Source organism: Acinetobacter sp. ABJ_C5_2 (assembly GCF_044538485.1).
In the GTDB taxonomy this organism is placed as follows: domain Bacteria; phylum Pseudomonadota; class Gammaproteobacteria; order Pseudomonadales; family Moraxellaceae; genus Acinetobacter; species Acinetobacter nosocomialis_A.
Genome location: NZ_JBIUCS010000027.1, coordinates 1 through 40,682 on the forward strand (window position 1 = coordinate 1; position 40,682 = coordinate 40,682).

At 38.3% G+C, this 40,682-nt stretch carries 43 protein-coding genes and 1 pseudogene; 37 read left to right on the top strand and 7 right to left on the bottom strand.

The annotated features are described in order from the left end of the window. From ACH8JV_RS16040 to ACH8JV_RS16090, 11 genes are all read left to right on the top strand, one after another. Positions 1-1,408, top strand: a 1,408-nt coding sequence (locus ACH8JV_RS16040; protein ID WP_396522404.1) for a DUF2345 domain-containing protein, incomplete at its 5' end; no start/stop codon positions are given. Then, positions 1,408-2,808 carry a hypothetical protein gene (locus tag ACH8JV_RS16045; protein ID WP_396522406.1) on the top strand — a complete coding sequence of 467 codons (1,401 nt, stop codon included), beginning with the start codon at positions 1,408-1,410 and terminating at the stop codon, positions 2,806-2,808. The genes ACH8JV_RS16040 and ACH8JV_RS16045, both read left to right, overlap by 1 nt. 14 nt (positions 2,809-2,822) lie before the next feature. Next, the gene (locus tag ACH8JV_RS16050; RefSeq protein WP_396522408.1) at positions 2,823-3,806 is read left to right on the top strand and encodes a PoNe immunity protein domain-containing protein; all 984 of its coding nucleotides are present in this window, start codon (positions 2,823-2,825) and stop codon (positions 3,804-3,806) included. Between the two features lie 151 nt (positions 3,807-3,957). Further along, entirely contained in the window at positions 3,958-4,233 is a 276-nt protein-coding gene (locus tag ACH8JV_RS16055) for a hypothetical protein (RefSeq protein ID WP_396522410.1), read from the top strand. Positions 4,234-4,422: 189 nt separating this feature from the next. Next, entirely contained in the window at positions 4,423-5,706 is a 1,284-nt protein-coding gene (locus ACH8JV_RS16060; RefSeq protein ID WP_396522412.1) for a type VI immunity family protein, read from the top strand. Positions 5,707-5,962: 256 nt separating this feature from the next. Next, positions 5,963-6,478 carry a hypothetical protein gene (locus tag ACH8JV_RS16065; protein WP_396522414.1) on the top strand — a complete coding sequence of 172 codons (516 nt, stop codon included), beginning with the start codon at positions 5,963-5,965 and terminating at the stop codon, positions 6,476-6,478. A gap of 52 nt (positions 6,479-6,530) precedes the next feature. Continuing rightward, on the top strand, positions 6,531-6,887 hold the full coding sequence (locus ACH8JV_RS16070; RefSeq protein ID WP_396522416.1) for a hypothetical protein: 357 nt from the start codon (positions 6,531-6,533) through the stop codon (positions 6,885-6,887). A gap of 123 nt (positions 6,888-7,010) precedes the next feature. Continuing rightward, positions 7,011-7,232, top strand: coding sequence for a hypothetical protein (locus ACH8JV_RS16075; protein ID WP_396522418.1), 222 nt, complete (start codon positions 7,011-7,013; stop codon positions 7,230-7,232). Between the two features lie 292 nt (positions 7,233-7,524). Next, the gene (locus ACH8JV_RS16080) at positions 7,525-8,403 is read left to right on the top strand and encodes a hypothetical protein (protein ID WP_396522420.1); all 879 of its coding nucleotides are present in this window, start codon (positions 7,525-7,527) and stop codon (positions 8,401-8,403) included. Between the two features lie 249 nt (positions 8,404-8,652). Continuing rightward, the gene (locus ACH8JV_RS16085) at positions 8,653-9,051 is read left to right on the top strand and encodes a hypothetical protein (protein WP_396522422.1); all 399 of its coding nucleotides are present in this window, start codon (positions 8,653-8,655) and stop codon (positions 9,049-9,051) included. A gap of 4 nt (positions 9,052-9,055) precedes the next feature. After that, on the top strand, positions 9,056-9,499 hold the full coding sequence (locus ACH8JV_RS16090) for a hypothetical protein (protein WP_396522424.1): 444 nt from the start codon (positions 9,056-9,058) through the stop codon (positions 9,497-9,499). A 133-nt stretch (positions 9,500-9,632) separates the two neighbouring features. Here ACH8JV_RS16090 and ACH8JV_RS16095 read toward each other — a convergent pair. Beyond that, positions 9,633-9,707 (bottom strand): annotated as a pseudogene (locus tag ACH8JV_RS16095) (4Fe-4S dicluster domain-containing protein); the annotation flags it as partial. Between the two features lie 224 nt (positions 9,708-9,931). Between ACH8JV_RS16095 and ACH8JV_RS16100 the strand changes: the two are divergent. The 5 genes from ACH8JV_RS16100 (at position 9,932) to ACH8JV_RS16120 (ending at position 12,002) form a co-directional block, all read left to right on the top strand. Continuing rightward, entirely contained in the window at positions 9,932-10,111 is a 180-nt protein-coding gene (locus ACH8JV_RS16100) for a hypothetical protein (protein WP_396522426.1), read from the top strand. Between the two features lie 73 nt (positions 10,112-10,184). Beyond that, complete coding sequence (locus ACH8JV_RS16105; RefSeq protein ID WP_396522428.1) at positions 10,185-10,673, top strand: hypothetical protein; 489 nt, start codon at positions 10,185-10,187, stop codon at positions 10,671-10,673. Positions 10,674-10,681: 8 nt separating this feature from the next. Then, on the top strand, positions 10,682-11,092 hold the full coding sequence (locus ACH8JV_RS16110; RefSeq protein WP_396522430.1) for a hypothetical protein: 411 nt from the start codon (positions 10,682-10,684) through the stop codon (positions 11,090-11,092). After that, positions 11,046-11,468: a hypothetical protein gene (locus tag ACH8JV_RS16115; protein ID WP_396522432.1), complete on the top strand. Its 423-nt coding sequence runs from the start codon at positions 11,046-11,048 to the stop codon at positions 11,466-11,468. The genes ACH8JV_RS16110 and ACH8JV_RS16115 overlap by 47 nt, the downstream gene beginning before the upstream one ends. A 45-nt stretch (positions 11,469-11,513) precedes the next feature. Beyond that, positions 11,514-12,002 (top strand): hypothetical protein, encoded by a 489-nt coding sequence (locus tag ACH8JV_RS16120; protein WP_396522433.1) that lies wholly within the window; start codon positions 11,514-11,516, stop codon positions 12,000-12,002. A gap of 72 nt (positions 12,003-12,074) precedes the next feature. On the opposite strand, the gene ACH8JV_RS16125 is transcribed toward ACH8JV_RS16120, so the two are convergent. Then, positions 12,075-12,776: an SDR family NAD(P)-dependent oxidoreductase gene (locus ACH8JV_RS16125; protein ID WP_396522435.1), complete on the bottom strand. Its 702-nt coding sequence runs from the start codon at positions 12,774-12,776 to the stop codon at positions 12,075-12,077. A gap of 316 nt (positions 12,777-13,092) precedes the next feature. Between ACH8JV_RS16125 and ACH8JV_RS16130 the strand changes: the two genes are divergently transcribed. From ACH8JV_RS16130 to ACH8JV_RS16165, 8 genes are all read left to right on the top strand, one after another. Beyond that, entirely contained in the window at positions 13,093-13,677 is a 585-nt protein-coding gene (locus ACH8JV_RS16130) for a TetR/AcrR family transcriptional regulator (RefSeq protein WP_396522437.1), read from the top strand. Between the two features lie 197 nt (positions 13,678-13,874). Then, entirely contained in the window at positions 13,875-15,074 is a 1,200-nt protein-coding gene (locus tag ACH8JV_RS16135; protein ID WP_396522439.1) for an MFS transporter, read from the top strand. A gap of 218 nt (positions 15,075-15,292) precedes the next feature. Beyond that, positions 15,293-15,775 (top strand): hypothetical protein, encoded by a 483-nt coding sequence (locus ACH8JV_RS16140; RefSeq protein ID WP_396522441.1) that lies wholly within the window; start codon positions 15,293-15,295, stop codon positions 15,773-15,775. Positions 15,776-16,303: 528 nt separating this feature from the next. After that, positions 16,304-16,807 (top strand): DUF2867 domain-containing protein, encoded by a 504-nt coding sequence (locus tag ACH8JV_RS16145; RefSeq protein ID WP_396522443.1) that lies wholly within the window; start codon positions 16,304-16,306, stop codon positions 16,805-16,807. A gap of 80 nt (positions 16,808-16,887) precedes the next feature. Further along, positions 16,888-17,589, top strand: coding sequence for a DUF1003 domain-containing protein (locus ACH8JV_RS16150; RefSeq protein ID WP_396522445.1), 702 nt, complete (start codon positions 16,888-16,890; stop codon positions 17,587-17,589). Positions 17,590-17,699: 110 nt separating this feature from the next. Next, the gene (locus ACH8JV_RS16155) at positions 17,700-18,365 is read left to right on the top strand and encodes an RluA family pseudouridine synthase (protein WP_396522447.1); all 666 of its coding nucleotides are present in this window, start codon (positions 17,700-17,702) and stop codon (positions 18,363-18,365) included. Positions 18,366-18,490: 125 nt separating this feature from the next. Continuing rightward, positions 18,491-18,871: a ribonuclease E inhibitor RraB gene (locus ACH8JV_RS16160; RefSeq protein WP_006581242.1), complete on the top strand. Its 381-nt coding sequence runs from the start codon at positions 18,491-18,493 to the stop codon at positions 18,869-18,871. Positions 18,872-18,896: 25 nt separating this feature from the next. Further along, positions 18,897-19,277 carry a nuclear transport factor 2 family protein gene (locus ACH8JV_RS16165; protein ID WP_396522449.1) on the top strand — a complete coding sequence of 127 codons (381 nt, stop codon included), beginning with the start codon at positions 18,897-18,899 and terminating at the stop codon, positions 19,275-19,277. 45 nt (positions 19,278-19,322) lie between these two features. Here the strand turns inward: ACH8JV_RS16165 and ACH8JV_RS16170 are convergent, their stop codons facing one another. After that, on the bottom strand, positions 19,323-21,413 hold the full coding sequence (locus ACH8JV_RS16170; RefSeq protein ID WP_396522451.1) for a TonB-dependent receptor: 2,091 nt from the start codon (positions 21,411-21,413) through the stop codon (positions 19,323-19,325). Positions 21,414-21,487: 74 nt separating this feature from the next. Here ACH8JV_RS16170 and ACH8JV_RS16175 point away from each other — a divergent pair, with 74 nt between their 5' ends. After that, positions 21,488-22,633, top strand: coding sequence for a DUF1624 domain-containing protein (locus tag ACH8JV_RS16175; RefSeq protein WP_396522453.1), 1,146 nt, complete (start codon positions 21,488-21,490; stop codon positions 22,631-22,633). 40 nt (positions 22,634-22,673) lie between these two features. On the opposite strand, the gene ACH8JV_RS16180 is transcribed toward ACH8JV_RS16175, so the two are convergent. Continuing rightward, complete coding sequence (locus tag ACH8JV_RS16180) at positions 22,674-23,141, bottom strand: Lrp/AsnC ligand binding domain-containing protein (RefSeq protein WP_001247568.1); 468 nt, start codon at positions 23,139-23,141, stop codon at positions 22,674-22,676. 136 nt (positions 23,142-23,277) lie between these two features. On the opposite strand from ACH8JV_RS16180, the gene ACH8JV_RS16185 reads away from it, so the two are divergent. From ACH8JV_RS16185 to ACH8JV_RS16205, 5 genes are all read left to right on the top strand, one after another. Next, positions 23,278-24,543, top strand: a complete 1,266-nt coding sequence (locus ACH8JV_RS16185) for a D-amino acid dehydrogenase (protein WP_396522455.1) — start codon at positions 23,278-23,280, stop codon at positions 24,541-24,543. A gap of 20 nt (positions 24,544-24,563) precedes the next feature. Beyond that, on the top strand, positions 24,564-25,667 hold the full coding sequence (alr, locus tag ACH8JV_RS16190) for an alanine racemase (RefSeq protein WP_396522457.1): 1,104 nt from the start codon (positions 24,564-24,566) through the stop codon (positions 25,665-25,667). 10 nt (positions 25,668-25,677) lie between these two features. Continuing rightward, a complete protein-coding gene (locus ACH8JV_RS16195) occupies positions 25,678-26,037 on the top strand; it encodes a RidA family protein (RefSeq protein WP_000071348.1) in 360 nt (119 codons plus the stop codon). Between the two features lie 161 nt (positions 26,038-26,198). Then, positions 26,199-27,638 (top strand): amino acid permease, encoded by a 1,440-nt coding sequence (locus tag ACH8JV_RS16200; protein ID WP_396522459.1) that lies wholly within the window; start codon positions 26,199-26,201, stop codon positions 27,636-27,638. A gap of 369 nt (positions 27,639-28,007) precedes the next feature. Then, positions 28,008-29,438: an amino acid permease gene (locus tag ACH8JV_RS16205; RefSeq protein ID WP_396480863.1), complete on the top strand. Its 1,431-nt coding sequence runs from the start codon at positions 28,008-28,010 to the stop codon at positions 29,436-29,438. A 62-nt stretch (positions 29,439-29,500) separates the two neighbouring features. Here the strand turns inward: ACH8JV_RS16205 and ACH8JV_RS16210 are convergent, their stop codons facing one another. Further along, positions 29,501-30,382, bottom strand: coding sequence for a LysR family transcriptional regulator (locus ACH8JV_RS16210; protein WP_032010330.1), 882 nt, complete (start codon positions 30,380-30,382; stop codon positions 29,501-29,503). A 165-nt stretch (positions 30,383-30,547) separates the two neighbouring features. On the opposite strand from ACH8JV_RS16210, the gene ACH8JV_RS16215 reads away from it, so the two are divergent. From ACH8JV_RS16215 to ACH8JV_RS16245, 7 genes are all read left to right on the top strand, one after another. Beyond that, positions 30,548-32,065: a CoA-acylating methylmalonate-semialdehyde dehydrogenase gene (locus tag ACH8JV_RS16215; protein WP_396522462.1), complete on the top strand. Its 1,518-nt coding sequence runs from the start codon at positions 30,548-30,550 to the stop codon at positions 32,063-32,065. Positions 32,066-32,076: 11 nt separating this feature from the next. Beyond that, a complete protein-coding gene (gene mmsB / locus ACH8JV_RS16220; protein WP_151740223.1) occupies positions 32,077-32,967 on the top strand; it encodes a 3-hydroxyisobutyrate dehydrogenase in 891 nt (296 codons plus the stop codon). A gap of 81 nt (positions 32,968-33,048) precedes the next feature. Next, a complete protein-coding gene (locus ACH8JV_RS16225) occupies positions 33,049-34,698 on the top strand; it encodes an AMP-binding protein (RefSeq protein WP_396522464.1) in 1,650 nt (549 codons plus the stop codon). Positions 34,699-34,709: 11 nt separating this feature from the next. Continuing rightward, on the top strand, positions 34,710-35,837 hold the full coding sequence (locus ACH8JV_RS16230; RefSeq protein WP_396522466.1) for an acyl-CoA dehydrogenase family protein: 1,128 nt from the start codon (positions 34,710-34,712) through the stop codon (positions 35,835-35,837). 21 nt (positions 35,838-35,858) lie between these two features. Continuing rightward, the gene (locus ACH8JV_RS16235; protein ID WP_086398802.1) at positions 35,859-36,632 is read left to right on the top strand and encodes an enoyl-CoA hydratase; all 774 of its coding nucleotides are present in this window, start codon (positions 35,859-35,861) and stop codon (positions 36,630-36,632) included. Between the two features lie 12 nt (positions 36,633-36,644). Further along, complete coding sequence (locus ACH8JV_RS16240) at positions 36,645-37,670, top strand: enoyl-CoA hydratase/isomerase family protein (protein WP_396522468.1); 1,026 nt, start codon at positions 36,645-36,647, stop codon at positions 37,668-37,670. 120 nt (positions 37,671-37,790) lie between these two features. Continuing rightward, entirely contained in the window at positions 37,791-39,143 is a 1,353-nt protein-coding gene (locus tag ACH8JV_RS16245; protein WP_396522470.1) for an MFS transporter, read from the top strand. A 94-nt stretch (positions 39,144-39,237) separates the two neighbouring features. Here the strand turns inward: ACH8JV_RS16245 and abaI are convergent, their stop codons facing one another. Further along, positions 39,238-39,804 carry an acyl-homoserine-lactone synthase AbaI gene (gene abaI / locus ACH8JV_RS16250; RefSeq protein ID WP_396463276.1) on the bottom strand — a complete coding sequence of 189 codons (567 nt, stop codon included), beginning with the start codon at positions 39,802-39,804 and terminating at the stop codon, positions 39,238-39,240. Between the two features lie 63 nt (positions 39,805-39,867). Next, on the bottom strand, positions 39,868-40,284 hold the full coding sequence (locus ACH8JV_RS16255) for a DUF4902 domain-containing protein (protein WP_396522472.1): 417 nt from the start codon (positions 40,282-40,284) through the stop codon (positions 39,868-39,870). Positions 40,285-40,682: the final 398 nt, after the last annotated feature.

Consider the following 40,682-nt stretch of genomic DNA (forward strand, 5'->3'; position numbering starts at 1 on the left):
TGTGCTGACCCCGTGGGCGGGTGCAGGTTATGGAGCACGCTTCTTGCCTCGCGTGGGCGAGATCGTGGTGATTGACTTCTTTGACGGCAACATTGACCGTCCATTTGTGGTGGGACGTATTCACGAAACTGAACGCCACCCAACCCAGTTCGACCAGAAAGGCCAACTACCTGACACTAAAAAGCTCAGCGGCATCCGCTCTGAAGAAGTCGATGGCAAAGGCTTTAACCAGCTACGTTTTGATGACACCACAGGGCAAATCAGTGCCCAGCTACAAAGCAGTCATGCGGCCAGTCAGCTCAACTTGGGTAACTTAAGCCATCCAAAAGACAAGGCGGAAAGCGACGGTCGTGGAGAAGGCTTTGAACTCAGAACTGACCAGTGGGGTGCGGTAAGAGCTGGCAGTGGCTTACTTATTAGTACCCATAAACAAGACCAAGCTCAAGGTGTACACCTAGACGCGGCTGAGGCCAAACAACAAATCGAAGGCGGCCTTAGCAATGCCAAGGCACTTAGTGAAGTTGCTAAAAATCAGCAAACTGACCCGTTAGAACATTTAGAAAACCTAAAATCGTTTATTGAAAAACTTGAGCAGCAAGACAACGCAAAAGCCAAAACTTTCAAAGAGGCGATCATGCTACTGGCAAGCCCAAATAGTATTGCGGTCGCGAGTAATGAAGACATTCACTTAAGTGCAGATGGGCAGCTCAACCAAACTGCGGGCGACAGCATCAACCTATCTACCCAAAAGAACCTGATTGCACATGCCCAAAATAAAATTAGCCTTTTTGCAGCGCAAGAAGGGGCAAGACTCTATGCAGGCAAAGGTAAAGTCGAGATACAAGCGCAAGGCGATGGAGCAGATTTAATTGCCCGTAAAGCTGTTCAGGTGATTTCTACCGAAGACAAAATCGAAGCGACCGCATCCAAGGAAATTGTGCTCACCGCAGGCGGCTCTCAAGTCAGAATTACTGGTTCGGGTATTTTTATGACCACAGGCGGTAAGTTTGAGGTGAAGGCTGGGCAGCATAAGTTTATGGGGGGCGGGAGTGTAAACAATAAAAATGTAGGTCTTCCGATATTAGGAGAGTTAAATAATTGGATGGAGCTTAATTACCATTATGATGATCTATCTCCAGTCAAAGGTGCTCCATTTAAAGTTTTTTTTGAAGATGGTAGTTATCGAGAGGGTGTTTTGAATGATAAGGGATATGCAAGATTAGAAAATGTCCCTTCGGGTAAATCAGAAATCTATTATGGTGAAGATCCTTCTGAGTTTATTAAAGATGAGCCTGATGATTTAGATGCTGTAATTGAAGATGACTATTCAGAAGATGATTTGTGGTCATTGTTAGATGAAGATAGTTATAAAAAATTAACATCTGATTTGCAAAAAGGGGCTAACTAGTGGCTTCGATCGCTAAATATAAACGTTCAGCTGATTCAGTCCCAAGTGGTTGGTTAGAAAGTTTAAAGAACGATACTGTGACTTTTCTTAAAGGTGAGAGCACTGGAGGTTGGGCAATTATTGCTGAAACCGTTATTGGTTGTGTACCTGTATTAGGGCAATTAGTAGATGCTAGAGATATTATTAAAGCAATAATTATTTTAACAGCAAATCCTTCTAGTCCTGCAGGTTGGTTTGATCTGATCACAGCTTTAATTGGACTCGTTCCTGGTGGTGGCGATGCTGTCAAAATGTCTCTTAAAAGTGTTAAAAAGGGTGCGTTACCAATAGATAGTATTTTAGATGGTATTCGGAAATTTGGAAAAGGCGATCCAGAACAATTAATTAGAAAGTGCCTAGATTTAAATGCTTTACAAAAAAATTTAGATAAAATTTTAACAAACCAAAAAGTGCTTAACCAGTTAAGTCCTTCTGCTCGTAAAAATGTTGATCAAATTAGAAATAATTTGGGAAAACAACTACAAGAATTTAAAAAAGAGGTTGATGGATGGCTTATAAAAAGTAGAAAGACCTCGGCTGATGCGAGTAAAAAGTCAAAAACACAGACAACAAAACCTAAGTCACCATCAAATGGGGGGCATAATACTCATAATACAAATCAAGGTAAAACAAAAAGTTCAAATAATTTATCTATAGCTCAAACAACTATAACTAATTTATCAAATAAATATAAAGGCATATTAGGGGAGCATATGGCAGATTATTATTGTCAAGAAGTTAAGGGGTGGGGAAAGTCAGCCCATGATAAATTAGGAACGAATAACCCTAATAAATTAAACGATAAGGGTGAAATGGTTAATCTTTTTTCTACGAAAAGTCGTGGTCGAGGAATCGATGGAGTATGGAAGAAAAGTGCTAATGATGCAAAACCTTATGTAATAGTAGAGGCAAAATGTAGTCAAAATCCAGCATCCTCACTGAAAGAGTTGTTAGGGGACGCAAATGATAAAAATGGTATAGATAAATCGATACCCCAACAACAACAAAAGTCTGGAAGACGCTCAAGGACACGTACTGGAAATAGTTCAAATAATAAAAATTTAACTTTAGGTGGTGAAAAATATAGAGATTCTAAGGGTAAAGTTGTACAAATGAGCCATCATTGGATAACTAACCGTCTTGTAAAAGCTGTAGGAATTCAATTAGCTCCAATTATACTTAAAAAGCGAAGATATGAACGATATGTTATTTTCTTTAGTGGACTTCAAGTTGTTGAACATGCGGCTGCTTTATTAAAATTTTTAGCAAAGCAACAAGTAAGTGATAAAGATCATTCTTCACATCATGCAACGAGAATATGGACTGATAAAGAAATTAGTGTAGTGGTTAATAACAGGTAAGTGGAAGCAATAGCATGCTAGATTATAAATTTAATCGAAGACAACAATTTTTGGATGAAAAGTATTATGTTTCTACCAGAGCTGCTTTAATAAATGCTATTCAAGATTTTTTAAGTGAATCTAATAGTGATGAAGATATCGAAGCGGGATGGATTGATTCTTATTCTATAGCGGCAAGATACCAATTTGATCTATTCATGCTAGACTATACTGCAGGAAAATCTATAGATCACTTACGTATAGATTTTGAAAGTGTTATAAACCTATTTAATATTTTATCTGAAAAACAAAGAGCTTATTATAAAGATCCTAATTTTAGTACCTTTGATTTAGAATTAATAGATGATTATTGCTTATATATTTGGTTAATTAGTCTTTGTTATTTATTAAAGAGAAATGACTTATTGATGAGTGTTGCCAAATTAGTAGATGGAGAGACTCAAGAAAATGGAGGTAAGGACTGGATAGTTGAAGAGTTTTTAGCTTTTTCTGATGATAATCGTTTTGACTGTTCTGATGTTCTTTTTCCACAGCCTTATTTTGAGCTTTCAAATGCTTTTGTAAGCCAAGATAATAAGCTTTCTCTAAAGCATTTGCATAAATTTTTAAAGAAATGGTACAAAGATTTAGCAGGTGCACCTTGGTATGATACTCATAAATCTGATGACGGATATTATGGATATTGGTCTTTTGAGGCTGCTTGTGCCGTTATTTTATTGGAAATAGATGATGATAAAGAATTACACGAGTATCTTTATTATCCTAAAGATTTAATTTCTTTCTTTCATTCATTTAAACCAACTAAGGGAGAGGAAAAATTATTGAGTAAATATAATAGAATAGCTATTAAAGCAGGTGAGAAGGCTCCAATATCGGGTTTTTGGTTTACAGTAGTTAGTGATAATTCTCGAAAATATTTTGAGGCCGGAGAAATTCTTCCGGAAATTAAAGATCAAGACTGGGGAGAAGTCTTTTGGCAGTTTGCTAGTCAAGAATAATATAGGTATTTGAGTGAAGAAGTATATCTGCAATATATACTTCTTATTATTTTATTAAAATGGTAATACTTAATTAACTTTCATAACCTCTCCTAGATCTTTATTTAATTCGATAAGTTGATTCACATACTTAATATATACATTATTAAGTATGCTCAGTAGCTTATATGAACTTCTAAAATGGCGTAGTCCTTTAAAACCAGAAGTATGTTTTGGGTATGATATAAAATCTAAGAAGTATTTAGCCCCCTATTTAGCGGGGCAGACACGTATTAAAAGGGTGGGTTCAGAACTAAATTCGTTTTGGCCGATGCCTTATAAAGGTAAAGGTGTAATTGGTGCAGATATTATTATTCCTGAATATCGAGGTGAACCTTTAACTTTAACTAATATTTTTGCGTTGGTTGAAATTAAATTTCAAAAATGATGTGATTAAAGATAGTCAATTCCAAGCATATAATGACTTTAAGCTACAATGCGCAAAAGCCAAATTTACTAGTAAAGTTACTGCCAATGAAGGGTTTAAACTATCATTGTTCCGATACCCTGAGGATGCTGGAATGTTAGAAGAGAAGAAACCAGCACAAAGTAAAAATAAAGGAGGTACTGGGAAAAAATGAGTACGTCGGAGTTATTTTTATCTGAAAATGAAATTACAAGTTTTTTATCTGAATTTAGTCAGAATAGTGATTATATGTATGGTTATGAAGGGGAAGAATTTGGCATTTGCCCATTTATAACATTCTATATTTTAAATAGTGATGATGAGGTGCTTTTAATTGCAGATAAAATTTTATCTATTTGTAATGTTTTTGAAGAAGAAATAATCGATAAACCATTAAACTTATTCTATCGAAATGAAGATAGCCATTGGAAGAAAATTGTTAAAAAGAAACCAAATAAGAAAGATATCATCACTGACGTGACTAAAGCCTTAGAGTCAGATTTATTTTATTTTATCGGGGCATCAAGTGCTGACTCAAATCTACAAAGTGCACAATGGGCATACTCAGCGATGTTATCCCAAGCTAGCGCCTACTCTTATTTAAAGATTACATTTAGCAGTAAATGGTATAAAAATAATAAAAATAAGTGGAAAGAATTTGTTGAAAGATGCTTGAAAGAATTTAATCCAATTCAATCATATAGTGGATATGAAATTGGAAATAGCACACAACTATCATCAATTTCTCCAGAGTTTGAAACAGCAGAAAGAATATTTACCGATTACTTTTATGGATTAGATATTGATCATCCAGCTGCGATGGCATTTCATTCTCATTATGATGAAGATGGTTTTGAGTATTTACCTGTTCTTGAAGCTGGATTACGAACTCCAACATGGTGTTTTTTACTTTCCCCTTATTGGATAGAAAAGTTAGGGTTAAGCGAGGAGCAAATTCGTTTAAAACTTAATGATCCAAGAATCGAGATTACTAAATTATTAGATCCAACAGATCCTGAAAAATTCAGTCTATGGATTCGACTTGGAGAATTATCACTTTATCCAGTAGAGGAAGGTATTCCTGATTTATTGGTGATGGCAAATGAGCTTATTAAGCCAATTCGTTGCAATGATTTAAAATTAACGACTTTAGATGCATGGGATGATGATCCAAACTCAAGATTTGATATAGAAAACTCTCCACAATGGATTGCTCGCTTTGATAAAGATAGTCATTGGCCTGAAGGAAAACGAGTCAATAAGATTCATGCAGTACAGTTAGAGCAAAATACCATTAAGGTAATGGGTGGTGAAATTTGTCCGCAAACATGCGAGTGGTATAGTCCCGCAAATAATATGGAAATGCGCTACTTTACAGAGGGCGAAATCATGCCAGAGATTGAAGATAATTCTTGGGGCGAAACCATTTGGTATTTAGATATAGAAAATGAATAATATTTTTATCTATTTAATTTATTAATATGGAGCCTATCTAGCTGAGAGGCTTTTTCATGTATGCAATGAGGTGTTTTAGTATTGGGTTAAACAATAGCAGGAGGAATTTGTGGTCTAGGATCACCTATATATTCTGGTATTGGTATCCTCATTGGCGGTGCAATTGGGGGATTGCTGCATATCAATTGGTAGATGCATTCGATAAAGAATTAGAAGCATTTACTGCTTTGACTGTATTTTAAGAAGAGGCAAAACAATGCTATTTAATTTTTTTAAACAAGAAAGTAATCATAAAGAAGAAAAATCTTCTCCATATTTAACGAAAGAACTATCTTGGGATGAAGAAAAAATAATAGCAGTTCGATTTAATGGTAAACAACGGACTATATATTATAAAAATATTATACGAATAGAAATTATTATTGCTGATCTTTATTTGCCACTACCTAAATGGGTTATACAAGATGATAATTTAGAAGATCATACGACAATAGATTTTTATAATAATCTAAAGCCAAATATTAATGATTTGGTTATAGATATGTTTAATGAAAAAATAAAAGGTTATGATAATCAGAGGATTCATGAAAAAATTATAGAGGCAATGGGTGCAAGTAGTGGCTTATTTTATTTATGGAGCAGAGAAGATATTGACCAGGTATTAAGTAAGATATGGGATAATAATAAAGATAAAATAGGGGCAGATATTAATAAAGCTATAAAAGACGCGGAAGAGCAGAGAAAAAATAAGCAATGGTGGAAAATTTTTTAAAATATTTAGAATGGGGTAGCTATAATTATGCCTGAAATCCAGAGAAATAAACATGAACTTTAAAAACTTAATAATATTATTTTTAATGACAAGTTTTTTAGGGTGTAGTAGAGATTACAGGGTTGAACCGCATGAGCTTCCAGTAGCTCACGTTGGAAAGTCATATACACAGTTTATTAAAATTACAGGAGGGAAAGTTTCTGAACAACATTTTAAATTAAATTCCAATATTCCAGAGGATCAGGAGATTAAAATTACTCCTGTAGATGATATAGATGGATACAATCATTTAAAAATTGATGGAATTCCAAAATATAAAGGGAAATATGAAATTGTAATTAATACACATTTTTATGGGCGAGGCGATGATAAGTTAAATAAAACCTATGAATTTGTAGTTAAAGAATAAAAAGACATATTTCGATATATTCTATTGATAATGGCTCTTAATGGTTGTAGTAACTATGATGTATAAAAAAAGAAGCTTTTGCTGTACCTCATGTTAATAAGGTATATATCCAGAATATAAAAATTGTTAGTAGAAAAGTACTTTGAAATAGATACTAACAATCCAGATGATTTAAGATTAAAAATTCAACCAAATAATGAAGCTAGCGGTTTTAATGAGTTTCTAATTAAAAGTATTCCAAAATATAAAGATGAATATACAATAAATATTTCAACAGGATTTTATGATCGAGGCAATTATAATGATGAGCTAAATGAGAATTATAAATTGATTATTGTAAAATAATAAAATAGATGTATAAATATTTTTTAATTTCGCTCAGTCTCTATAACACCCTTTGGGGCATTTATTTTTATAGATAGCCTAATCATTTAATTATGACACCACAGGCAAATCAGTGCCCTACAAAGCAGCTAGGTAATTAATGGATTGGTAAAGCAGCTGAAAAATATCACCGTTTAATGCTTGATGAAAAAGGTCGTCTATTTTTACAATAAGAATTGAAAACCATTTCTCAATGGGGAAATAGTAAAGCCGATTTTAAAATACATTCGAGTCGTAATGAAGGGACGGTGTGATGCGAGACAAGGCTGAAAAACTATTTATCTTTATTTGCATCATTGTATGCATCATTTTAACTTCTTGTAAGCCAGGAAATCAGTCGATGAACCAAAATCAAGATGTAATAGCCCTTCATTTTGGTGAACAAGGCATGCAGGATTTTAGTAAAAATAGTACTACACCAGTTGATCGTCAGCCTGCAGGGATGAATTTTTTATCACTAGATTGGACTCCACCAAAATTAGGTCGAGTACGCGTGTTTAGTGAAAAGAGTAATTTAGAAATAGAAAATGTGATCAGTATACTAGGTACACAAGTAGCTCGACGAAGCAATGATGGTATTCAAATCATGGACATTAATGCTAGCTTGCATCCAAATGAATATACCACGAGCCAAGAAGCCTATACTGCTTATACTCAATTAGTGCATCAGATTAATGATAAACAATGGAAGCAGTATTTTTTACCTTTTAGTGCTCGAATTGATAAACAAGATAATGTAAAGCATATGAATGAAACTATGGGTGAGGTTATAGATCCAACTTATATCTTAAGTTTTAAAGAATGGCAGGATGTTCTTTCGAAAACAAATAGGTTGGTATTTAACTTATATAATGGGGATGTAGAGTTGGGTATTAGTCTTCGACAGACCTATAAAGATGATAAAAAAGAACAGTATATGGTGAGGTATAGCTTTGAGAACTTTAAGTATGCAGGCCGAAATGCTATCTCTGATTCAGATAAGATGAATTCAGAGCAGTTAAAGCAAGCATTTGAAGCTGAAGTTGCCAATAATAAGAAAGCCCGTAAAACTGAAGAAAATAATATGGAAAAAGAGGGTTATCATATAGATGAGAGCTATATAGATCCAGATATTTGGCTTTATGTGAAATAAACTCTAAGGAGCGTAATAAATTATGCTCCTTTTTTTATTAATCGCTATGATTTTAGCTTATTTTGCTATAAATGAATGGGGGAAAGATCAGGTAAAGTTTATGAATTAAAAGTTGAGTGTGGTAGAGCAATTAAAAAATAAATTTAATAAAAAATACTGATTATTGGAGGTAAATGATTTTCTGAAGAAGAATAGTTAATACTAAGGTATATAAAACCTAGTGAAGTTGTTGGAAGAAGGAGAGTTTAAATGAAAAGTATTATAACGAAGCAATTAAATGTTGAAAATATACCTTTACAATACGAATGGAAAAGCTTTGTCCAAATTGCATTAAGTTTGGATCCTAGATTAGAGATAAATCAATGGAGTGAGAGTGAGCATATAAGTCCAAGTCGTTTACCAAATCCAACTGATTCTGTAATAAGATTAAGAGGTTACTTGTATCATCCTAGCCCTACTAGTTATACAACAGATGATGCAATTGCTGATGCTGGAGGGCAATGGGATAGTTATCCAAAAGAACACAGCAATACATTTCATGAAACTAAATTTAGTTATGCTTGGTTTAGCAAAATGATGCGTGAAACAATACCTAGTATATCTAAATCACCAGAGCAAATATTGCAAGCCGAATTAAAAAGGTTCTAGTAAAATGAAATTTTTATCATGTATATGGATATTTTTATTATCTGGTTGTACTTCTAAAAACATAGATTCTCAATCTACCGATATTAATTTTGGAAAATTTAAATATTTCCAATCTATGTATAGTGGAGAAAAAACATACCAAGGTTTTGTTACAAGCTCTTCTTCTTTAAAAGAAATTTCTAAAAAAAATGCATTTCCTATTTCTAAGCTAAATTGTTTGGAAAATCAGTTTATGGTAAGAGGTGGAGTAGACTTAGATTCAGAAGAAATTAATAATCAATTATATAAATATATGGCACATGTCGAAATATGTAAAAATGATGATTGTTCAGTCGATATTAAAAAAGAAAAAATTGATACTGAATGCAGAATTGAATTAAGAAAAAATTACTCAAATGATGCTTATCAATCAAATAAAGCAAAGTTGACGAATGCTAATTTTGAATAAAATCAAGTTTTTGGTGCTAAATTTGATCTGTAATTTATTAAGTTGAGAACTAGAAATGTAATCAACCCACCAAAGCAGGATTATTTATTTACATGTCCGGGTAGTTTGGATCACCGCCGCCTTCAGGTGTTATTCATGTTATGTTTTGAGATGGGGCTTTAATATCACAAGTCTTACAGTGAACACAGTTCGCTGCGTTAATCTGGAAGTGAAAGACCCATTTTCAAAACTACAAATTGAAGCTGGTTTATAAGCTCGTTTGAACGAACCTTTACTAAATCAAGACTTTGCTTCATTATGTGGTCTGGCAGTCTACTTTTTTGTCTTATTAATCTCAGTCCTAATAATTATAAGCTTGTAGTTAAGCAATTATGGGAAACGGGAGTGACTAGAATAGGTGAATTGGAAATAAAGCCGGCTAAAGGTGGATATGTGCGTGTAAAAAAATTTTATGATGGTGAATTACCTAAAATTCCACCAATTGATTGGATCACATTAGCGAGCTTAAGAGAGTCTGAAAATAAAGCTTTCCAATTAAAAGATCCTAGTCAGGAAGTTGTAGGTATTACTACTTGGTGGGAAATGGAAAGCTGGTGTAATATGTGGTGGTGATGGTAAATTTGCAAAGGAATATACTGATAAGGTTAATTCTAAATAAAATTTTTTACAGATTGATAAATAATTTATGAGAACTTTTTTAATAATTTTATCGACTCTACCATTGTTAGGTTGTAATCCTTTAGCCAAAAATGATAAAGAAATTTTTAAGAATATAACCCTTAAGAATTTAACGTACTCACATCTGGATGGTATGAGTGGTGATACTTTTAAATTTAATTTAGAAACAAATGATAATTTAAATAAGATTTATCAAGAGAATAATTATAAATATTCACATTTTAAGTGCGATAATATTAAAAGTTACTTTGTGACAGGAGCTATTTCAGTTGAGGGAGAAAAGTTAAAAAATGGAAAATATACTTCATCTGGATACTTCAAAGTTTGCGAAGATGAATCCATGAATGTATGTATCGATAAGAACCAGTTAGAAAAATTACTAACTGGTAATATGTCTTGTAGAGTAGTTTTTAGTGGCTTATTACAAAGCAGTAAAGTTATGGTAGATAATATTCTGATATCAAAAGAATCTATAAGAAAATCCAATTTCCAATAGAGTTTTAAATGAAAAAAATTCTTTATCTATTAGGGCTAATTTTTTTAAGTGGATGTAGTGAAAAAATTTCAAATTTCACAATAGAACATACTAGGAAAAGTAATGAAAAATTAAACTTTGCTATGAAAATTGAAGATAAGGAAGTTTTAAATAAAATAAAAGAATCATCATCAAAAAAGTTTATTTGTGAAAATATGATTGATCATCAGCAAACATTAGATGCGGATATTGATAGATTTGAGAATAACCAAATTGAGGTATCTGTGAAGTTCTGCTCAAATAATGATAATAGAAGCTGTGAACCTATAGATATCAGTTCAGTTAAAAAAATCAATTTAGAATGCCAAGCCATTTTCTCTGCAATGATTGGTAATGTTTATAAATCAGAAAAATTTCCAATTGTATGGGAAGAAAAATAACTTGTTTAAAAATCTGAAACTTAAATTAGTAACTTTGGGTGTGCTATTGTTAGTTATGACAGGGTGTGGTCACGAATATACAATTGAGCCTAAAAGGCTTCCAGTAGCCTATATAGGTAAGGTATATAATCAGCAATTAAACATATCAGGTGGTAGAGTGATACCATATTCTTTTGAAGTTGAAACTAATTTCCCTAGTGATATGAATATCTCTATTAGCCCAATAGATGAAAATGAAGCGGATGCTTATAATAATTTAAAAATTTCTGGAGTTCCAAAATATAAGGGAACTTTTACGATTCATATATATGCGGGTTTTTATGCTAGTGGGGATGGGAAGTTAGATAAGACCTATGAATTCATTGTAAATGAATAAGATATTTAACTATATGATTTTATTTGGTTTAAATAAGAGATAAGTATGAAAAAGAATTTATTAATTACCGTACTAATTTCAATTTTCATCATACAGTCTTTATTAAATTATTACTTCTGGAACCGTACAAAAACACCCGAAATTCATGTTTTAGAAAAACCTTTAAAGATATATTCGTTTGAAGGTAAATATTCGAAAAATAGCACTTTGCCAGAATATTATATTTTACCAGAAGGTACTGTTTTATATGATGATAGTGACTCTTTGAACAGAAGGGTTATGGTTTATTTCAATTTACAAGGTGTAGATTTTAAATTCGAAGAACAAGACCCAGATATCTTAAAACAACCTAGTGAAGTCAGTGGTATAAGGTCGAAGGACTTGCCTGATTTACTAACAGAAGTTCCTCTGACTAAAAAAGATATTTATTTAATTATTAAGCATGATGAAGAAATAAATGATTCTGTACGTTCTATTTTATTTAAAAAATATAAAATTGATTCTTCAGAGTATGAAAAAATTAAAGAATTCTGAAATATACAAACATAAATTTAAAAAGTTAAGAAAAGCGTAATGGATTACGCTTCTTCTTTCATACGAAATATTTTAAGCAGCTTGAATGGCTTCACCACAAAGAGAAACAGTTTCTTGTTTATGCTGGTGTAAGTACCAGAACTGATCCGCAACTGTTTCAGGGTGTACCGCGTAGGTTTTATCCTTCGCTTCAGGAGTTCCATCTACAAAGCCATTTACAATCACTTGGCTCACATAAACATTTGAGTCAGCAAGACTATGGGCAAGCAAATTGGTGGCTTTATATTGAGCGGCAGCGGTGGTTGCTAACGATGAGTACTCTTTGGCAACCAAGTCGATGCCCACTGCATCGAAAGCAAAAATTCCATTTGTCGATAAAATGCTACCGTGGTTCTTTTCCAAATCACGTAGGCAAGCTTGTACCGTCGCAATATAGCTTGAAACACGAATATGAAAACTTTTGGTAAGCTCTAGTGGAGGGGTTTTTAAGATATTGCCTTCAATATCATGGAAAGCGTTCCAATGAATATTTTTAATCTCTCCTAATTGATCTTTAATGCGTTTAATTAGGTTTGGTATATCTTCAAGAACTGCTAAATCACATGTAAAAGCGTAAGCTTCAATACCTTGTGCTTGAAGTTCTAAAATGGCTTTTTCGAGTTTTTCAGCATTACGTGCCACTAAACCGATTTTATAGCCTTCTTTACCAAACTTATGTGCTACGGCTTTGGAAATACCTGTTCCATAACCAAAAATTATAATATTGTTGTTCATTATAAAGTTCCAAAAAACCAATCATTTGGTTAGAAATATTTTATAATATGTTTTTATAATGTATTCAAGCGAAAAAATTAAATCTAAAAATAATGCAGAAAGAACAAGACAAAAATATGAAAAACACTCATCAATCAGTTTGGTTTGAATAGTCCAGATGGCGTAGCTTTTATTAAATATTTTTAATTTTATAAAAAATATAGAGTCGTCATTTTCAAATTGAAGAATTGTTTACCCATGAAATAATTTTTTAGTTTGACTTCTCTATTAGTCTATCTTAAATTAATTGGAACGATCGTTCCTGTTAAGTGTGTTTATGCGAACCAAAGAATTTGAAACTGATGAAATTGCTGATGCTGCAATGCAGGTTTTTTGGCGTCGTGGTTATGCTGCAACTTCAGTTCAAGACTTGGTTGACGGTACGGGACTATCTAGAAGTAGCCTTTACAGTACCTTTCAAAACAAACAGGGTCTTTATCAAAAAGCGTTACAGCGTTATGAGCTTTTAACCACACTTAACAATGTGAAGCTGTTGTCTGGCTCAGGTTCACCGAAAGTACTTATTCGGCAATTACTGATAAATGTGGTTGAAGATGAGCTGAATGATTCAGAACACAAAGGCTGTCTCGTTGCAAATGCTTGTTTGGAACTGGCTGGGCATGATGAAGATGTCTCTCAATTCGTTGCAAGTAATTTACAGAAACTTCAACATGCTTTAGAGAGTTTGTTAATTAAAGCTCAACAATCTGGTGAAATTGCTTCTACCCAAAACCCACGTGCGTTGGCAAGATTCTTTCTAAACACCATGCAAGGTTTACGTGTTTTAGGGAAAGGCAGTCCACTTGAACAAAGAAAGCAATGTTTAATGGATGTAATCGAGGTTGCTTTAAACGTTTTATAAAACTCATTTAAACCTTAACTATGGTTGAGCTGAATAGTTAAGGTTTTTATTTAACCTAAATTGGAATGATCATTCCAAAATAATGATTTTAGTTCACATGGAGAACAAATGCCTTTCCATCCTAGCCTTATAAAACAAGCATATAGCGATGCAGAGCAGAGTAAGTACGCTTTAAAAGAATTTGAGAGTAAATCTTTATGAATACTAAGAGTAATGAAACATCTCATCAGTTAACTGATGAATTCTCTACTCAATTACCAATTTGGAAACTGTTGGCTTTTACAGTTGCAGGCTTTCTGACCATTATGACAGAAACCATGCCAGCAGGGCTTTTGCCTCAAATCAGTCAAGGCTTACATATTTCAGAAGCTTATGCAGGGCAGCTTATAGCAGTGTATGCCTTAGGTTCTGTTTTAGCGGCAATACCGCTGATTAGCCTTACGCGTAGTTGGAATCGGAGACCCTTATTACTCAGTGCTATTGCAGGGTTACTTGTATTTAACGCGATTACTGCCTTATCAAATGACTATACTCTGACTTTGATTGCTCGTTTTATTGCAGGGATGGCAGCGGGTGTTATTTGGGGGCTTTTAGCAGGTTATGTAAGACGCATGGTCTCTGCATCGTATCAAGGACGAGCTTTAGCAATTGCTGGGGTTGGGCAACCGATAGCTTTATCAATAGGGGTGCCTTTGGGTGCATGGTTGGGAACATTGTTTGAGTGGCGTGGCGTGTTTTGGATCATGTCTTTATTGGCATTGATTTTATTTGTCTGGATTCGTTTTAGTATTCCTGATTTTGCAGGGCAGTCAGCACATAAAAGATTACCCATTTTAAAAGTTCTTTTAATACCGGGCATTAGAGCTGTTTTAGCAGTCGTCTTCCTTTGGATATTGGCGCATAGCATTCTCTATACTTATATTTCACCTTTTTTGGCCTCGACAGGGCTGACATACAACGTTGAGACTATCCTGTTTATATTCGGCATTTCTTCAATTGTCGGCATTCTCATTACAGGCATGTTTATCGACCGTTCATTAAGAAAAATAACGCTTTTAAGCTTATTTATCTTTGCTATCGCAACAGCGCTTTTGTGTGTTTATAGTTCTTCAAGTTTTGTTGTACTGGTGGGTGTTGTGTTATGGGGTGTCACTTTTGGTGGGGCTCCAACATTATTACAAACAGCTTTGGCAAATACTGCGGGACACGAAGCAGATGTAGCGCAGTCTATGTTGGTCACTGTATTTAACCTTGCTATCGCATTTGGTGGAATGATTGGCGGAGGACTGCTTGAAAGTTTTGGGGCAGCTTCTTTTCCGTGGTTTATGCTGGCTTTTGCCCTGATCGGGTTATTTACTGTTTACCATGCTCGTAAACATGGTTTTATTTCTTCATAAAAGACTTTTGCCCTTCATGACTAAAAAATGAAGGGTAATTTACTTTTATAGTTTGATGCATTGATTATTTAATTCTTAAGATAAAAAATGAAAATTATTAATAATATGGGTATCTATAAATGGGATACTTATTTAGGAAATAAAAGGATGAAAAATTTATCTTTTTTCACTATAGCTAAAAGTAAGGTTAAGAATATTGTGAGTGTAGGTGTTTGTAAATGAGGATTATTTTCTTATATTTTTTATTGGTTTTTCCTAGTCTTTCTTTTGGTAATACTGTGAATGAGTTTTTTTCAAAGTTTCAAGCAAGGAATAATTATTATATTTATAAAGATAAACCAGAGAAATGGATCTATGACTGTACTGTGGAGGCGAATTGGGGAAAAAATTCAACTAATATCAATTCTGTAAGTTTTGATCAAAAGAAACAGTCAATTAAATTCTCATTTGATACTCCTGATCATCCATTTTATAAAGTAACTAAAATATTGAAAATTAAACCTAATGAGTATGAGGTGTATTTCCAAGATAAGAATATGGGAGTTAATTTTAACTTTGAGGTTATTTTAAAAAGTAATGGTATTTCAGAGTGGATTTTTCATACTTCTAATGAAGATACAGAAAACTTCATCGATAGAAGCTTTACCTTAGTGAGTTTCAATGAATCTCCAAAGTTTAATATAACGAATAAGTGTAAATAGCCAGAATGAAAAGTAGAGTTCTCTTGTGGCCTAAACGCAAGAGATACTACATAGACAAATCATACTTCACTGGCGTTAGACTCTTTTTATAGTTGAGTGCCTAATTGCTCAAAACAGTTAATGTTTTGGTAAAATAAACCGAAAAATACGAATAAAGTGGAATTTAAATATAACTAATTATGGGTAAATGGGAATAAATTCTTTTAAATATGTATAATGAAGTAAAAATTCCCAAAAATATTAAAAATTCGCTTTTCTTAGAAAAACAATCCCGCAGGGTGCTGGCTAAACTATATCTCAAGGGTGTGATAGGGATCGAAAAGAGTAGCATGCACCAAAACGTATAACGTTAGTGTGTACTCACCCAAAAGGTCTCGATTCGGCTTAGGACGCTATAGATCAAAAGTTTATAGGCACAAGGTTATAACTTACAAAGTTATAATTGTTGAAGTAAACCATAGATGTTTTCCCTTGACACCCTAAAAAATTCTCTATAATAAAAAAGATACTTTACAAGAATATAATTTAATGAATAAGCCTTATCTTTCTGAGCTACCTACCGACAGTCAAATCTCATCTCAATTGAACAATGCTTACTTCCACGACTCGTGGAGTATTGTGCTTGGTCAGCCCGACCTGAATGTATTTCAACAGCTTATTAAGCTATTTCAACACACTCCAGCGTGGATAGAGTGGAGCATGAATATGCGTAATAAAATTACTTCAAAAATTGGGCTTAAAGACTTAGGAAGCTTTAAGCAAATTGATTCGAATAAAAAAGAAAATGAGTATGTCGCAGGCGACCGAATTGGAATTTTTACCTTACGGCAACGTACCGAAAATGAGTTAGTCATCGGAGATGATGACAAGCATTTAAATGTGACTTTATCTGTTTATAAGAATGAAAAGACTCAAGTACTCACCATAACTACAGTGGTACATATTAAAAATTGGCTTGGAAGACTCTACATGATGCCGGTGATTCCTGCACATCGAAAAATAGTGCCAGCAACTTTACAAATATTGGGTTAAAGCATTATTTTTATTTACGATGTGGTCGTCTGAAATCATTTATATAATATCCTTATTATTATAATTGCGAGCTGAATAAGATGGAGAATAAAAACCAGTGTCGCCAATGCGCCGTATGCGGAAAGAATTTCCCGTTAAAAGATCTGGTTTCGGGTGAAGTCATTCGGAATGTGATTAGCGATGAAATTATAAAAGATCATCCAGATTGGAATTACTCAAGTTTTATTTGTCGAGCAGATCTGGCAGATTATCGAATTAAATACGTTCAATCACTTTTACGTTCCGAAAAGGGCGAACTTTCTAATTTAGAAAATGAAGTGATTGGCAGTATGCAACGCCACGAGCTGATTAGCCGAAATACCGAATCTGACTTCGATCAAAAGTGGACGTTTGGGGAAAGATTGGCAGATAAGATCGCGACATTTGGTGGTAGTTGGGCTTTCCTGATTTGCTTTGCTATTTTCTTAACAGCTTGGATTATTTTAAATACCGTTGTGATGGTGACACGTCCAGTCGACCCTTATCCCTTTATTTTGCTGAATTTAGTGCTGTCATGCTTAGCGGCAATTCAGGCACCTATTATTATGATGAGCCAAAACCGTCAAGAAGCCAAAGACCGCTTACGTTCGCAACATGACTATCAAATTAATTTAAAAGCCGAGCTTGAGATTCGCCATTTACATGAAAAAATGGACCATCTTTTATCGCATCAGTGGGAAAGGCTTGCGCATATTCAAGAAATTCAGCTCGATCTTTTAGCGGAAATGAATAAAAAACGATAAAGCTTTTCCGAGTTTCACGTGGAACATGATGAGAGCTTATAGATTACTTTGCGGTAGGTCTGAAATTTCTTTATGATTTGCCGCCATGCTCCATTGCTGTTTCTACGACCATGCCTTTAAACGACAACTTTGTTTACGCTCCACCACAAGATCCGCTTTCAATTTTATTTGAAGATGACGATTTAATTGTGGTTGATAAACCTGCGGGATTGTTGTCGGTAATGGGGCGGTTACCTGAGCATCATGACAGTGCTTATTTACGGGTGCTGGAAAAGTTCCCTTTGGCTAAAGTGACGCATCGTTTAGATATGGCGACGTCGGGCCTACTTATGTTTGCCAAGCACCGTGATGCAGAAGTCGCGGTAAGTAAAATGTTTCAGGCCAGAACAGTCAAAAAACATTATGTTGCTTTGGTGCAAGGCCAAGTCGCACAAGAGGGTAGCGTTGAAGTTCCGCTCATTACCGACTGGGAAAATCGCCCAAGACAAATTGTACATTTTGAATTAGGCAAACACGCTAAAACCTTGTTTCAACCTCTTACCTATGATGAAAACAATGATCAAACTCGCGTGTTGCTTGAACCAGTCACAGGGCGTTCGCACCAGCTACGTGTGCACATGATGCATATTGGCCATCCGATTATGGGCGACAAGCTGTATCACCCTGAGCCTAAACGTTTTCATTTAAACCGTATGGCTTTACATGCTGCCTATCTGGCTTTTCAGCATCCATTGAAAGGAACAGATGTAGTGATTGAATCGCAAGTGCCGTTTTAAAATTTACATACAATTAAAAATTCAATTTGATGCAATTGGGAACGGAATATATACCCAAACTGCAATAAAAGTCGGGTATTCTAAGTCCGAATAATACAAATTAGAGCAACAACAAGGACAATCTAATGAACCGCGATTACGAACAATTTCCAGATGACGATAACGGTAATGTACTTTGGCAAATGGTTGAAGATGGGGATGACTTAACCGAGCTGCATGAAATTGAATTTTCAATTGCTTTTCAAGATCAAAAAAATGCAGAGCAATGTGCACTTTACTTACTTTACCAAGAACAAAAAGTTTCACTTTTCCAAGATGACTCTGTTGAGCCAAACGAGTGGGTGATCACTATCTTCGTGAATATGGAACCTGAGTATTCAGACATTGTTGACTTGGAGCAATGGTTTGCCAGCATCGCTGAAAAATTTCAGGGCGAATATGACGGATGGGGCTGTATGGCCTATGTCTTTGAGGAAGAAACTGAAGAAGACGACCTCTTACAATAAGGTCTAAAAAGAGTAGGAGATACTCATGAACTTATCTCAAAAACAAATTGCGGTACGGTTTTTAGAACTTGCCGCAGCAGGCGAAGTTGATGAAGCCTATAGCAATTACACTGCACCTAACTTCAAGCATCACAACCCTTACTATGCGGGTGATGCGACTTCGTTGAAGGAAGGAATGCGTGAAAGCGCGGCTGAAAATCCCAATAAAGTCTTTGATGTTCAACATGTCATTGAAGATGGAACTATAGTCGCCGTGCATTCAAAACTTGAAATGCAAATGAACGACAAACCTACCATTTTGGCTGTGGTTCATATTTGCCGTTTTGAAAATGGAAAAATTGCTGAGTTTTGGGATATCGGGCAAATGCAGCCTGAACAGCTTGTGAATGAAAATGGCATGTTCTAATAAAAAAGCCCGAAATAATTCGGGCTTTTTTATTTTATAGATAAATTAAAACTTCCACTGCGCTGAAATTGAGGCGTTTAGTGGCTCACCCGGTTGAACCCATAAGTCGCTATAGCTTGATACATAATAAGTTTTATCAAACAGGTTATTTACGTTCAGCTGATAGCGTAAGCGGTCAGATGGAGCATAGTAAGCATTTAAGTTTACGAGGGTATAGCTTGGTAAATTAAAGCCATTATCAAGGTTATGTCCGCTACGCTCACCAACATAAGTAAGGTTGGCGCCTACACCTGCTTTTGTTGAGCCTTCTTGTAGAAACTCATAATTGGTACTTACAGCACCTTGGTGTTTTGGCACATTGCTTAGACGAGCACCTTTTGGCAAGTCTTGGTCTTTTTCAATTTGCGCATCGGTATAACTATAGTTGGCATTGACGAACCAGCGGTCAGTGATTTGGCTATTTAAGTCAAACTCAATTCCTTTACTACTTACTTCGCCTGCTGCGGTTTGAAAGTTACTATCGATTGGGTCAGTTGTAAGTACATTTCGTTTTTTCATTTTAAACAAAGCGAGACTCAGCACACTTTGGTCGTTTATTTTATATTTGGTACCGACCTCGTAGCTTTCGCCTTTTTCAGGAGCAAAAGTCTGTCCATTTCGGTTCATACCACTATTCATGGCAAATGAGCGACCATAGTTGGTATAAAACGCCCACTGATCAGAGGCTTTAAAATTTACTCCGAAACGCGGACTATTCTGGTGAAGTGTCTGGTTGCTTTCAGTTTGAGTCAGGTGATTTTTAAAGTCTTGTTCGACCTGATCAAAACGATTGCCGAATAGCACGCTCCACTGGTCATTAAAAAAGATCTGGTCTTGTACATTAAGCGCAAAGTAACGCTGCTGTTCTTTGGTGTTAGTAAACGGAGCTAAGTTCGGTAAATATTTGCCGTATTCAGGTTGGTAGATATCAATTGTGTTTGTTGAGCTTGTGCTGTGATTGCGACGAAGCTGGTTTTGCTTATAGTCGAGTTGACCAAGTTCAGTTGAAAGTAAAATTTCATGACGAGCCCACGACGTATCAACCTTGCCAAGTAACTCTGTCTGAGCCAGAACATCTTCACTCGTATAATCACGATAGCGACGTTGACGCTCTAAAGTACGTCCATCGGCTTGCATACGGCGAGGTTCGGTTGCAAAGCCGACCATTTTGGCGTCTTTATAACTGACAGCACTATTTAGCTTCCAGTCAGGGTTAAATTCGTGGCTCAGACGTAATTGGTAAAAGTAATCTTTTATTTTCAAATCACCATCGTCAGGTTCACCTGTAAAGGTTTTCGGGTCCATCACAAACTCATGATTGACGGTGCTGACACCACGGTCAAAGGTTCCTTTATGCTCTGTAAATTCACTGTCAAAGTCGAGTTGTGTCTGGTCTGAAATTTTCCATGTGAGCTGTGGTGAAAAGAACCAGCGTTCACTACTGACATGATCACGGAAGCTTTGATTATCTTCATGAGCCACGGCTAAACGATAGGCCAGTTCATCGTTAATAGGCGCGGTATGCTCCAGACTTATGCGATATTGTTCTTGGGTATTGGCACGTAGGTTAAGTTCACTTTCGCTTTCCCATTGCGGTTTTTTACTATTGAGGTTCAGTAAACCTCCTGTTTCGCCGCGACCATATAGCGCAGCCATTGGCCCTTTTAAAAACTCTAAAGATTCAATATTTACGACATCTTTTGGCGCATTAATCCCTCGGTTGACACTCAAACCGTTACGGATCATAGAGGCACCTAAATTGGGATCGGTGCTAAAACCACGGAAAGAGTAATTATCCCAAAAGCCGCCACCAAAACTGTTTTGATGAAAAACCCCACTCACCAAGCTTAATGCATCATCAATCCGCTGAATATCTTGTTGTTCCATCATTTGTTTTGAAACATAAGCACGATTAAAAGGAACATCTAAAACATCGTGAGAAAATTTAGTCGCCGAGCTATTTTGACTCACACCTTCTTGGGTACTTTCAGCCTGAACGCGTATGGTCTCAAGCACCGTTGACGTTTCTTCTGCCCAAGTGAATGTCGATATAAATGATAGACCCAACGAAGACAACAATCCTAATTTGTGTTGCATAAATAATCAGCCATGAAAGACAAAAGAACTATAATGTAATAGTATAACGTTACATTATTTTGTTGATTACTGCTATGTCTTTAGAAAAGAATATTGAACGTTTACAGTCGATTGATGCATTGCGTGGTTTGGTGATCATCATTATGTTGCTCGACCATGTAAGAGAAACTTTCTATTTACATAAACAGGTTACCGATCCAATGGACGTAACAGTAACAGAACCAGCATTATTTGGCAGTCGATTATTGGCACATATTTGCGCTCCGGTTTTTGTACTTTTAACGGGTATTTCTGCATTTTTATTTCAATCAAAAAAACAGGACTTACAACAAACGCGTGCCTTTCTATTAAAACGCGGCTTATTTTTAATTGTGTTAGAGCTTACCCTTGTGAATTTTGCATGGACGGCAACTTTTCCACCTGAAGTCATTTATTTACAGGTGATCTGGGCGATCGGTATTAGCATGGTGGTGCTAGCTTGCTGTGTAAGTTTGCCTTTGCCTGTTCTTGCTGGTGTAGCGTTGGTGATTATTTTGGGGCACAACTTATTAGATTCTGTGCACTTCTCACAAGGCATCCTACAGAATATATGGTTCGTTTTACATGAACGTGGCTGGCTTGAGTTTGCAGGTATCAAGCTTCGCACAAGCTATCCGGTTTTACCTTGGATTGGGGTGATTTTATTAGGCTACGTTTTAGGTCAGTTGTTTAGTTCAAAATATACAGCAAAGCAAAGAGGCCGTGCTTTACTCAGCCTTGGTTTAGCAAGTATTGGGCCATTTGTTTTATTGCGTTTAATCAACGTCTATGGTGACCAACCGTGGCAGCATTTTGAGTCATTACAACTGAGCCTCATGAGCTTTTTTAACCTCACCAAGTATCCGCCGTCTTTGTTATTTATTTTGCTGAATATTGGAATTGGCTTGCTTGTGCTGGTTGCTTTTGAACGTATGCAGCAATATTCATTTTTAAAACCATTGGTGGTGTTTGGCTCGGTGCCTATGTTCTTTTATTTATTGCATTTATATGTGCTGAAACTGATGTATGTGTTTGCGCTAAATATGTGGGGAGCTAACTATGGGAGCTATTTGTCGGTCGGCCATGTATGGATGCTGTGGCTAATCACAATTGTGCTGTCTTTTGCACTCTATCCAGCGGTTAAGTGGTTCTCGAAGTTCAAACATCAAAACAAGCATATTTCGATTTTAAAATATTTCTAATTTCCAAAAGGTGAGTAAAGCGAGTTCAAGAATGCTCGCTTTACTTGCTTACATCTAAATATAGGGTTTCTTTCACTTCTTCCATGACCACATAACTATGTGAAGATGCCGAAGCAGGAAGTTTCTTTAATAGATCTCCCAATAAGCGGCGGTATGCGCTCATTTCTTTTAAACGGGCTTTTACAAGGTAGTCAAATTCACCTGAAATAAGGTGACATTCAAGTACTTCAGGAATCTCAACGAGGTCTCTGGCCACTTGGTCAAATACATCACCAGATTTGGCAGATAACTTAATTTCTAAAAAGACAAGCAAGTTACGGTCTACGTAGGCGGGGTTTAGGCGGGCGTAATAACCCATGATAATGCCATCGCGTTCAAGGCGTTTTACACGCTCTGAACAGGGGGTGGTAGAAAGGTTGACTCTCGATGCCAATTCACTAATCGCAATTCGTCCTTCACGCTGCAAAATGTCCAGAATCATGCGATCTATACGATCTAAGGGGCGCATAGATATTTCCTCTTTTTTTAAAATTCTCGCGAGAAAAACATAAATTTACCTAGATTATACCCTTAAAAACAGTGAAATAAACTATTGAAGCAGAAATATACTAGTGAAATAAACTGGTGTGCGTGAGGGAATGGAAATGCGCGTAATTGTTTTAGGTAGCGGCGTTATTGGAGTGGCAAGTGCCTATTATCTAGCTCAACAAGGAGCTGAGGTCACTGTTCTTGATCGCCAGGCAGGCCCTGCTGAAGAAACAAGCTTTGGTAACGCAGGTCAAATTTCGCCTGGGTATTCGACCCCTTGGGCAGCACCAGGAATCCCTTTTAAAGCTGTGAAGTGGATGTTCCAACATCATGCACCGCTTGCAATTAATTTAGATGGCAGCATGTGGCAGTTACAGTGGATGGCACAAATGCTGAAAAACTGTAATCCACAAAGTTATGCTGTGAACAAAGAACGTATGATGCGTGTGGCTGAATACAGCCGTGATTGCTTACGTGAACTTAGAAAAGACACAGGTATTCACTACGAAAACCGTGCTAAAGGTACGTTGCAGTTATTCCGTAAAGAAGCTCAAATGGAAGCGGTTCAACGTGACATTAGTGTGCTTGAAGAGTGCGGCGTAAGCTACGAATTATTAAATAGCAACGAGCTTGGTCGTGTAGAACCAGCTTTGGCTAATGCACAAGATAAATTGGTCGGTGGTTTACATTTACCAAACGATGAAACAGGTGACTGTTATTTATTTACCAATGCTTTAGCTCAAATTGCTAAAGAGTTAGGTGTTAACTTCCAGTTTAACCAGAACGTAGAAAAATTGATTGTTGAAGGCGATCAAATTAAGGGCGTTTTGGTCAATGGTAAAGTTTTAACTGCAGATCGTTATGTCCTAGCATTTGGTAGCTATTCACGTGATTTCTTGAAACCACTTGATCTACAGTTACCTGTATATCCTGTGAAAGGTTACTCGTTGACGATTCCAATTGTTGACCCTGCTTTTGCTCCGCAATCTACAGTGCTTGATGAAACCTACAAAATTGCGATTACGCGTTTTGACCAACGTATTCGCGTAGGTGGTATGGCTGAGCTAAGTGGCTTTAACTTAGGTCTGAACGAAGACCGCCGTGCAACCTTACAAATGGTGACTCAGGACTTGTTCCCGGGCGGCGATATGGCACAGGCGTCTTTCTGGACTGGTCTACGTCCAATGACACCAGACAGTACACCAATTATTGGTGCGACTCGCTTTAAAAATCTGTTCTTGAATACAGGTCACGGTACTTTAGGTTGGACCATGGCATGTGGTTCAGGAAAATTAATCAGTGACATCGTGTTGAATCATAAGACTGATATCAGTACCGATGGCCTTTCAATTCAGCGTTATTCACACGCGCACGCGGCATAACGGACGTTAGGAAATACATCATGCCTCGTCCTATTACCGCAGTGATCCACCGTCAAGCCTTACAAAATAACTTGGCGGTGGTACGCAAGGCTATGCCAAACAGTAAGGTCTTTGCCGTTGTAAAAGCCAATGCTTATGGACACGGCATTGAACGTGTTTATGAAGCATTTAAAGCAGCAGATGGCTTTGCCTTACTTGATCTTGATGAAGCAAAACGAATTCGTGCTCTAGGTTGGACAGGTCCAATTTTGTTGCTCGAAGGAATTTTTTCTCCTCAAGATTTATTTGATTGTGTGCAGTATCAGCTTAGTTTCACCATTCATAGTGAAGCGCAAATTGAGTGGGTGGAAAAGCATCCTTATGCGGCCCAATTCGATGTTTTCTTGAAAATGAACAGTGGTATGAACCGTCTTGGTTTTAAACCACAGCAGTATGTTCAGGCTTGGGAACGTTTAAATAACTTGGCGAACGTATCCAAGATTACACACATGACGCATTTTTCAGATGCAGATGCCGATCGTTTCGGCCAGCAAGGCATTGATTATCAAGTCACTGCCTTTGAAGAAATTGTGAAGGATTTACCGGGTGAAAGATCGGTAAGTAATAGCGCGGCAATTCTGCGCTATCAAGACCAGCTCAAATCAGATTATGCACGTAGCGGCATCATGCTTTATGGCAGCTCGCCAGATTACCCGACGCATAGTATTGCGGATTGGGGCTTACAACCGACCATGAGCTTACGCAGCGAAATTATTGCCGTTCAGCACTTAGAACCAAATGAAAGCGTAGGTTATGGCTCAAACTTTGTCGCAGAGCAGCCCATGACGATTGGGATTGTGGCTTGCGGCTATGCCGATGGTTATCAGCGTATTTCACCAACAGGTACGCCTGTTTTAGTGGACTCTGTCCGCACTCGTACAATTGGCCGCGTCAGCATGGATATGTTGGCAGTCGATTTAACGGGCATTGAGAGTGCCAAAGTCGGCAGTGAAGTCGTGCTTTGGGGCCAATCAAGTACAGGCGTTGTTTTACCTATTGATGATGTCGCAGTTTCATCTGGTACGGTGGGTTATGAACTGATGTGTGCCGTCACCGCCCGTGTTCAATTTATTAATCAGGTATAAGGAAATCCGAATGTCTAATTCAGATATACAAAAGATTAACACTAACGAAGTCATGAGCGCCGTGACTGTTTTTAACAAAGTGGTTTATCTGTCAGGTCAGGTACCTAAAAATACCGAGCAAGACGTGGCAGGCCAAACTCGTGAAATTCTTGCAACGATTGATGAACTTTTGGCATTAGCCAATACCGACAAATCTCGCTTGCTCTCTGCACAGCTCTATTTAAAGAATCTTTCTGACTTTTCAACCGTAAATGCAATTTGGGTTGATTGGTTAAAAGGGTGTGTTGCGCCATCGCGTGCCACAATTCAGGCCGATTTGGTCAATCCAAATTGGTTAATTGAAATTGCCGTGACGGCAGCACAAAAGTAATTCGTTTTTACTCCAAAAATGATGATGTATCTAACAGAAGGAAGATAGATACGGTTTATCCAGTCATTTTTGGTGAACAGATTCAGTGACCTATGGCATACGGTTCGATTTTCGCCATAGGTTGCTGATCTTAACAAAGGAATTCAAAAAGGAATTTTAATATGACAACGGCTCGTCATTCAGATATGGAAAATTCTCCTGATCATCTGCAACGAAAACTGTCTAACCGTCATTTACAACTGATTGCTATTGGCGGTGCAATTGGAACTGGCCTATTTATGGGTTCAGGTAAAACCATCTCCCTCGCAGGCCCTTCAATTCTCTTTATTTATATGATTATTGGAGGCATGTTCTTTTTCTTAATGCGTGCAATGGGTGAGTTACTCCTTGCAAATCTGCATTACAAATCTTTTGTTGATATGGCTCATGACCTGATTGGTCCTTGGGCCGGTTACTATTTGGGCTGGACCTATTGGTTAGGTTGGGTGCTGGTCGGTATTGCGGACCTTTCAGCAGTCATTAACTATTTGAGCTTCTGGTTGCCCGATGGTGCAAGTTTTTCCCCAATCCAGCAGGCTATGATTAGTGCAGGCTGTGTATTGTTTGTCATGGGACTTAACCTCCTTACAGTACGACTATTTGGTGAAATTGAATTCTGGTTTGCACTTATTAAGATTCTGGCGATTATTGGCCTGATCGGGGTGGGTGGCTACATGATTTTCAGCCATTTCCAAGCTCCTCAAGGCGCTGTTGCAAGTATGAGTAATGTTTGGGCGCATGGTGGTTTATTTCCGAAAGGCACGGAAGGCTTCTTGGCCGGATTCCAGATTGCTGTATTTGCTTTTGTCGGGGTTGAACTGGTCGGTACAACAGCTGCTGAAACCAAAGACCCAGAAAAGAACTTACCGAAAGCAATTAATGCGATTCCGGTACGTATTATTTTGTTCTATGTATTGGCACTCTTTATTGTGATGTCAGTAACTCCATGGGACCACATTCGTGCAGATAAAAGTCCGTTTGTTGAGTTATTCTTAAATGCGGGTATCCCAGTTTCTGCCATCATCATGAACTTGGTGGTGCTGTCTTCAGTGATGTCATCAATGAACAGCGGTGTGTTTTCAACTAGTCGTATGTTGTTTGGTTTATCAAAAGATGGTCAGGCACCGGGTGCATTTGGTCGTTTGTCAAAACGCGCAGTTCCTTCAAATGGTTTAATTTTTTCTTGTACTTTTATTATGGGCGGGGCAGTGCTTCAGTACTTTGTTCCAAACACTATGGAGGCATTTACGTTAGCAAGTTCACTTTGTGTGATTCTATTCATTAGCGTTTGGAGTCTCATTATGGTGTGCTATTTACGCTATCGTAAATTACGTCCTGAATTGCATGAAAAATCGACATTTAAAATGCCGGGTGGCATTTGGATGAGCTATGTGGTTTTAGCATTTATGCTTTTCACTTTAGTCATTTTGGCGCTAGAGTCAGATACTTTGAAAGCTTTATATGTGAGCCCGGTATGGCTAGTCATATTGGGTGTGACCTATCATGTGTTATATAAACCACGCATGAAAAAGCTAGGACGAGAACTCGTTAACGATCATTAAGTTTTATTAAAAAGCCAATCGAACATGATTGGCTTTTTTTATTTTCTTTCTATTTTTTATCGGAATAATGTTGTTTATTTTTGAATCACTAGTGCAGTTTGGAGGGGGGAGGTAAAGCGACATCAAGCATTATCACATGCTACACTTCGGCTAATCTGGTGAATCGAGATTGGATAATTAAAATTGCCGTGAAGGCAGTACATAAATAATGCAATTTAAAAAACAGGGATAAAAGATAGTTCAATTAAGGAAAAAATATACTTGAACATATTGTCCCGATGTATAGACTCAGCAACCCATGATATACGGTTCATTTTCTCCCTATATGTTGCTGATTGAAATTAAGCAAATATAAAAAGGACTTCTAATATGACAATGGTTCATCATTCAGATGAGGCAAGTTCCCCTGATCATTTACAACGGAAATTAAGTAATCGCCACTTACAGCTTATTGCAATTGGCGGTGCAATCGGTACCGGTCTATTTATGGGCTCGGGCAAAACCATCTCCCTCGCAGGTCCTTCAATTCTCGTTATTTACATGTTAATTGGTGGTATGTTTTTCTTCCTTATGCGTGCATTAGGTGAATTACTACTCGCTAATTTACATTACAAGTCATTTGTTGATATGGCATATGACTTGATTGGCCCATGGGCTGGCTACTACATAGGCTGGACCTATTGGTTAGGCTGGGTATTGGTCGGTATTGCCGATCTTTCAGCGGTCATTAATTATTTAAGTTTCTGGTTGCCCGAAGGCGCCAGTTTCTCACCCATGCAACAAGCCATGATTAGTGCGGGTTGTGTGCTATTTGTCTTAAGCCTTAACCTTCTTACAGTTAAGTTGTTTGGTGAAGTGGAATTCTGGTTCGCCCTTATTAAGATTCTAGCGATTATTGGCTTGATTGGTGTGGGTGGTTACATGATTTTGACTCACTTCCAAGCTCCTCATGGTGAGGTTGTAAGTGTCAGTAACGTATGGTCACATGGTGGTATATTTCCAAAAGGTGTAAGCGGGTTTTTGGCAGGTTTCCAGATCGCCGTATTTGCCTTTATTGGTGTTGAGCTGATTGGTACAACAGCTGCTGAAACCAAAGATCCAGAAAAGAATCTACCAAAAGCAATTAATGCGATTCCGGTACGTATTATCCTATTCTATGTGTTGGCACTTTTTGTCGTAATGTCAGTAACACCGTGGGATCATATCCGTGCAGATAAAAGCCCATTTGTTGAGTTGTTCTTAAATGCAGGTATTCCTATTTCTGCAATTATTATGAACTTGGTTGTACTATCTTCGGTTATGTCTTCAATGAATAGTGGCGTGTTTTCAACAAGCCGTATGTTGTTCGGTTTATCGAAAGATGGTCAGGCACCGAGTGTATTAGGACGTTTATCAAAACGTGCTGTACCTTCAAATGGTTTAATCTTTTCATGTATTTTCATTATGGGCGGTGCAGTGCTTCAGTATTTTGTTCCAAACACAATGGAAGCATTTACTTTGGCAAGTTCGCTCTGCGTAATCCTGTTTATTAGCGTGTGGATTTTAATCATGGCGTGCTATTTACGTTATCGTAAAACTCGTCCTGAGCTTCATGCTGCATCAACCTTTAAAATGCCTGGTGGCGTTTTGATGGCGTATGTGGTTATTGCATTCTTCTTGTTTACTTTAGTGATTTTGGCACTAGAGCCAGATACATTGAAAGCACTCTACGTCAGCCCAGTATGGTTAGTGGTTTTAAGCGTAACCTACTATGCATTCTATAAGCCACGCATGAAAAAACTAGGCCGTGAAGTTTTTTAATTATCCTTTCTCGATTTACCAAAAAAGCCAATCATGATTGATTGGCTTTTTTATTGAGGTATCTAATCGACCAGCAAGTGCTGATATTTATCGGCCTGTTTACGCAAATAATCCCAGACCAGTTTAATGCGAGGCTCATGTTGTAAATCAACAAAGGTCAGCATCCAGAAAGTATGAGTAAAGCGAACTTGTTGCTCTAACACTTCTTCAAGTTCAGGTTTATCGTCTGCCAGAAACTTGGGCAAAATCGCAAGCCCTGCACCCGCACTGACCGCAATTTGCTGGGCCAAAATACTGCTGCTACGAAAGTTAGCATTGAGCTTTAAAGGTAAACGCTCTAAACAGTACAGCTCGGGGCTATACACCAGATCATCAATATAGTTTACAAAGCGATGCTGGGTTAAATCTTCTAAACCGCGAATAGGTGGGTTTTGCGCCAGATAGTTTTGGCTGCCATAAATTTTTAAGCAGTAGTCTGATAAGCGCGTAATGATGTAGGGCCCAGAGGTTGGGCGTTCAATCGATACTACAATATCTGCTTCACGGTGTGAGAGCTTAATCATTTTTGGCACAGGAATCAGATCGATGGTCAGTAGTGGATACTGAATCGAGAACTCAGCCAATAAGCGTGCTAAAAATGCAGTTCCAAAGCCCTCAGGTGTGCCAATTCGCACACGACCTTGCAAAGGTTGATGTGGTTTTTCAATTTGTAAAAAAGCTTGTTCCATTTGCTCAACTCGAGGGACAAGTGCCATGCCTTCGAGCGTCAGCTCATAGCCTGTTGCCTCACGTTTAAACAAGGTTGTACCCAAAGCAAGTTCTAGAGCCTGAATCCGTCTAGCCACCGTACTATGCTCGACACCAATAATACGAGCAGCATTGGTTAAGGTTTTAGTGCGAGCTAAAACCAGAAAAAACTGTAGATGATCCCAATCCACTTTCATTTTTGTTATTGTCCCTGTGCATATTTGCACAACAATCGTGCATGAATTTGCGTTGGTGGTCAAAGCTTTCTTTGTTAGTCTCAAATGAAACCTGAATAAAGAAAATACATAGATCAGTATTTTCTAATAACTGAACACAATAAAAATATGGCCTACGGAGAGGTTATGAACACAATCCAAAAAATCGAATTGGAAACCGCTAAGTTACTCATTAACGGACAGTTTATCGAATCTAAAACACAGGAATGGCAAGACATTGTTAACCCTGCCACTCAGGAAGTGATTGGCCGCGTACCTTTTGCTACGGTTCAAGAAGTTGACGCTGCTATTCAAGCTGCACAAGATGCTTTTGCTTCTTGGCGTCAAACTCCAATTCAGGCACGTATGCGCATCATGCTTAAGTTGCAAGACTTAATCCGTGCCAACATGAAAGAAATTGCACAGGTATTGACTGCTGAACAAGGCAAAACCTTGGCAGATGCGGAAGGTGATATTCAACGTGGTCTAGAAGTGGTTGAACATGCTTGTTCAGTTGGTACTTTGCAAATGGGCGAATACGTTGAAGGTGTAGCACGTGGTGTAGATACCTATACCTTGCAGCAACCTTTGGGTGTCTGTGCGGGTATTACGCCGTTTAATTTCCCAGCCATGATTCCACTTTGGATGTTCCCAATGGCAATCGTGTGCGGCAATACCTTTGTTTTAAAACCATCAGAACAAGATCCGTTATCAACCATGATGCTGGTTGAGCTTGCGATTCAAGCAGGTGTTCCAGCAGGTGTGCTCAACGTTGTGCATGGCGGTAAAGACGTGGTTGACCGTTTGTGTACGCACAAAGACATTAAAGCGATTTCATTTGTAGGTTCAACTGCTGTGGGCACGCATGTTTATAACCTTGCAGGACAACATGGCAAACGTGTTCAGTCGATGATGGGTGCAAAAAACCATGTGGTTGTGATGCCAGATGCCAATAAAGAACAAACCTTAAATGCTTTAGTCGGTGCAGCGTTCGGTGCGGCTGGGCAACGTTGTATGGCATTGTCTGTTGCAGTTATGGTTGGCGACAGCAAACAGTGGATTCAAGAGTTAGTAGAAAAAGCGAAAACCTTAAAAGTAAACGCAGGCCATGAGCCAAATACTGACATTGGCCCAGTCATTTCAAAACGTGCTAAAGCGCGTGTGCTTGATTTAATTAATAGCGGTGTTGAGCAAGGGGCAGAACTTCTCCTTGATGGTCGCAATGTGCAAGTACAAGGCTATGAGTCGGGTAACTTTGTAGGTGCAACGATTTTTAGTGGCGTAAATACCGACATGCGTATTTATAAAGAAGAAATCTTTGGTCCGGTACTTTCGATTATTTGTGTAGACACACTCGATGAAGCAATTGCTCTAATCAATGCCAATCCATTTGGTAACGGTGTAGGCCTATTTACCCAAAGCGGTGCCATTGCACGTACTTTCCAAAACTTAATTGATATTGGTCAAGTTGGTATCAATATTCCAATTCCTGTACCTGTGCCGTTCTTTAGTTTTACTGGTTCAAGAGGTTCAAAACTCGGCGATTTGGGACCATACGGCAAACAGGCTGTCCAGTTCTATACGCAAACCAAAACCATTACCAGCCGTTGGTTTGAAGATAGCCATGAAGTTGGCGGTGTAAACACAACCATTAGTTTACGTTAAGGGGATCACGGATGAATATCGCCTTTATCGGTCTAGGCAATATGGGTGGCAGAATGGCCCATAACCTACTCAAAGCCGGAATCAAAGTTTACGGTTATGACCTCAGTGAAGTTGCTATTCAGCACTTCGCCGAGGCAGGTGGTGTAGTGTGTGATAGCCCTCAGGCCGCTGCAAAACAAGCAGATGTGGTCATTACCATGTTGCCAGCTGCAAAGCATGTTAAAGAAGTTTACTTGGGTGAAAATGGTGTCTTAGAAGTGCTAAAAGCAGGTAGCTTATGCATTGATAGCAGTACCATTGACCCACAAACCATTAAAGACATTGCCGCTGTTGCACATAGCAAAAATATTAAAATCTGTGATGCACCCGTCTCTGGTGGAACCATTGGAGCTCAAGCGGGAACTTTAACCTTTATGGTGGGTGCCGATGATCAAACCTTTAACGACGTAAAACCTGTACTCAGCCATATGGGCAAAAATATTGTTCACTGTGGTGATGTGGGTGCAGGTCAAATTGCCAAAATTTGCAATAACCTGATTTTAGGTATTTCAATGGCTGCGGTGGCCGAAGGCATGGCGTTGGGGGTGAAACTCGGCATTGACCCACAAGCATTGGCGGGGGTAATTAATACTTCGAGTGGTCGTTGCTGGAGTTCGGATGTATGTAACCCATGGCCGCATATTAATGAAAATGCGCCCGCATCTCGGGGCTATCAAGACGGCTTTGCGACTCAGCTGATGCTAAAAGATTTAGGACTCGCTGTAGAAGCCGCGGGCCAAGTCAAACAGCCAGTGGTATTAGGGGGCATGGTGCAACAGCTCTATCAGCAAATGTGCATGCGTGGTAATGCCAATCTCGATTTTTCGAGCATTATTCAGCAATACCTGCCACAAGAGGCATAACGGTAAAGCCAAAGGATGGCTTTAAACCAATAAATCAAACCCTGTCGTGAATAACAACAAATCCAGACTGAGGGAAAAGATATGATGGATTATCAAAATGCTGTACAGGCTTTCGATTTGGAAAGTACTGCAAAACAGATGCTGTCAGGTTCACTTGATGCACTTAACGCATGTTATGAATGCTGTGATCGACACGCAGATGGTGACAAAATTGCACTGTATTGGCAAGGAAAAGACGGACGAAAAGAGCAATATACCTTCCGTGAATTAAAAGAATGGTCGAGTCAGTTCGCTAACTTTTTAAAAGCACAAGGTGTGAAAACTGGTGACCGTATTTCAGGATTATTACCAAGAACACCTGAACTGATCGTGACTATTTTAGCAGCTTGGCGAATTGGTGCAGTCTATCAACCGCTATTCACAGCATTTGGTCCAAAAGCGATTGAGCACCGTATTCAGCTTGCACAAAGTAAGCTGGTGGTGACCGATATGGGTAACCGTAGCAAGCTCGATGAAATTGAAAATTGCCCTGCAATTGTGACGGTGGCCGACGCACAAGGCACCCCGCTTAAAGCAGGCGATTTTAACTTTTGGAATGAAGTAAAGCAGCAGTCTGATCAATGTGATCTAGTCATGCGTAGCATCCAAGATCCTTTCTTGCTCATGTTTACTTCAGGCACTACAGGGCCAGCGAAACCATTGGAAGTGCCATTAAAAGCACTGATTGCCTTTGGTCGATATATGCAAGATGCCATTGGTTTAACAGAAGAAGACTCGTTTTGGAATATTGCCGATCCGGGTTGGGCGTATGGTTTGTACTACGCGATTACTGGGCCGTTATTCTTGGGCCACGCTACTTTGTTCTATGAAGGTGGTTTCAGCACAGATAGCCTATGCCAAATTGTGAAAGATTATAAAATTAACAACTTGGCAGGCGCACCAACGGCTTACCGAATGATGATGGCGGCTGATCCAGCACAAATGGCGCCATTAAAAGGTCAGTTCCGTGTGGTGAGCAGTGCAGGTGAGCCGCTGAATCCAGAAGTAATTCGCTGGTTTAAACAAGTGCTTGATGCTCCGATTTATGATCACTATGGGCAAACTGAAGTAGGCATGGTGGTGTGTAATCATCATGGTTTAAAACATGAAATTCATGCTGGTTCAGCAGGTTTCCCAAGCCCGGGCTACCGTGTTGCGATTGTTAATGAGCAAGGTGAAGAGCTTCCGCCAGACACACCAGGAATTTTAGCAGTCGATATTAGCCAATCTCCAATGATGTGGTTTGGTGGCTATAGAGAAAGCCGTAAATCGCCTTTTGTTGGTCATTACTACTTAACGGGCGATACTGCAGAACTTCATGCCGATGGCAGCATGAGCTTTGTAGGCCGTAGCGATGATGTGATCACCACATCGGGCTATCGGATTGGACCTTTTGATGTAGAAAGTGCCTTACTTGAACATGATGCAGTGGTTGAGGCCGCAGTGATTGGTGTGCCTGACCCAGACCGTACCGAAGTGGTTAAGGCATTTGTAATTTTATCCGCGGCTACTCAACCATCAGAAACACTTGCTGAAGAACTCAGCCAGTTTGTTAAAAGACGACTTTCTGCTCATGCTTACCCACGATTAGTTGAATTTGTGAGTGAATTACCTAAAACTCCAAGTGGCAAAATTCAGCGCTTTTTATTGCGTAATCAAGAAATTGCTAAACAACAAGCTAAAGCAGGGTAAAGGAAATAATAATGCAATTTACCGAAGAACAATTACTTATCCGTGACATGGCGAAAAGTTTCGCCCAAGAACAAATTAAACCTTATGCCAGTGATTGGGATCGGGACGGGACTTTCCCGAAAGAAACCTTGGCTCAAATGGGACAACTCGGTTTTATGGGTATGCTTGTTTCAGAGCAATGGGGCGGTTCAGATACAGGTAACTTAGCCTATGTACTAGCACTCGAAGAAGTTGCGGCAGCAGATGGCGCAACTTCGACCATCATGAGTGTACATAACTCGGTTGGTTGTGTGCCTATTTTAAAATTTGGTACCGATGAGCAAAAAGAGCGCTTTTTAAAACCTCTGGCACAAGGTGAAATGATCGGTGCTTTTGCCCTAACTGAGCCGCATACTGGCTCAGATGCGGCAGCTCTTAAAACCCGAGCGGTGAAAGATGGCGATGATTACATTTTAAATGGTGCCAAGCAGTTTATTACCTCGGGTAATAATGCCGGTGTCATTATCGTGTTTGCCGTGACCGATCCGAGCGCGGGCAAAAAGGGCATTAGTGCATTTTTAGTCCCACGTGAAACACCGGGCTATGAAGTGATTCGTGTAGAAGAAAAACTAGGTCTGCATGCTTCAGATACGTGTCAGATCGCGCTGACAGATGTGCGCATTCATAAAAGCCTCATGCTTGGCAAAGAAGGTGAGGGTTTGAAAATCGCACTTGCCAATTTGGAAGGTGGTCGTATTGGTATTGCTGCACAAGCAGTCGGTTTAGCACGTGCGGCGCTTGAAGAGGCGACTCGTTATGCCAAAGAGCGTATTACTTTTGGAAAACCAATTTTTGAGCATCAAACCATCGCATTTCGCCTTGCTAGCATGGCAACTGAAATTGAAGCAGCGAGACAACTGGTTCACTACGCTGCACGTCTCAAAGAAGGAGGTCAACCGTGTCTCAATGAAGCTTCAATGGCCAAGTTATTTGCTTCAGAAATGACTGAACGCGTGTGTTCAAGCGCCTTACAAGTGTTTGGTGGCTATGGCTATCTCAGAGACTTCCCAATTGAGCGTATTTATCGTGATGCGCGTATTTGTCAAATTTACGAAGGCACAAGTGATATCCAACGTTTAGTCATCGCACGTAGTCTATAAAACCAGAACAAGGAATAAATAATGCAGTGGCAAAGTATTTTATTAGAAAAGCGTAATGGGGTTGGACTGATTACCTTAAATCGCCCTCAAGCGCTCAATGCTTTAAACAGTGAATTAATTAGTGAAATTAATCAGGCATTAGATCAGCTCGAAAAAGACCGCGAAATTGGTTGCATCGTATTGGCAGGTTCTGAAAAAGCTTTTGCCGCAGGAGCTGACATTAAAGAAATGGCTGATTTGGCATTTCCTGATATTTATTTAGATGACTTTTTTCATCTTGCAGACCGTATTGCGCAGCGACGTAAACCTCTAATTGCAGCGGTGAGTGGCTATGCGTTAGGCGGTGGCTGTGAGTTGGCGCTCATGTGTGACTTTATTTATTGTGCTGACAACGCCAAGTTTGGCTTGCCTGAAGTGACTTTAGGTGTAATTCCGGGTATTGGTGGCACACAGCGCTTAACCCATGCGATTGGTAAAGCCAAAGCAATGGAAATGTGCCTTACCGCTCGTCAAATGGGCGCAGTAGAAGCAGAGCAAAGTGGTTTAGTCGCACGTGTTTTTAGCAAAGAAGAATTACTTGAACAAACCTTGCAAGCGGCTGAAAAAATCGCGGCACGATCTTTAACTGCAAACATCATGCTTAAAGAAACCATCAACCGAGCTTTTGAAGTAAACCTTACGGAAGGCTTGCGTTTTGAAAGACGTATGTTCCATTCAATATTTGCAACATTTGACCAAAAAGAAGGAATGCAGGCTTTTGTTGAAAAACGAAAGGCGAATTTTAAAAATCAGTAAGAGATCAATAAAATGAATACAGAAAATCACTTAATGATTGAGCGACAAGGTAAGCTCGGCATGATTACCTTAGACCGTGTGACTCATCTCAATGCATTGTCGCTAGATATGATTAAAAGTATTGGTGCCCAATTGGAACTGTGGCGAAATGATGCTGCTGTTCAGGCAGTGTTAATTAAGTCAAATAGTCCAAAAGCGTTCTGTGCAGGTGGCGATATTCGCTATCTGTATGACAGTTATAAAAATGGCACGGCCGACTACAAAGGCTACTTTAGTGCCGAATATAAGATGCTGAATATATTACGTGAATATACAAAGCCAGTCATTGTTGTACTTGATGGCTATGTATTAGGTGGCGGTTTTGGCTTGGCTCAAGCTTGTCACATTGTGGTGAGCAGCGAAAAGTCTAGATTTGCTATGCCTGAGACAGCGATTGGCTTTTTCCCAGATGTTGGTGCAACGCATTTCCTGTCTCGTCTTGATGACATTGGTGTTTATATGGCAATTACGGGTGAGCAGATTAGTAGTAGCGATGCGCTTTACCTCGATTTAATTGACTACCATGTGCCAAGTGAGCAGTTACAAGCTTTACAAGATGCTCTTGTTGAGGCGCCGAGTTTAACTAAAGAGAGAATTGAACACATTATTACCCGATTTATTACTCGTCCTGCTGAAAGTGAACTCAAACAGTTGGCAGAAGGTATTCGTAAACACTTCGGATATCAGCATTTAGATGAAATCGAACAAAGTCTTGAAAATGAAAAAGATGAAAGCTTAAAAACCTGGGCAAGCAAGATGCTCAGTATTTTGCAGCAGCGTTCATTTATTGCCAAACAAACTAGTCTAAAACTGCAACATTTAGGTCGTGGGCTTTCGCTACAGCAGTGCATGCAGCTTGAGCGCGATTTACAGGATATCTGGTTTGAGCATGGGGACTTTATTGAGGGTGTCCGTGCTCTCATTGTCGATAAAGACAAACAACCACAGTGGCAAGAACGTAATTCGAAATTTGAGCCAATTTTAGAAAAATTGAGCTAAGCCTTATTACGCAACTCTAAAAAGCTTAAGGAGATAAAGCGAGACCTGAAAATGCTTATGGTCAGGGCTGGTCATAAGCATAAAAAAGATAAAACAAGAAAATCTAAAAAGGATATTACGATGCAATCAATACATGGAAACGGTTCAAATACTAAAAAGTCGTCACATCGATTAGCAGGTATCTCTAGCATGGTCGGCACCACCATTGAGTGGTATGACTTTTTTATTTACGGTGCGGCGGCGGCGCTCATTTTTAATAAGCTATTTTTCCCAAATCTGGATGCACTTACCGGCGTGCTTGCTGCATTTGCCACCTATGCCGTTGGATTTATTGGAAGACCATTAGGCGGCTTAGTCTTTGGTCATTTTGGTGACAAGATTGGCCGTAAATCGATGTTGCTACTGACCTTGATGCTCATGGGGATCCCAACTGTACTGATTGGCTTATTACCGACTTATGAATCAATTGGATATTGGGCTGCGATTGGCTTGGTTGTTTTGCGATTCATTCAAGGTATGGCAATGGGCGGTGAATGGGGCGGTGCTGTACTGATGGCCGTTGAACATGCACCCGAAGGCGGTAAAGGGTTTTGGGGAAGCTTGCCTCAAGCTAGTACAGGTGGTGGCTTAATGCTAGCCTCAATCGCGTTGGGTCTGGTGTCGTTATTACCTGAAGAAGCACTGTTTAGCTGGGGTTGGCGTTTACCATTTCTTGCCAGCATTATTTTACTGGCAGTGGGTTGGTATATTCGAGTAAAAGTGCCTGAGTCACCAGATTTCGAAAAAGTAAAACAACAGTCTGAAGAAGTTAAAGTTCCTGCTCTACAGGTTTTTAAAAACCATCCAAAGCAACTCATCACCATTATTTTGGCTCGCGCTGCCGAAAATGCATGGTTTTACATTGCTTCAACTTTTACATTGGCTTATACCACTGCACAACTTGGAATTCCACGCCAAGACATTTTATTTGCTACCATTTGCGGCGCAGCCGTCATTTTATTTATGACACCGTTATGTGGACATTTGTCGGATAAAGTCGGTCAACGCAATATGTTTATGTTTGGTCTATGCATATTGGCGCTTTACTGCTATCCATTTTTTACCATGCTCAATACAAAAGATCCGGTATTAGTGTGGACAGCAATTGTTTTAGCAATTGGCGTTGTGTTCCCAATTATGTATGCGCCGCAAGCTCAGCTTTTTGCACGTCAATTTCCTGCGGAAATTCGTTATAGCGGAATCTCGATTTCGGTACAGTTAGCTGGCGTATTAGGTGGTGGTTTGGCACCGATGATTGCTACTAAATTGTTGAGTGTCGGGCAGGGTAATCCATATCTAATTATGCTTTATATTGGAAGTATGGCTGTAGTCGCAATTATATCTACGTCATTTATGCCGCGTGATTGGATGACTAGAACGGATGAGGATTATCATAAAAAAGTAAACTTAAATTTAAAAACCAAGACTGATTGATACGCGTTATTTTTGTCTTGGTGGTATGTGTATTTTTTGGTTATAGAAAATAGGTTAACTCATGCTAAAGCAGCAAGAGTTAACCTTTAAACAATTAGACATCAATTAAACATGCAAACATCGAATATCCATCAATCGTCATTGGTGGGCCTGCACGATGGGCACGAAAACCAGCAGCACGTAATAAACGCTCTACACCAAGAGGAGAGGTCGTAATAAGTTGTTTGGCCCCTTGTTCTCTTGCAAAGTTAATAGCTTCTTGCAGAATTGCAATAGAAACTGGCGATGACACTGCTTGACTCGCTGTGGTAGGTGGATTCGAGAAATCTACAGCAGAGAATCTTGAGAGTTCCCAAATTTCTGGTGAGCAGGGAATAGGCATTCCATTGAGTAATTGAGGAAATATTTCACCTAATAAATAGGGTTGAGTCGTAGGTAATAGTCTGGCACAGCCAATAATATTGGACTCTCTATCTTGAGCAACCACATAAGCTGTATCGATTTTATCAAATTGATCTAGTTCTTCATTATGTGGGCAATTTAACTCCCATCCCAAATGTTCAACAAATACCCTGTAACGGTAACTTTTAAATTTGGTATATAAGCCTTCTGAAAAATTGTTTTGAAATCCAGCAATAATGTTCATTACAAGTGCTTCCACTTATTTTTGATGTGACTTTACTGAACAGCTGGGAAGGCGGTAACTGTAAAAATTTACAGGTTTCTAAGAGAAATTCAGACTTAATTTAGACTTTGTTAATGTTGCATTGATTTGAGCATAAATGAACTGTTCCCAAAACAGAGTATCTATTTTTCTTTCAATCAGTGTTTCTGTGATATCAAATCCAATATCTGTACCAGACACATCAACAATCATAATATTGCTTCTGGGTAGGCCAATTCGTTTTAAGCTAGCAAAACCATTTTGCTCTACGAACTCCCAGTCCCATCCGGTACTTAAAGCTGGGGTCTTTAATGTGGCCCATTCAGTAAAACCATAATAGATAATTTGAGACTCTTTAATGTGTGTAGACTCAATAATAGATATGACGTGCTGGAAAGGGTAATTCATAAGCTGGTTTTCATTCATGCGAATAAAACCATCTGTTGAGATTGGAAAATGAGGGGGGATGCTGGCCATGCTACCTGTTCAAGCAACCTGAATTAGGAATCTATTGATAAATAACATAAATTATTGCCAATTAAATACTGTCATGTTTAACAGGTTAGATATAATTTGATACCTTACACCGTTAAGCTTTTCTTATTAGAGACTTGTTTAAGTATTAAGGTTTGCTTATGTAAAATTGAAAATTTTGTAGCTTTAATATGAAAATTACTTTTAAAAAATGCTCCATAGGCTTAGTTTGTTATAAATTTTGTAAATAGCATCTATTCTCATTATTAAAATAATAATTATAACTAAGAGAAGTCATAACCTAATTATTTGATTTGCTAGATCATTATGGATGTTTTTAGTTTCAATATATAATAAGTGGTAAAATTATATCACTTGGACCATTAGTGGGAGTTATTATT

Excerpts from the sequence above, each read along its gene's own strand:
- ACH8JV_RS16070 (WP_396522416.1), top strand. The coding sequence starts at position 6,531 with ATGAACTTTAAAAACTTAATAATATTATTTTTAATGACAAGTTTTTTA.
- ACH8JV_RS16160 (WP_006581242.1), top strand. The coding sequence starts at position 18,491 with ATGAACCGCGATTACGAACAATTTCCAGATGACGATAACGGTAATGTA.
- ACH8JV_RS16120 (WP_396522433.1), top strand. The coding sequence starts at position 11,514 with ATGAAAAAGAATTTATTAATTACCGTACTAATTTCAATTTTCATCATA.
- ACH8JV_RS16195 (WP_000071348.1), top strand. The coding sequence starts at position 25,678 with ATGTCTAATTCAGATATACAAAAGATTAACACTAACGAAGTCATGAGC.
- ACH8JV_RS16060 (WP_396522412.1), top strand. The coding sequence starts at position 4,423 with ATGAGTACGTCGGAGTTATTTTTATCTGAAAATGAAATTACAAGTTTT.
- ACH8JV_RS16110 (WP_396522430.1), top strand. The coding sequence starts at position 10,682 with ATGAAAAAAATTCTTTATCTATTAGGGCTAATTTTTTTAAGTGGATGT.
- ACH8JV_RS16150 (WP_396522445.1), top strand. The coding sequence starts at position 16,888 with ATGGAGAATAAAAACCAGTGTCGCCAATGCGCCGTATGCGGAAAGAAT.
- ACH8JV_RS16245 (WP_396522470.1), top strand. The coding sequence starts at position 37,791 with ATGCAATCAATACATGGAAACGGTTCAAATACTAAAAAGTCGTCACAT.
- ACH8JV_RS16085 (WP_396522422.1), top strand. The coding sequence starts at position 8,653 with ATGAAAAGTATTATAACGAAGCAATTAAATGTTGAAAATATACCTTTA.
- mmsB (WP_151740223.1), top strand. The coding sequence starts at position 32,077 with ATGAATATCGCCTTTATCGGTCTAGGCAATATGGGTGGCAGAATGGCC.
- ACH8JV_RS16115 (WP_396522432.1), top strand. The coding sequence starts at position 11,046 with ATGTTTATAAATCAGAAAAATTTCCAATTGTATGGGAAGAAAAATAAC.
- ACH8JV_RS16105 (WP_396522428.1), top strand. The coding sequence starts at position 10,185 with ATGAGAACTTTTTTAATAATTTTATCGACTCTACCATTGTTAGGTTGT.
- ACH8JV_RS16170 (WP_396522451.1), bottom strand. The coding sequence starts at position 21,413 with ATGCAACACAAATTAGGATTGTTGTCTTCGTTGGGTCTATCATTTATA.
- ACH8JV_RS16235 (WP_086398802.1), top strand. The coding sequence starts at position 35,859 with ATGCAGTGGCAAAGTATTTTATTAGAAAAGCGTAATGGGGTTGGACTG.
- ACH8JV_RS16200 (WP_396522459.1), top strand. The coding sequence starts at position 26,199 with ATGACAACGGCTCGTCATTCAGATATGGAAAATTCTCCTGATCATCTG.
- ACH8JV_RS16240 (WP_396522468.1), top strand. The coding sequence starts at position 36,645 with ATGAATACAGAAAATCACTTAATGATTGAGCGACAAGGTAAGCTCGGC.
- ACH8JV_RS16090 (WP_396522424.1), top strand. The coding sequence starts at position 9,056 with ATGAAATTTTTATCATGTATATGGATATTTTTATTATCTGGTTGTACT.
- ACH8JV_RS16145 (WP_396522443.1), top strand. The coding sequence starts at position 16,304 with ATGAATAAGCCTTATCTTTCTGAGCTACCTACCGACAGTCAAATCTCA.
- ACH8JV_RS16165 (WP_396522449.1), top strand. The coding sequence starts at position 18,897 with ATGAACTTATCTCAAAAACAAATTGCGGTACGGTTTTTAGAACTTGCC.
- ACH8JV_RS16125 (WP_396522435.1), bottom strand. The coding sequence starts at position 12,776 with ATGAACAACAATATTATAATTTTTGGTTATGGAACAGGTATTTCCAAA.
- alr (WP_396522457.1), top strand. The coding sequence starts at position 24,564 with ATGCCTCGTCCTATTACCGCAGTGATCCACCGTCAAGCCTTACAAAAT.
- ACH8JV_RS16080 (WP_396522420.1), top strand. The coding sequence starts at position 7,525 with ATGCGAGACAAGGCTGAAAAACTATTTATCTTTATTTGCATCATTGTA.
- ACH8JV_RS16215 (WP_396522462.1), top strand. The coding sequence starts at position 30,548 with ATGAACACAATCCAAAAAATCGAATTGGAAACCGCTAAGTTACTCATT.
- ACH8JV_RS16135 (WP_396522439.1), top strand. The coding sequence starts at position 13,875 with ATGAATACTAAGAGTAATGAAACATCTCATCAGTTAACTGATGAATTC.
- ACH8JV_RS16175 (WP_396522453.1), top strand. The coding sequence starts at position 21,488 with ATGTCTTTAGAAAAGAATATTGAACGTTTACAGTCGATTGATGCATTG.
- ACH8JV_RS16185 (WP_396522455.1), top strand. The coding sequence starts at position 23,278 with ATGCGCGTAATTGTTTTAGGTAGCGGCGTTATTGGAGTGGCAAGTGCC.
- ACH8JV_RS16130 (WP_396522437.1), top strand. The coding sequence starts at position 13,093 with ATGCGAACCAAAGAATTTGAAACTGATGAAATTGCTGATGCTGCAATG.
- ACH8JV_RS16155 (WP_396522447.1), top strand. The coding sequence starts at position 17,700 with ATGCCTTTAAACGACAACTTTGTTTACGCTCCACCACAAGATCCGCTT.
- ACH8JV_RS16205 (WP_396480863.1), top strand. The coding sequence starts at position 28,008 with ATGACAATGGTTCATCATTCAGATGAGGCAAGTTCCCCTGATCATTTA.
- ACH8JV_RS16230 (WP_396522466.1), top strand. The coding sequence starts at position 34,710 with ATGCAATTTACCGAAGAACAATTACTTATCCGTGACATGGCGAAAAGT.
- ACH8JV_RS16140 (WP_396522441.1), top strand. The coding sequence starts at position 15,293 with ATGAGGATTATTTTCTTATATTTTTTATTGGTTTTTCCTAGTCTTTCT.
- ACH8JV_RS16225 (WP_396522464.1), top strand. The coding sequence starts at position 33,049 with ATGATGGATTATCAAAATGCTGTACAGGCTTTCGATTTGGAAAGTACT.
- ACH8JV_RS16065 (WP_396522414.1), top strand. The coding sequence starts at position 5,963 with ATGCTATTTAATTTTTTTAAACAAGAAAGTAATCATAAAGAAGAAAAA.
- ACH8JV_RS16180 (WP_001247568.1), bottom strand. The coding sequence starts at position 23,141 with ATGCGCCCCTTAGATCGTATAGATCGCATGATTCTGGACATTTTGCAG.
- ACH8JV_RS16050 (WP_396522408.1), top strand. The coding sequence starts at position 2,823 with ATGCTAGATTATAAATTTAATCGAAGACAACAATTTTTGGATGAAAAG.
- ACH8JV_RS16055 (WP_396522410.1), top strand. The coding sequence starts at position 3,958 with ATGCTCAGTAGCTTATATGAACTTCTAAAATGGCGTAGTCCTTTAAAA.
- ACH8JV_RS16210 (WP_032010330.1), bottom strand. The coding sequence starts at position 30,382 with ATGAAAGTGGATTGGGATCATCTACAGTTTTTTCTGGTTTTAGCTCGC.
- ACH8JV_RS16255 (WP_396522472.1), bottom strand. The coding sequence starts at position 40,284 with ATGGCCAGCATCCCCCCTCATTTTCCAATCTCAACAGATGGTTTTATT.